This is a genomic window from Streptomyces sp. NPDC001941, from assembly GCF_040296945.1.
Taxonomy (GTDB): domain Bacteria; phylum Actinomycetota; class Actinomycetes; order Streptomycetales; family Streptomycetaceae; genus Streptomyces.
In genome coordinates, this window is sequence record NZ_JBEOYE010000007.1 from 1 (window position 1) to 56,829 (window position 56,829).

At 73.4% G+C, this 56,829-nt stretch carries 49 protein-coding genes and 2 tRNA genes (1 of these 51 only partly in view); 26 read left to right on the top strand and 25 right to left on the bottom strand.

Features of this window, described 5'->3' with window-relative positions; translation table 11 throughout:
- Positions 1 to 1,458, top strand: a 1,458-nt coding sequence (locus ABT160_RS08170) for a response regulator (RefSeq protein WP_502984181.1), incomplete at its 5' end; no start/stop codon positions are given.
- Positions 1,459 to 1,568: 110 nt separating this feature from the next.
- On the opposite strand, the gene ABT160_RS08175 is transcribed toward ABT160_RS08170, so the two are convergent.
- From ABT160_RS08175 to ABT160_RS08215, 9 genes are all read right to left on the bottom strand, one after another.
- Positions 1,569 to 3,218 (bottom strand): long-chain fatty acid--CoA ligase, encoded by a 1,650-nt coding sequence (locus ABT160_RS08175; RefSeq protein WP_351645074.1) that lies wholly within the window; start codon positions 3,216 to 3,218, stop codon positions 1,569 to 1,571.
- Positions 3,219 to 3,543: 325 nt separating this feature from the next.
- Positions 3,544 to 4,092: a SigE family RNA polymerase sigma factor gene (locus tag ABT160_RS08180; RefSeq protein ID WP_351645076.1), complete on the bottom strand. Its 549-nt coding sequence runs from the start codon at positions 4,090 to 4,092 to the stop codon at positions 3,544 to 3,546.
- A gap of 143 nt (positions 4,093 to 4,235) precedes the next feature.
- Entirely contained in the window at positions 4,236 to 5,174 is a 939-nt protein-coding gene (locus tag ABT160_RS08185; RefSeq protein WP_351645079.1) for a DUF1906 domain-containing protein, read from the bottom strand.
- 53 nt (positions 5,175 to 5,227) lie between these two features.
- On the bottom strand, positions 5,228 to 6,394 hold the full coding sequence (locus ABT160_RS08190; RefSeq protein WP_351645081.1) for a lipid-transfer protein: 1,167 nt from the start codon (positions 6,392 to 6,394) through the stop codon (positions 5,228 to 5,230).
- Positions 6,391 to 6,786, bottom strand: a complete 396-nt coding sequence (locus ABT160_RS08195) for a MaoC family dehydratase (RefSeq protein ID WP_351645084.1) — start codon at positions 6,784 to 6,786, stop codon at positions 6,391 to 6,393. Before ABT160_RS08195 ends, ABT160_RS08190 begins: the two co-directional genes overlap by 4 nt.
- A complete protein-coding gene (locus ABT160_RS08200) occupies positions 6,783 to 7,940 on the bottom strand; it encodes an acyl-CoA dehydrogenase family protein (protein WP_351645087.1) in 1,158 nt (385 codons plus the stop codon). Before ABT160_RS08200 ends, ABT160_RS08195 begins: the two co-directional genes overlap by 4 nt.
- Positions 7,940 to 8,809 carry a bifunctional MaoC family dehydratase N-terminal/OB-fold nucleic acid binding domain-containing protein gene (locus ABT160_RS08205; RefSeq protein WP_351645463.1) on the bottom strand — a complete coding sequence of 290 codons (870 nt, stop codon included), beginning with the start codon at positions 8,807 to 8,809 and terminating at the stop codon, positions 7,940 to 7,942. The genes ABT160_RS08200 and ABT160_RS08205 overlap by 1 nt, the downstream gene beginning before the upstream one ends.
- A 260-nt stretch (positions 8,810 to 9,069) precedes the next feature.
- Positions 9,070 to 10,263, bottom strand: a complete 1,194-nt coding sequence (locus ABT160_RS08210) for an acyl-CoA dehydrogenase family protein (protein WP_351645090.1) — start codon at positions 10,261 to 10,263, stop codon at positions 9,070 to 9,072.
- Between the two features lie 252 nt (positions 10,264 to 10,515).
- Positions 10,516 to 10,821 (bottom strand): hypothetical protein, encoded by a 306-nt coding sequence (locus tag ABT160_RS08215; RefSeq protein ID WP_351645093.1) that lies wholly within the window; start codon positions 10,819 to 10,821, stop codon positions 10,516 to 10,518.
- 401 nt (positions 10,822 to 11,222) lie between these two features.
- On the opposite strand from ABT160_RS08215, the gene ABT160_RS08220 reads away from it, so the two are divergent.
- Complete coding sequence (locus ABT160_RS08220; RefSeq protein WP_351645096.1) at positions 11,223 to 12,080, top strand: bifunctional DNA primase/polymerase; 858 nt, start codon at positions 11,223 to 11,225, stop codon at positions 12,078 to 12,080.
- Positions 12,081 to 12,187: 107 nt separating this feature from the next.
- Here the strand turns inward: ABT160_RS08220 and ABT160_RS08225 are convergent.
- Both ABT160_RS08225 and ABT160_RS08230 read right to left on the bottom strand, forming a co-directional pair.
- Positions 12,188 to 12,274, bottom strand: a tRNA-Ser gene (locus ABT160_RS08225).
- 249 nt (positions 12,275 to 12,523) lie between these two features.
- Entirely contained in the window at positions 12,524 to 14,143 is a 1,620-nt protein-coding gene (locus ABT160_RS08230) for a S1C family serine protease (protein WP_351645099.1), read from the bottom strand.
- A 271-nt stretch (positions 14,144 to 14,414) separates the two neighbouring features.
- Between ABT160_RS08230 and ABT160_RS08235 the strand changes: the two genes are divergently transcribed.
- The 3 genes from ABT160_RS08235 (at position 14,415) to ABT160_RS08245 (ending at position 16,990) form a co-directional block, all read left to right on the top strand.
- Positions 14,415 to 15,245 (top strand): glycerophosphodiester phosphodiesterase, encoded by an 831-nt coding sequence (locus ABT160_RS08235; RefSeq protein ID WP_351645101.1) that lies wholly within the window; start codon positions 14,415 to 14,417, stop codon positions 15,243 to 15,245.
- A gap of 53 nt (positions 15,246 to 15,298) precedes the next feature.
- Complete coding sequence (locus tag ABT160_RS08240; RefSeq protein ID WP_351645104.1) at positions 15,299 to 15,898, top strand: ATP-binding protein; 600 nt, start codon at positions 15,299 to 15,301, stop codon at positions 15,896 to 15,898.
- Positions 15,899 to 16,027: 129 nt separating this feature from the next.
- Positions 16,028 to 16,990 carry a DUF5926 family protein gene (locus tag ABT160_RS08245; RefSeq protein WP_351645107.1) on the top strand — a complete coding sequence of 321 codons (963 nt, stop codon included), beginning with the start codon at positions 16,028 to 16,030 and terminating at the stop codon, positions 16,988 to 16,990.
- A 273-nt stretch (positions 16,991 to 17,263) separates the two neighbouring features.
- Here the strand turns inward: ABT160_RS08245 and ABT160_RS08250 are convergent, their stop codons facing one another.
- Together ABT160_RS08250 and ABT160_RS08255 are read right to left on the bottom strand one after the other, a co-directional pair.
- Positions 17,264 to 17,863, bottom strand: a complete 600-nt coding sequence (locus tag ABT160_RS08250; protein WP_351645110.1) for a hypothetical protein — start codon at positions 17,861 to 17,863, stop codon at positions 17,264 to 17,266.
- 167 nt (positions 17,864 to 18,030) lie between these two features.
- Positions 18,031 to 18,714, bottom strand: a complete 684-nt coding sequence (locus tag ABT160_RS08255) for a bifunctional DNA primase/polymerase (RefSeq protein WP_351645112.1) — start codon at positions 18,712 to 18,714, stop codon at positions 18,031 to 18,033.
- Between the two features lie 545 nt (positions 18,715 to 19,259).
- On the opposite strand from ABT160_RS08255, the gene ABT160_RS08260 reads away from it, so the two are divergent.
- On the top strand, positions 19,260 to 20,759 hold the full coding sequence (locus ABT160_RS08260) for a PP2C family protein-serine/threonine phosphatase (RefSeq protein WP_351645114.1): 1,500 nt from the start codon (positions 19,260 to 19,262) through the stop codon (positions 20,757 to 20,759).
- A gap of 176 nt (positions 20,760 to 20,935) precedes the next feature.
- Positions 20,936 to 22,399: an aminopeptidase P family protein gene (locus ABT160_RS08265; protein ID WP_351645116.1), complete on the top strand. Its 1,464-nt coding sequence runs from the start codon at positions 20,936 to 20,938 to the stop codon at positions 22,397 to 22,399.
- Positions 22,400 to 22,540: 141 nt separating this feature from the next.
- Here the strand turns inward: ABT160_RS08265 and ABT160_RS08270 are convergent, their stop codons facing one another.
- Entirely contained in the window at positions 22,541 to 23,032 is a 492-nt protein-coding gene (locus tag ABT160_RS08270; protein WP_351645118.1) for an ATP-binding protein, read from the bottom strand.
- A 204-nt stretch (positions 23,033 to 23,236) separates the two neighbouring features.
- Here ABT160_RS08270 and ABT160_RS08275 point away from each other — a divergent pair, with 204 nt between their 5' ends.
- From ABT160_RS08275 to ABT160_RS08315, 9 genes are all read left to right on the top strand, one after another.
- Positions 23,237 to 24,019, top strand: coding sequence for a hypothetical protein (locus ABT160_RS08275; RefSeq protein ID WP_351645120.1), 783 nt, complete (start codon positions 23,237 to 23,239; stop codon positions 24,017 to 24,019).
- 98 nt (positions 24,020 to 24,117) lie between these two features.
- Entirely contained in the window at positions 24,118 to 24,876 is a 759-nt protein-coding gene (locus tag ABT160_RS08280) for a YcnI family copper-binding membrane protein (protein WP_351645121.1), read from the top strand.
- A gap of 48 nt (positions 24,877 to 24,924) precedes the next feature.
- Complete coding sequence (locus tag ABT160_RS08285) at positions 24,925 to 25,614, top strand: SCO family protein (protein ID WP_351645122.1); 690 nt, start codon at positions 24,925 to 24,927, stop codon at positions 25,612 to 25,614.
- Positions 25,611 to 26,093 carry a copper chaperone PCu(A)C gene (locus ABT160_RS08290; protein ID WP_351645125.1) on the top strand — a complete coding sequence of 161 codons (483 nt, stop codon included), beginning with the start codon at positions 25,611 to 25,613 and terminating at the stop codon, positions 26,091 to 26,093. The genes ABT160_RS08285 and ABT160_RS08290 overlap by 4 nt, the downstream gene beginning before the upstream one ends.
- Positions 26,094 to 26,134: 41 nt before the next feature.
- Complete coding sequence (locus tag ABT160_RS08295) at positions 26,135 to 28,087, top strand: copper resistance protein CopC (RefSeq protein WP_351645127.1); 1,953 nt, start codon at positions 26,135 to 26,137, stop codon at positions 28,085 to 28,087.
- 38 nt (positions 28,088 to 28,125) lie between these two features.
- Complete coding sequence (gene efeB, locus ABT160_RS08300; protein ID WP_502984183.1) at positions 28,126 to 29,352, top strand: iron uptake transporter deferrochelatase/peroxidase subunit; 1,227 nt, start codon at positions 28,126 to 28,128, stop codon at positions 29,350 to 29,352.
- A 170-nt stretch (positions 29,353 to 29,522) separates the two neighbouring features.
- A complete protein-coding gene (gene pheA / locus ABT160_RS08305; protein ID WP_351645132.1) occupies positions 29,523 to 30,458 on the top strand; it encodes a prephenate dehydratase in 936 nt (311 codons plus the stop codon).
- Between the two features lie 802 nt (positions 30,459 to 31,260).
- Entirely contained in the window at positions 31,261 to 32,550 is a 1,290-nt protein-coding gene (gene serS, locus ABT160_RS08310; RefSeq protein WP_351645135.1) for a serine--tRNA ligase, read from the top strand.
- Positions 32,547 to 33,362 (top strand): HAD family hydrolase, encoded by an 816-nt coding sequence (locus tag ABT160_RS08315; RefSeq protein ID WP_351645138.1) that lies wholly within the window; start codon positions 32,547 to 32,549, stop codon positions 33,360 to 33,362. The genes serS and ABT160_RS08315 overlap by 4 nt, the downstream gene beginning before the upstream one ends.
- Before the next feature lie 136 nt (positions 33,363 to 33,498).
- On the opposite strand, the gene ABT160_RS08320 is transcribed toward ABT160_RS08315, so the two are convergent.
- The 3 genes from ABT160_RS08320 to lpdA form a co-directional block, all read right to left on the bottom strand.
- Positions 33,499 to 33,583 (bottom strand) — tRNA-Ser (locus ABT160_RS08320).
- Positions 33,584 to 33,784: 201 nt separating this feature from the next.
- Entirely contained in the window at positions 33,785 to 34,435 is a 651-nt protein-coding gene (locus tag ABT160_RS08325; RefSeq protein ID WP_351645466.1) for a rhomboid-like protein, read from the bottom strand.
- Positions 34,436 to 34,486: 51 nt separating this feature from the next.
- Positions 34,487 to 35,890: a dihydrolipoyl dehydrogenase gene (lpdA, locus tag ABT160_RS08330; RefSeq protein ID WP_351645141.1), complete on the bottom strand. Its 1,404-nt coding sequence runs from the start codon at positions 35,888 to 35,890 to the stop codon at positions 34,487 to 34,489.
- Between the two features lie 112 nt (positions 35,891 to 36,002).
- Between lpdA and ABT160_RS08335 the strand changes: the two genes are divergently transcribed.
- From ABT160_RS08335 to ABT160_RS08345, 3 genes are read left to right on the top strand one after another with little or no spacing between them, the layout of a single operon-like run.
- Complete coding sequence (locus ABT160_RS08335) at positions 36,003 to 36,683, top strand: FadR/GntR family transcriptional regulator (RefSeq protein ID WP_351645143.1); 681 nt, start codon at positions 36,003 to 36,005, stop codon at positions 36,681 to 36,683.
- Complete coding sequence (locus ABT160_RS08340) at positions 36,680 to 37,930, top strand: CynX/NimT family MFS transporter (RefSeq protein ID WP_351645146.1); 1,251 nt, start codon at positions 36,680 to 36,682, stop codon at positions 37,928 to 37,930. Before ABT160_RS08335 ends, ABT160_RS08340 begins: the two co-directional genes overlap by 4 nt.
- Positions 37,931 to 37,946: 16 nt before the next feature.
- Positions 37,947 to 38,294: a DUF488 domain-containing protein gene (locus ABT160_RS08345; protein WP_351645467.1), complete on the top strand. Its 348-nt coding sequence runs from the start codon at positions 37,947 to 37,949 to the stop codon at positions 38,292 to 38,294.
- A gap of 73 nt (positions 38,295 to 38,367) precedes the next feature.
- Here the strand turns inward: ABT160_RS08345 and ABT160_RS08350 are convergent, their stop codons facing one another.
- From ABT160_RS08350 to ABT160_RS08365, 4 genes are read right to left on the bottom strand one after another with little or no spacing between them, the layout of a single operon-like run.
- On the bottom strand, positions 38,368 to 39,087 hold the full coding sequence (locus ABT160_RS08350) for an ABC transporter permease (protein ID WP_351645148.1): 720 nt from the start codon (positions 39,085 to 39,087) through the stop codon (positions 38,368 to 38,370).
- A gap of 13 nt (positions 39,088 to 39,100) precedes the next feature.
- Positions 39,101 to 40,012 carry an ABC transporter ATP-binding protein gene (locus ABT160_RS08355; RefSeq protein WP_351645150.1) on the bottom strand — a complete coding sequence of 304 codons (912 nt, stop codon included), beginning with the start codon at positions 40,010 to 40,012 and terminating at the stop codon, positions 39,101 to 39,103.
- Positions 40,009 to 40,923: an ABC transporter permease gene (locus tag ABT160_RS08360; protein WP_351645153.1), complete on the bottom strand. Its 915-nt coding sequence runs from the start codon at positions 40,921 to 40,923 to the stop codon at positions 40,009 to 40,011. Before ABT160_RS08360 ends, ABT160_RS08355 begins: the two co-directional genes overlap by 4 nt.
- The gene (locus tag ABT160_RS08365; RefSeq protein WP_351645470.1) at positions 40,920 to 41,882 is read right to left on the bottom strand and encodes an ABC transporter ATP-binding protein; all 963 of its coding nucleotides are present in this window, start codon (positions 41,880 to 41,882) and stop codon (positions 40,920 to 40,922) included. Before ABT160_RS08365 ends, ABT160_RS08360 begins: the two co-directional genes overlap by 4 nt.
- A gap of 369 nt (positions 41,883 to 42,251) precedes the next feature.
- Here ABT160_RS08365 and ABT160_RS08370 point away from each other — a divergent pair, with 369 nt between their 5' ends.
- The 6 genes from ABT160_RS08370 (at position 42,252) to ABT160_RS08395 (ending at position 48,118) form a co-directional block, all read left to right on the top strand.
- Positions 42,252 to 43,124, top strand: a complete 873-nt coding sequence (locus ABT160_RS08370; RefSeq protein ID WP_351645154.1) for a M24 family metallopeptidase — start codon at positions 42,252 to 42,254, stop codon at positions 43,122 to 43,124.
- Complete coding sequence (locus ABT160_RS08375) at positions 43,121 to 44,881, top strand: SDR family oxidoreductase (RefSeq protein ID WP_351645157.1); 1,761 nt, start codon at positions 43,121 to 43,123, stop codon at positions 44,879 to 44,881. The genes ABT160_RS08370 and ABT160_RS08375 overlap by 4 nt, the downstream gene beginning before the upstream one ends.
- 83 nt (positions 44,882 to 44,964) lie before the next feature.
- Positions 44,965 to 45,870: a metal-dependent hydrolase gene (locus ABT160_RS08380; protein WP_351645472.1), complete on the top strand. Its 906-nt coding sequence runs from the start codon at positions 44,965 to 44,967 to the stop codon at positions 45,868 to 45,870.
- A gap of 48 nt (positions 45,871 to 45,918) precedes the next feature.
- Positions 45,919 to 46,872, top strand: coding sequence for a MerR family transcriptional regulator (locus tag ABT160_RS08385; protein WP_351645160.1), 954 nt, complete (start codon positions 45,919 to 45,921; stop codon positions 46,870 to 46,872).
- Positions 46,873 to 47,034: 162 nt separating this feature from the next.
- On the top strand, positions 47,035 to 47,589 hold the full coding sequence (locus ABT160_RS08390) for an RNA 2'-phosphotransferase (protein WP_351645163.1): 555 nt from the start codon (positions 47,035 to 47,037) through the stop codon (positions 47,587 to 47,589).
- Between the two features lie 73 nt (positions 47,590 to 47,662).
- The gene (locus ABT160_RS08395) at positions 47,663 to 48,118 is read left to right on the top strand and encodes an SRPBCC family protein (protein WP_351645166.1); all 456 of its coding nucleotides are present in this window, start codon (positions 47,663 to 47,665) and stop codon (positions 48,116 to 48,118) included.
- A gap of 154 nt (positions 48,119 to 48,272) precedes the next feature.
- Here the strand turns inward: ABT160_RS08395 and ABT160_RS08400 are convergent, their stop codons facing one another.
- Positions 48,273 to 49,175, bottom strand: a complete 903-nt coding sequence (locus ABT160_RS08400) for an LLM class flavin-dependent oxidoreductase (RefSeq protein ID WP_351645168.1) — start codon at positions 49,173 to 49,175, stop codon at positions 48,273 to 48,275.
- Positions 49,176 to 49,374: 199 nt separating this feature from the next.
- On the opposite strand from ABT160_RS08400, the gene ABT160_RS08405 reads away from it, so the two are divergent.
- Positions 49,375 to 50,217, top strand: coding sequence for a Cof-type HAD-IIB family hydrolase (locus tag ABT160_RS08405; RefSeq protein WP_351645170.1), 843 nt, complete (start codon positions 49,375 to 49,377; stop codon positions 50,215 to 50,217).
- 93 nt (positions 50,218 to 50,310) lie between these two features.
- On the opposite strand, the gene ABT160_RS08410 is transcribed toward ABT160_RS08405, so the two are convergent.
- From ABT160_RS08410 to cydD, 3 genes are all read right to left on the bottom strand, one after another.
- Positions 50,311 to 51,357 carry a M23 family metallopeptidase gene (locus ABT160_RS08410; RefSeq protein WP_351645172.1) on the bottom strand — a complete coding sequence of 349 codons (1,047 nt, stop codon included), beginning with the start codon at positions 51,355 to 51,357 and terminating at the stop codon, positions 50,311 to 50,313.
- 170 nt (positions 51,358 to 51,527) lie between these two features.
- A complete protein-coding gene (locus tag ABT160_RS08415) occupies positions 51,528 to 53,315 on the bottom strand; it encodes a sensor histidine kinase (RefSeq protein ID WP_351645175.1) in 1,788 nt (595 codons plus the stop codon).
- 19 nt (positions 53,316 to 53,334) lie between these two features.
- On the bottom strand, positions 53,335 to 56,829 hold the 3' portion of the coding sequence (gene cydD / locus ABT160_RS08420) for a thiol reductant ABC exporter subunit CydD (protein WP_351645177.1). Its footprint extends 24 nt past the window's final position; 3,495 of the gene's 3,519 nt are visible here — the last part of the coding sequence; the start codon falls outside the window, past its right edge — the gene reads right to left on this strand; its stop codon occupies positions 53,335 to 53,337.

A 56,829-nucleotide genomic window follows, 5' to 3' on the forward strand; every position in this document is an offset into this window, starting at 1 on the left:
GTCCCCGTGCCCGCCACGGTCCCGGCCGGCGCTCCCGCACCGGCTCCCGCCGCAGCTCCGGGCGTCGTCGCCCCCGTGCCCGCCCCGGCCGTGGCGCCGGACGCCGGGGACGAGGGCCGCCACGACTCCGCGCGCACCGGGTCCGGCGACCACCTGGACGACCACACGCCCCCGCAGCCGCACCCCGTGCAGGCCCCGACCGGGCGCCGCCGGGCCCGCCGCGAGGACGCCCCCGCGACCGGTCCCGACCCGGACCCGGAGGAGGAGCGGGGCGCGGTGGCGCGGGACGGCGACACCGGTTCCGTACCGCTGCCGGCCGAGGCTCCCGTGCCGCACCAGCCGCTGCCCGCCGAGCGGGCCGACGCGGCCAGGGCCGACGCGACCGCCGAGCCCGATCCCGACTCCACCCAGGGCCGGGCGTTCAGCGTGCGCACCCTGGGGCAGGGCGTGCCGTTCGCCCAGCAGATGGCCCAGCCCTCCGGGCGGCGCCGCAAGCTGGGCAACCCCAGCGACGCCGAGCGGGCCGCCGCGCCCGCCGCCGAGACCCCGGCCCGGCCACACCCGCAGCCGGGCACCCCGCCGCAGCAGCGGCTCGCCGCGCAGTCCGAGGGCCGCGCCTACGCCATCGGCGCCCCCGACGAGGACGCGGCCGAGGGCCCCGAACCGCTGGACGGGCCCGGCGGCGCCGTCGAGGTCGCCAACAAGCCCGCCCCGCAGCCGGTCGACGACGAGCTGCCCCCCGAGCCGCTGGACAACCCGCGCCGCCTCCTGGTGTGGCCCGCGCCCGACGTCTCCACCCAGCAGGCCCTCAGCGACCGCGGCTACCGCCCGGTGATCGTGCACTCGCGCGAGGAGGTGGACGCGCAGATCGCGGCCTTCCCCGCCGCGCTGTTCGTGGACCCGCTGACCGGGCCGATCACCCGCACCGCCCTGCAGTCGCTGCGCCAGGCCGCCGTCGCGGCCGAGGTGCCGGTGCTGCTCGCGGCCGGTCTGGGCCAGGCCACCCGCGAGGCGGCGTACGGCGCCGACCCCGCCGTGCTCCTGAAGGCCCTCGCCCCGCGCGACAGCGAGCAGCACCCCTCGCGGGTCCTGCTGATCGAGGAGCAGGAGGAGATCGCCACGGCGCTCACCGCGACGCTGGAGCGGCGCGGGATGCAGGTGGCGCGGGCCGCCACCGACGCCGACGCGGTCGCCACGGCCCAGCAGGTGCGGCCGAACCTGGTGGTGATGGACCTGATGCAGGTGCGCCGCCGCCGGGCCGGGATCATCGACTGGCTGCGCGCCAACGGGCAGCTGAACCGCACCCCGCTGGTCGTCTACACCTCCGCCGAGCTCGACCAGGCCGAGCTGCCCGGGCTCTCCTCGGGCGAGACCGTGCTGTTCCTCGCCGAGCGCTCCACGAGCGCGGAGGTGCAGACCCGGATCGTGGACCTGCTGGCGAAGATAGGCACCAACTGACGCGTGGGGCCCCGCCGGAGCGCGTGGGGCCCCGCCGGGGGACGGCGGGGCCCTGGACTGACGTAGGCGCGGGTCAGTGACGTAGGCGCGGGTCGGTGACGTACGCCCGGTCAGTTGAGTTCGGAGACGGTCAGCTCCCCGTCCGCGTACCGCCTGCGCAGCACCTTCTTGTCGAACTTGCCGACGCTGGTCTTCGGCACCGCCTCCAGCACCGTCCAGCGCTCCGGCAGCTGCCACTTGGCGATCGACTCCGCCAGGAACGCCTTGAGCACCGCGAAGTCCGCCGTGGCGCCCTCGCGCAGCACCACCGTCGCCAGCGGGCGCTCGCCCCACTTCTCGTCCGGCACCGCGACGACCGCCGCCTCGGCCACGTCCGGGTGCGCCATCAGCGCGTTCTCCAGCTCCACGCTGGAGATCCACTCGCCGCCGGACTTGATGACGTCCTTGGCCCGGTCGGTGAGGGTCAGGTAGCCGTCGGCGCTGATCACGCCCACGTCACCCGTCTTCAGCCAGCCGTCCGCGCTGAACTTGTCCTCGGGGCGCAGCGGTTCGCCGTCCGCGCCGCCGTAGTACGCGCCCGCGATCCACGGCCCGCGCACCTCCAGCTCGCCCGCCGACTCCCCGTCCCAGGGCAGCACGTCCCCGTCCGGGCCCACCAGACGGGCCTCCACGCTCGCCGGGAAGCGGCCCTGGGTGATCCGGTAGGACCACTGCTCCTCGGCGCCCAGGCCGGCCGGCGGGTGCGCCATGGTGCCCAGCGGGGACGTCTCGGTCATGCCCCAGGCGTGGCAGAGCCGGACGCCGAGCCGGTCGTACGCCTCCATCAGCGCGGGCGGGCAGGCGGCGCCGCCGATGGTCACGTTGGCCATCGAGGAGAGGTCGCGCGGGTTCGCCGTGACCTCGGCGAGCAGGCCCTGCCAGATGGTGGGCACGGCGGCGGCGTGGGTCGGCCGCTCGCGCTCGATCATCTCGGCGAGCGGGGCGGGCTGCAGGAAGCGGTCCGGCATCAGCATGTTCACGCCGGACATGAACGTGGCGTGCGCGAGCCCCCACGCCAGTACGTGGAACTGCGGGACCACCACCAGGCTGGTGTCCCGGTCGGTCAGGCCCATCGACTCGGTCATGTTGACCTGCATGCAGTGCAGGTAGACCGAACGGTGCGAGTAGACGACGCCCTTGGGGTCGCCGGTGGTGCCGGAGGTGTAGCACATGGCGGCGGCCGCCCGCTCGTCGAGCTCCGGCCAGTCGTAGTGCTCCGGACGGCCCGCGATCAGCTCCTCGTACTCGTGCACGCGCGGCGCGACGCCGTCCAGCAGCGAGCGGTCGCCGGGGCCGCTGACCACCACGTGCTCGACCGTGGGCAGGTGCGGCAGCAGCGGCGCGAGCAGCGGCAGCAGCGAGCCGTTGACGATGACGACCCGGTCGGCGGCGTGGTTGGCGATCCAGGCCAGCTGCTCCGGGGGCAGGCGGAGGTTGAGGGTGTGCAGGACGGCGCCCATGGACGGCACGGCGAGGTAGGCCTCGACGTGCTCGGCGTTGTTCCACATCAGCGTGGCGACCCGCTGGTCGCCGGTGACGCCGAGTTCGTCGCGCAGGGCGTTCGCCAGCTGGGTGGCGCGGGTGCCGGCCTCCGCGAAGGTGCGGCGGTGCGGCTCGGCGCCACCGGTCCAGGTGGTGATCACCGACTTCCCGTGGATGGTCATCCCGTGGCGCAGGATGCGGGTGACGGTCAGCGGTACGTCCTGCATGGTGCTGAGCACGGCGTCCTCCCGGTGGGCGCTCGCAAAGGTGCGGTAAAGGTGGTGGCGATTCTGCGCGCACTACGGGAGGTAAGTCACTACCCAGGAGTACGAAAACTCCCAGCGATCACTGGCACGGTTGAACGGGTCGGGTGGACGGGACGCGGTGGAGGGGGCGCGGGAAGGGGCGGTGGAGGGCGCCGGGGAGAGGGCGTGGAGGGGTCGGTGGAGGGCCGCGGAGGGGGGGCGGTGGAGGGGTCGGTGGAGGGCCGCGGAGGGGGGGCGGTGGAGGGGTCGGTGGGGGGCCGCGGAGGGGGCGGTGGAGGGGCGGTTCCGTGCCCGTCCGTCAGCGGACCGGGGTCAGCTCCGGGTCCTCGCGGAGCTTGCCGAGGGCGCGCGAGACGGCGCTCTTGACCGTGCCGACGGACACCCCGAGCACCTCGGCCGTCTGGGCCTCGCTCAGGTCCTCGTAGTACCTCAGGACGACCATCGCGCGCTGCCGTTCGGGCAGCTTGGTGATCGCCCGCCACATCGCGTCGCGCAGCACCTGCTGCTCCGCCGGGTCGGGCTCGGGCAGCCCCGGCGGCTCGGGCAGCTCCTCGCAGCAGAACTCGTCGACCTTGCGCTTGCGCCACTGCGAGGTGCGCGTGTTCAGCAGCGCGCGCCGCACGTAGCCGTCCAGGGCGCGGTGGTCCTCTATCCGCTCCCAGGCGACGTACGTCTTGGCGAGGGCGGTCTGCAACAGGTCCTCCGCGTCGCTCGGGTTCGCGGTCAGCGACCGGGCGGTGCGCAGCAGTACGGGCCCCCGCGCCCGTACGTACGACGAGAACGACGGGTATCCGTGGGCAACCGTGGCTGCCTTGCTCGAGGCGCTGGTGCAGACGGGCGTGGTCATGGCTCCACGCTAGGAGCGGCCCCGGCGCCGTGGATCGGCCCCAGGTCCCGAAACCGGATCCCCCTCAGGTTGTAGGGGTGGGGACACCCGGACCTCCTTCAGGTGGAGGTGCCCGGTACCGGGGGTCAGGGTCGGGGGCCGGGTCAGGGGCGGACGCGGGCCACCGGGGCGTCCATCCGGTTGCGGTCGATCAGCAGCCGGTGGCCGCCGTGGGTCTCCGCCACGTTGCCCGCGTACTGGTGGATGCGTCGGCCCGGCCGCCAGGCGCCCGGGTGCAGCTCCGGCTCACCGTACAGCGACGGCCTGGTGTGCCAGCGGGCGAACCACATCACCTCCGGCAGGTCGCCCACCCCGGCCCGGCGCGCCCGCTCCATGTGCCGCACCCCGGACTCGGCGCTGCTGTAGAAGCCGGGTACGAAGCCCATCCGGCGCACCTCCCTGTTCCAGGCGCGCACGTACGTCAGGGTGGCCCGGGCGCACCCGGTGTCGCTCAGCCGGTACGCCTCCACGTCCAGGTAGAGCGGGCTGCCCCGCAGGATGCCCAGGGCCCGGGCCCGCACCACCGCCTGGCGCGCCTCGTGCCGGCCGGTCACCGCCGGCCTGCGGCCCATCCGCTTGTCCCGCTTGTGCTCGGCCAGCACGCACGGCGACTGGGACCCGACGAACACCGGCAGCAGCCGCCACCCCATCCGGTGCACCTCGCGCACCCAGCTCCGGCGCAGGTGCGGCTGGCGCGGACAGCCCCTGCCCCGGCCCGCGTAGTAGATCCCGACGGCCCGGTACGGGGAGGCCCGCCAGGCCCGCATCGTCTCCAGCGGCGGCGCCACACAGGTCTCGAACGCCCACCCCGTGAACCTCCCGGCGGCCTGGCCCCGGAGTCCCCGCGCGGCCGGGTCCTCCTCCGCGCGGGCCGCCGGGGCCGGGAGCAGGAACCCGCACAGCGCGGCGAGCGCGAGCACGGGGGCCAGCAGGCGGACCCCGGCGCGCCCGGGCCGGCTCGTCCCGGGCGCGCGGCGGTCCGCTCCGGGCATCCGGCGGGTCGTTCCGGGCGTCTGGCGGTGCGTCACATCCACAGGGGGCATGGGGCGAAGTGAACGGCGGCCGGGCCGCACCGGCCACCGCTCGGCCCCCGCGCTCAGCCGTCCGTGCCCAGGATCAGTCCGGACGTGGGAACCCCGGTGCCCGCCGTGACCAGCGTCCGGGCCGCCCCGGGTATCTGGTTCACCGCGCTGCCCCGCAGCTGGCGGACGGCCTCCGCGATCCCGTTCATCCCGTGCAGGTACGCCTCGCCCAGCTGGCCCCCGTGCGTGTTCAGCGGGAGCGCGTCCGCCGCCACGAAGTCCGCCGCCTCGCCGGGCCCGCAGAAGCCGAACTCCTCCAGCTGCATCAGTACGAACGGGGTGAAGTGGTCGTAGAGGATGCCCACGTCGATGTCGGCGGGCCGCAGCCCCGAGGTCCGCCACAGCTGCCGGGCCACCACCCCCATCTCGGGCAGCCCCGTCAGGTCGTCCCGGTAGAAGCTGGTCATCTGCTCCTGCGCCCGGCCCGCGCCCTGGGCGGCGGCGACCACCACGGCCGGCGGCCTGCGCAGGTCCCTGGCCCGCTCGGTGCTGGTCACCACCAGCGCCTGGCCGCCGTCGGTCTCCTGGCAGCAGTCCAGGAGCCGCAGCGGCTCCACGATCCACCGGGAGGCGGCGTGCTCCTCCAGGGTGATCGGCTTGCCGTGGAAGTACGCCGCCGGGTTCGTCGCCGCGTGCCGCCGGTCCACCACCGCCACGTGCCCGAACACCTCGGGCGCCAGCCCGTACGCGTGCAGGTAGCGCTGCGCCGCCATGGCCACCCAGGAGGCGGGCGTGAGCAGCCCCGCCGGCAGGTTCCAGCCCAGCGCCGCGCCCTCCGCCGAGGCCTCCCGGTGCTGCACCCCGGACCCGAAGCGGCGCCCGGAGCGCTCGTTGAACGCCCGGTAGCAGACGACGACGTCCGCCACCCCCGAGGCGACCGCCAGGGCCGCCTGCTGGACCGTGGCGCAGGCCGCTCCGCCGCCGTAGTGGACGCGGGAGAAGAAGGAGAGCTCGCCCATCCCGGCCGCCTGGGCGACGGTGATCTCGGGGCTGGTGTCCATGGTGAAGGTGACCAGGCCGTCGACGTCGGCCGGGGTGAGCCCGGCGTCGTCGAGCGCCGCGTGCACCGCCTCCACCGCCAGCTTCAGCTCGCTGCGCCCGGAGTCCTTGGAGAACTCGGTGGCGCCGATGCCCACGATCGCCGCCCGCCCGCCCAGGCCGTCGGCCCGCCGCACGCTCATGCCGCGCCCCCTTCGCCGAGCGTCACCGCGACCGTGCCCGTGACGTGGTGGCCCAGGCCGTTGGCCCCCACCACGCGGATCTCGGCGTCGGCCCCGTCCCGGGAGAGGACCGTGCCGGTCAGCGTCATGGTGTCCCCCGGGTAGTTGGGCGCGCCGAGCCGGATGGCCACCCGGCGCAGCACGGTGGCGGGGCCGAGGCAGTCGGTCACGTACCGCCCGACCAGGCCGTTGGTGGTCAGGATGTTCATGAAGACGTCCGGGGAGCCCTTCTCCCTGGCCAGCTCGGCGTCGTGGTGCACGTCCTGGTAGTCGCGGGAGGCCACGGCCCCCGCGACGATCAGGGTGCGGGTGATCGGGATCCGAAGCGGCGGCAACGCGTCCCCGGCCTTCATGCCCGTGCCTCCTTCTGCTGCTCGGTCTTCTGCCGTCCGGGCCCCTGCCGTTCGGCGTCCGGTGGCCCGGTCCGCTGCCGTTCGGGCCCCTGCTGGTCGCTCCTCGGTCCCTCCGCCGCGTCGTCCGGCCCGGCGAGCGCGTCGCCCAGTTCGGCCAGCAGCTCGCCGCCGCAGCCGAGGTACGCGGCCAGCTGACGGCCCCACAGGAAGTGCCGGTGGACCGGGTGGTCCAGGTCGGCGCCCAGGCCGCCGTGCAGGTGCTGGCCCGCGTGCACCACGCGCGTCCCCGCCTCGGCCGCCCACCACGCGGCCGTCAGCGCGTGCGGGGCGGCGGGCAGGCCCTCGTCGTACCGCCAGGCCGCCTCGTAGGCCGTGACCCGGACGGCCTCGGTGTCCATGTGGGCGTCGGCCGCCCGCAGCTGGACGCCCTGGTTGGTGGCGAGCGGGCGCCCGAACTGCTCCCGGGTCGTGGTGTGCTCCACCGCGCGGGCCAGCGACCCGGCGCACACCCCGGCCTGGAGCCCGGCGAACGCGGTACGGGCCAGGCCCAGCACGTCCCCGTACGCCCCCGCGCCGCCGAGCCGCTCGCCCGGCGCCTCGTCGAGGACCAGCCGCCCGGCCGCCCAGGGCGCCGTCGTCTCCACCGGCTCCACCCGCGCGTCCCCGGCCCGCACCACCCACAGGGCCCGGTCCTCGTCGGCCACCAGCACCAGCTCCGCCTCCCGCAGCCAGGGCACCACCGCCACGGTCCCGGTCAGCAGCCCGCGCCCGGGGCCGGGGCCCTGTGACGCCCGTACGCCACCGGCCGGGAAGGCCCCCGTCATCACCGCCGACCCCGCGCGCAGCCCGGGCAGCAGCCGCTCCCGCTGCTCGTCCGTCCCGTGCCGGGCCACCGCCAGGACCCCGTAGGCACAGGTCACCGCGAACGGCGTCTGCGCCGTGGTGCGCCCCTGCTCCTCCAGGGCCAGCACCAGGCCGACCAGCCCGGTCTCCTCGACCGCCGCGGGCAGGCCCGCCCCGCACAGCGCCTTCCACAGCTCGGCGTCGCAGCCCGTGCCGGCCGCCGCGAGCCGCTCCGGCACGGCCAGGTCGCCGAAGATCCGCGCGGCCAGCTCCCGTACCGCCTGCTGCTCGTCCGTGGGCGTGAAGTCCATCAGCCACCGCTCCCCACGCCCGCGTTGAACACCGGCAGGTCGAACTCGTCGTCCACCCGGAGGAACTCCAGCCGCACCGGCATCCCGATCCGCACCTTGTCGTAGGGCACGCCCACCACCCCGGCGACGATCCGCACGCCCTCCGCCAGCTCCACCAGCCCCACCGCGTAGGGCGGGTCGAAGGCGGGGAAGGGCGGGTGGTGCATCACCACGTACGAGTAGACGGTGCCGTCCCCGCACGCCTCGACCGTGTCCCAGGCGTCGCCCCCGCACGCGTTGCACCCCGGGAGCCACGGGAAGCGGAGCGTCGCGCACCGCTCGCACCGCTGGATCAGCAGCCGGTGCGCGGCCACGCCCTCCCAGAACCCCGCGTTGTCCCGGTTGACCACCGGCCTGGGCCGCCGGGGCGCGGCGGCCGGGGGCCGCGCACCGCCCCCGGGCTTCGCGGGCGCGTACTTGAGGATGCGGAAGCGGTGCGTCCCGGCGAGCTCGCCGCCGACCCGGACGTCCATCCGCGTGGTGATGAAGTGCCCGGTGCCGAGCTTGGTCGTCTTGCGCGCCGAGACCGACTCCACCCGGGCGTCGAAGGTGACCTCGTCGCCGGGCCGCAGCGGGCGCAGGTACTCCTGCTCGCAGTCGGTGGCGACCACCGAGGTGAACCCCTCGCCGTCCAGCAGCGCGAACAGCTCGTCGTGCGCCGGCGAGCGTCCGTCGTTGCCCGCGAGGCCGCCCATCGTCCAGGCCTGGAGCATGGTGGGCGGCGCGATGGCGTCCGGCCCCCGGTAGGCGGGGTTGGTGTCGCCCATCGCCTCGCACCAGTGCCGGATCATCGGGGCGTTGACCGGGTCCCGGCCGGTCCCGCCCGCCATCAGCTCCCGGCCCTCGAACGCCCTGAGCCGCTCCTCGAACCCGCCCCGCTCCCGGCCCGTCCCCGGCTCTCCGTCCGTCCCCGGCTCCCGGCTCGTCCCGGGCTTCCGGCCCGTCCCCGGCTCCCGGGTGGCCCCGGGCACCTCGCCCGGCCCTGCCTCCCCGCTCGCTCCGGGCACCCCGCCGGGCACCTCGCCCGGCCCCGGCTCCCCGCTCGCCCCGAGCACCCCGCCCGGCCCCTGGCCCGGCCCCGCCTCCCCGCTCATCCCCGCCTCCTCTTCACGCTCGTCATCCCGAGCCGCATCGTCGCGACGATCTCCCTCTGCACCTCGCTCACCCCGCCCCCGAAGGTGTTGATCTGGGCCGCGCGGTTCATCCGCTCCAGCTCCCCGTCGCCGAAGGCCCCCGGGGACCCCGACCGGACCAGTCCGGCGTCCCCGGTGACTTCCTGGCACATTCGATACACCTCGACCGCCGATTCGGTTCCCGCGAACTTCACGCCGCTCGCGTCCCCCGGGGCCAGCCGGCCCGCTCCCACGTCCCCCACCAGACGCCAGTTGAGCAGGCGTGTCGCCGCCAGCCGGGCATGCGCCTCGGCCAGCCGGGAACGCACCCACGGCTCGTCAATGCGGCGCCGCCCGTTCACCGGATCGGGCGTACGGGCGTGGGTGAGGGCGGCCTGGTAGAAGTCCTCGGCCTGCATCCCGATCGCGGCCAGCGCCACCCGCTCGTGGTTGAGCTGGTTGGTGATCAGCCCCCAGCCGCCGTTCTCCTCGCCGACCAGGTTCCCGGCCGGGACGCGGATCCCGTCGTAGTAGGTCGCCGTGGTGGTCAGCCCGCCCACAGTGCGGATCGGGGTCCAGGAGAAGCCGGGCGCGTCGGTGGGCACCAGGACGATCGAGATGCCCCGGTGCTTGGGCGCCTCGGGGTCGGTGCGGCAGGCGAGCCAGATCCAGTCGGCGTTCTGGGCGTTGGAGGTGAAGACCTTCTGCCCGTCGATCAGCCAGTCGCCCGAGTCCGCGTCGCGGACGGCGCGGGTGCGCAGCGAGGCCAGGTCGGTGCCCGCGTCGGGTTCGCTGTAGCCGATCGCGAAGACGAGCTCGCCGCTGAGGATGCGCGGCAGGAAGTAGGCCTTCTGCTCCTCGGTCCCGTACTTCATCAGCGTCGGGCCGACCGTGTTCAGCGTGACCATCGAGACGGGCGCGCCCGCCCGGTAGGCCTCGTCGAAGAAGACGAACTGCTCGTCGGGCCCGCGCCCCTGGCCCCCGTACTCGACGGGCCAGCCGAGGCCGAGCATCCCGTCGGCGCCGATGCGGCGCAGCAGCCGGCGCTGCGCGGCGACGGCGCCGGGGTCCGCGCCCTCCGGTGGCGGCGGTCCTCCGGGCATCACCTTGCTGAAGTACGAGCGGAGTTCGGCGCGCAGCCGCAGCTGCCGCTCGGTCGGGGCGAGGTGCACGGCGGCTGCCTCCCGTACGCGGAACGACTCGTGAAGGACGGTTTCTGACTGTCCGTCAGATCCGTTGCCGAGTCAAGGTCGCCCGCCGCACGGACCGCACCGGCCGCCCAGGTCCGCCGGAACCCCCGGGAACGACGGAACGGCCCGCACGAACGGCACCGAAGTGCCGTCGCGCGGGCCGTTGTTCACCTGTCAGGCCGTTCTCCCGTTCCCTGTCCACCCCGAGACAGGGCCCCCGTATCGGGCAGGGTCCTACCAGAGGTTGGTGAAGCTCACCGTGGCGTTGGCCTGGTCGATCGACGTGAAGCCGGAGCCGTTCACGTTCGCGGTGTTGCTCTGGTTGGTCGCGCCGGCACCGTTCGCCACCTGCTGCGTGGTGGACGAGTTGCCGTTGTTGTCGTGACCGACACCGCTGCCGACGACCGAGGCGACGACCGCGTTGGATCCGTCGTCCGCGAAGCCGCCGTTGTCGGCCTGCGCGACACCACCGAAGAGGGCGGCGGCCAGGGGCAGGGCGGCAACAGCGGCCAGGGCGCGGGCGGTACGGATGCTTGCCATGTCTATTCCTCCAGGAACGGGTGGTGCACTCCGAGGTACACCGAAATCAGAAGTACGGCTTCTTCCGGGGCAGTTGGCCGACCACCCAGGCGTTCGCTCGTTTCGTTCGTTCGCAACGTCGCGAGACCAGAGTTGCCCACCGAATCCCCGTCGAACCACTCCACACCGCCCGTTTCCCCCTGAAGCGTGAGGACATGTCGATAAACCCGCTTCACGCCCCCAAATCACCCATCCGCCCCCGTCCGCTCCACACGCCCCGGACCAGGCCCCTTGTCCCACAAGAGAGGAAGCGTTTCGGCACATTTTCGGCCAATCTCCCCTGCCGTTCGGGTCACTCTTTCGGCCCCGTGAAGACCGGATTCACCCTTCCCTTTTTCGAACACTCGTACGAACATGGAGGCATGCCCGCCCCCGACCGGCACTCCGCCACGCTCGCCCTCGCCCACGCCCTGACCGCGGCGGAGCGCGGGCTCCCCGTCATCCCGCTGTCCCCGAACAAGCTCCCCGCCCTGCCCTCACCGCACCGCGACGAACCGGAGCCGGTCGCCTGCCACGGCGAGTGCGGCCGCCCGGGACACGGGGTGCACGACGCCACGGCCGACCCGAAGGCCGTCCGCGCCCTGTTCGCCGCCGCCCCCTGGGCCACCGGTTACGGGATCGCCTGCGGCCGTCCGCCCCACCGCCTGATCGGCATCGACCTCGACGTGAAGGGCCCGTCCGACTCCCTGGCGGCACTCCAGCACCTCGCGCTCCGGCACCTGTTCACGATTCCCGACACCGTGACCGTGCTGACCCCCAGCGGTGGCCGACATCTGTGGCTGACGGGTCCACCGGAGGTCGTGGTGCCCAACTCGGCGGGCCGGCTCGCCCCCGGCATCGACGTGCGCGGCACGGGCGGGTACCTGGTCGGCCCGGGCTCGGTGAGCGCCCACGGGGCCTACCGGCTGGCCCCCGGCACGGCCGACCTGCACCCCGCCCCCTGCCCCCCGGCGCTCCTGCGCCTGATCGCGCCCCCCGCGCGCCCCCACCACCTCTCGGCGGGCCACGCTCCCCCTGGTCAGGGCCTGGTCCGCTTCGTCCTGTCGGCGCACGAGGGCCAGCGCAACACCCGACTGTTCTGGGCGGCTTGCCGCGCGTACGAGAACGGGCTCGGCGAGGAACTGGCCGACGCCCTCACCGAAGCGGCCGTCCGCACCGGCCTCACCGCGCGCGAGGCCCGCGCCACGATCGCCTCGGCCGCCCGCCTGACGGGCCACTGACCCGCCGGCCCGGGAGACGCCCGCGGGAGACGAACAGAAACGGGAGAGAAACGGAAAGTGGCCCCCGTGCCGTCCTCTCCGGACGGCACGGGGGCCACTTCGCACTGCGGTGGGTGTGGGATTTGAACCCACGGTGACATCGCTGCCACGACGGTTTTCAAGACCGTTCCCTTAGGCCGCTCGGGCAACCCACCCTCGCCCCGGGCACTGCTCGGCAGGGCGGGCTACAGACTACCGGGCTCCCGGCCCCCCGCCGAAGGCTTTGCCCTCCGGTCGAAGGCTTCGCCCTCCGGCCGGCCAACAGGGCGCCGCGCGAGGGCCGTACGGAGGGCGTACGGAAGGAGGGGGAGCCGGACCTGAACCGGCTCCCCCTCCTTCCGACAACCCTTCGGCCGCGTTCGACCACCCTCCGACCGCCCTCCGGCAGCCGTCGGGCCGCTCGGTCAGCTGTCGCCGTCGCGCTGGCCCAGGGTGATGTCCGTGGTGGCCTCCTTGCCGCCGCGCACGTACGTCACCTTGATCGTGTCGCCCGGCTTGTGGTTCCAGATCTCACTGATCAGCGTCGGGCCGCTGTCGATCGTCCGGTCGCCGAACTTGGTGATCGTGTCGCCCGCCTTCAGGCCGGCCTTGGCCGCCGGGCTGTCCGGCGGGACCGCGGACCCGCCGCCCTGGGCCTGCTCCGCGATGGTGGCGCCGCCGCCCGTCTGGGCCATGTTCACCGTCGCGCCGATCACCGGGTAGACCGGCTTGCCGGTCTTGATGAGCTGCTCCGCGACGTTCTTCGCCTGGTTGATCGGGATGGCGAAGCCCAGGCCGATGGAGCCCGACTGCGACTGGCCCATGCCGCCCGTGCCGGCCGACTGGATCGCCGAGTTGATGCCGATGACCGCGCCGGAGGCGTTCAGCAGGGGGCCGCCGGAGTTGCCCGGGTTGATGGACGCGTCGGTCTGCAGGGCGCTCATGTACGAGTTGGAGCGGCCCGAGCCGTCACCGGAGGCGACCGGACGGTTCTTGGCGCTGATGATGCCCGTGGTCACCGTGTTGGACAGGCCGAAGGGCGCGCCGATCGCGATGGTCGAGTCGCCGACCGCGACCTTCTCGGAGTTGCCCAGCGCCAGCGGCTTCAGGCCCGAGGGCGCGTTCTTCAGCTTGATGACGGCCACGTCGTAGCCCTGGGCCCGGCCGACCACCTGGGCGTCGTACTTCTTGCCGTTGGAGAAGGTCGCCGTCAGGGTGCCGCCCTCGGCCGCGGAGGCCACCACGTGGTTGTTGGTGAGGATGTGGCCTTCCTTGTCGTACACGAAGCCGGTGCCCGTGCCGCCCTCGCCGCCGCTGCCGCCGGACTTGGCCTCGATGGTGACGACGCTGGGGAGCGACTGCTGGGCGACGGCCGCGACCGTGCCGGGCTCGCGCTTGAAGTCGGAGGGGGAGTCGCCCGAGCTGACGGTGGTGGAGGAGCCGTTGTCACCGCGCTCGGCGGCCCAGTAGCCGATGCCTCCGCCGATGCCGCCCGCTAGGAGGGCGGCGGCCAGCACGGCGGCGACGAGCCCGCCGCCGCGCTTCTTGGGCGCGTCCGGGGCCGGTACGGGGCTGCCCCAGGCGGGTCCGCCGCCGGAGCCGCCGCCGTACGCGGGCAGGGCCGGCGGGGGCGGCGGCCAGCCGCCCGCGTCGTGGGAGTGCGCGGCGGTGGCCCCGGCGGGGACCGGGTGGGGCAGCGGCGCGGTGGGGTTCTCCGGCGCCGGGCCCTGGGGGTGGGACGCCGGAGCGGCGTAGGGGGCCGCCTCCGGCTCGGGGTACTGCGGGGAGGGGTGCTGCGGGGAGGAGGAGTGGTGCGGGGCCGCTTCCGGGGCGGGGTGGGCCGGGGGAGCGGGCGGAGCCGGCGGTGCGGGGGCGTGTGCGGGCGGCGCCGCGTGCACGGGGGTGTCCGCGGGGGCCTCCGGCGTGGGGTCCTGCGGGTGGTGCGGCGCGGTGGCCGGGGGCTCGGGAGAGGCGGCCGGCACGGGGGGTGCGGACGGGGCTCCGGGGGCGGAAGGTGCCGCCTGGCCCTCGTTCTCGGTGCTCACAGCTCTCTCTCCTCGGTTTTCGATGTCCACGTTCCGTCGCTGTTCCGTGCTGTCCGTGCTGTCCGTGCCGTTCCGTGCGGACCGCGTACCCGTTGGGCGCCGGCGGACGCCCCCCGTGGGTGCCCGATGACGCTCCGGTGTCCGCTTGTCCACGTTCAGCTTTTCCCACGGCCCGTCAGGTCACTGTAAGCGGGAGCTGTGCGTCTGCCCGCCCGTCTTTATTACGGGATGAAACGGGCGGCCGCCACAGGACGCATGACACGATGGCGCGGTGACCCACGCACGGCAGCAACGCCCGCACAGCGCCCGGCGCCCGATCCAGGTCGTCGCGCACCGGGGAGCCTCCGAGGACGCCCCCGAGCACACCCTCGCCGCGTACATGAAGGCCATCGAGGACGGCGCCGACGCCCTGGAGTGCGACGTACGCCTGACGGCCGACGGCCATCTGGTCTGCGTCCACGACCGCCGCGTCAACCGGACCTCCAACGGGCGGGGCGCCGTCTCCGCCCTGGAGCTCGCCGACCTCGCCGCCCTGGACTTCGGCACCTGGAAGGGCCGGGAGGAGGCGGCGGAGAGCCCGGACTGGGGCAACCCCGAGCTGACCTCCGTACTGACCCTGGAGCGGCTCCTGGAGCTGGTCTCCGACGCGGGGCGGCGCATCGAGCTGGCCATCGAGACCAAGCACCCCACCCGGTGGGCCGGTCAGGTGGAGGAGCGGCTGCTGCACACCCTGAAGCGGTTCGGCCTGGCCGAGCCCGAGTCCCCCGCGGACTCCCCGGTACGCATCATGAGCTTCTCGGCCCGCTCCCTGCACCGGGTCGCGGCGGCGGCCCCCACGCTTCCCACCGTCTACCTGATGCAGTTCGTGACGCCCCGGCTGCGCGACGGACGGCTGCCGGCCGGCGCGCGGATCGCCGGCCCCTCCATCCGGATCGTCCGCAGCCACCCGGGCTGGATCGCACGGCTGCACCGCGCGGGCCACCGGGTACACGTCTGGACGGTGAACGAGCCGGAGGACGTCGAGCTGTGCGTACGGCTCGGAGTGGACGCGATCATCACCAACCGCCCCAAACAGGTCCTGTCCCAACTGGGCCGTCCGTAACTCCCGTCACAGGGTGTGCCCCGGCGCGTTCGCTCCGTATTCGATCGTGACGAGTGCGTCACCGCACGCGCTCTGGCCGGTTTCCGGTCCAGGCCATTGGGGCATTCACACCGTGGCGTGGGGTGAAGGAGGTCTCGGGGGTGGCGTTGGTGGTGGCACAGGAGGTGCCCACGTCGTCGAGCATGGCCGTACCCCATGGCCCTGCGGGCGTGGGTGAGGCAAGGCACCGCATGCGGGAGCAGCTCAGCCGCAGCGGCATGCCGGAATCGGTCGTGGACGACGCCGTACTCGTCCTGTCGGAACTGCTCAGCAACGCCTGCCGGCACGGCAGGCCACTGGGCGCGGCGGACGTGGGCGACGGAGACGTCCGGGCGGCGTGGCGCGTCGACAAGACGGGCCGGCTGACGGTCGAGGTGACGGACGGCGGCGGCCCGACCCGCCCGGTTCCGGCCACTCCGTCGGTCACCGCGCGCGGCGGCCGGGGGCTGAACATCATCAGCGCCCTCGCCCAGGACTGGGGCGTGCGCGACAGCGCGGCCGGTGAGGTCACGGTGTGGGTGCTGCTCACGGACGGGCACCGTCGCGAGGACTTCGCTACGCGCGTCACCGGCCCCGCCTTCGACCTGGTGGACGCCTTCGACGACCTGGACTGAGCTTCCGTACGGACCTGGAGCGGGGTTCCGCACGCCCGTGCGGACCGAGCGGTACGCCCGTCCGGCGGCCCCGTTGCGGCTAGGCTCGCGCCCGACACCGCACCGCCGCAAACGGGAGTAAGCCACACCATGGCCAAGAAGCGACCCCAGACGAAGGCCAAGCCCCAGGTCACCGACGGAGAGATCCCGGTCGTCGGCGCCCGCGAACCCTGCCCCTGCGGCTCGGGGCGCCGCTACAAGGCCTGCCACGGCCGGGTCGCCGCGCACGCCGTGACCGAACTGGTCCAGCGCCCCTTCGAGGGCCTGGCCGGCGAGTGCGACTGGGTCGCGCTGCGCGAACTGGTCCCGGCCGCGACGCTGCCGCTCGTCCTCAAGGACGGGCTGCCCGACGGAGTGCCCTCGGTGACGCTGGCGACCGTGCTGCCGATGGCGTGGCCCGCGCTGCGCCGCGACGACGGCTCGGTGCTGCTCGCCGTGCAGAACGACACCTCCAGCGGCGACCTCAGCCGCGACCTGGCGGACACCCTCCAGCGCGCCCTGGCCGCCGAGCCCGGCTCGCCGGTCCCGGCCCAGCGCGTGTCGGCCGACGGGCCGCGCCTGCAGGACCTGCTCGACCCGGAGGCGTCCTTCGAGCCGCAGGTCCACTCGGGCTTCGAGTTCTGGATCCCGGAGAGCGCGGAGAGCACCCCCGAGGTGACCGCCTCCCTGGAGCGCGCCAACGCCGCCGCGATCCCCACCGTGAAGCTCACCGGCGTGGACGCCGCCTACTGGTGCGAGACCCCGGAGAAGAACCACCTGCGCTGGGTCATGCCGCACGCCGAGGAGAAGCTGCTCGACGCGCTCGCCCGGCTGCACGCCGCGGGCACCTCGTCGCTGGGCGAGGGCACCCGCCTCGTCGGCTCCTTCCGGGCCCACGGCCTGATGGTGCCGGTGTGGGACCTGCCGACGGGGATGGGGGCGCAGGACTGCGAGAAGCCCGCGGCCGAGTTCGCCGAGCGCCTCGCGTCGGCGCTGTCCTCGGACGCCCCGCTGAGCCCGGAGGAGCGCCGCGCCCGCGGCGGCCTCACCAACCGCCAGGTGACCCTCAGCTGACGACGGGACGGGGAGCCCCCGGCCCGCACCGGGCCGGGGGGCCGGACGTCCCGAACGGTCGCCGCCATCCCGACCGGTCGGTGACTTCCACCACAACTCCCCGTGCGGCCAGGCAAATCCCTGTCCGAATACCCGAGATCGAATTTGCGAACGGCAGATCTCTTGTTACCGTTCTAGGAGCCCGGTCGCTGGTGCATCCCCCGTCGCCAGCGATCGGGCCCTTCCATTTCTCGGAATCGATCATTCCGACCGCCGCCCCCGTGAGCGGCTTCCTCAACTGACCGCCGGGTCAGCAGGATTGCTCCCCGACCTGAGCAGCAGCGGCGCCTCGTCCGCGTCCTCCCCGCCCGCCGTGGTGCGCGCGAACTCCGCCACCGCCACGTACCGGGAGAGCTCCCCCAGCGTGCGCTCGCGCGGCGTCTCGCACGTCCCCGGCTCGTCCTCCACCGCCACCTCGCAGTGCGCTTGCACGGTGCGCCCGGCGGGTCCCATCAGGGTCAGCACGGAGTCCAGCGGCTCGCCCGAGGCATTGCGGTAGTAGGTGCGCGCCCAGGTGTCCCGGCCCTCGGCCAGCACACAGGTCTGCGCCTCGACCCCGTCGGGGGACGTCAGCTCCGGGCCGCAGCGGGTGGTGCGCGCGTCCGGCACGGCGTCGTCCGCCGGGTCGCCCCGCGGGTCGTCCTGGTCGTCCGACGCATCAATTCCGGACAGAAGTCCGGCGTCGTCCGACGGTTCGGTGCGGGGCCTGGAGTCGGCCGCGTCACCCGCCGGTGCGGCTGACTCGGGCTCCCCGGCGGGGCCGGCGACGGCCGCGAGCGGCAGCAGGGCGGTGAACACGACGACGGCCCCGAGCCCGATCATGCGGAGATTCATGGGGGACCCACCTGCCAACTGCCGAGGAATTCTTGATGGTGGGCCGAAGATATCGACGCTTTGCAGGCGCTGACGTTGCCGCGCGCCCAATTTCCGCAGAAGTGGGCCCAGCTCACACCCGTACGAGTGACTGAGCCGGGCCCCTGGGTGCCGTCCGACGCGTCGCGTCAGTACGCCAGCCGGCTTCCGCCGTCCGGCAGTCCGGTGCTCGCGTCGACGAGCGCGTCCACGACCGCCTCCACGTCGGGCAGCCAGGGCGCGCCCCGGCCCGCGAGCGGCGCCCGCTCCCAGCGCACCTGGCCGGTGCCCGCCACCGACGGCGGCAGGACGAGGTAGCCGCCCTCGCCGTGGAAGCGCAGCGCGCTCGGCACGTGGTCCTTCGCGTACAGCAGTTCGCCCAGTCGCTCCAGGCCGTACGGAGCGACCAGCAGCGACCACCGGGTGGGTGTCGCGACCACCGGGCCGAGCCGCACTCCCATGCGGTCCAGCTCCGCCAGCGCGCGCGCCCCCGCGACGGCGGGCAGGCTCACCGCGCACGGGGCGCGGCCTCCGGTGGCCAGCAGGATCGGTGCGTCCGGCCGGTTGCCCCACCACCAGCGCACCATGCGCTCGTCGGTGGTGGCGGCCAGCAGGCCGGGGTCGAAGGGGTGTGCGCCGGGTACGACGCACTCGGGATCGGGGCAGGCGCATCCGCGCCCGCGGTCGGTGCGGCCGCCCGCCGGCGTGAGTCCCGCGCCGGGAAGCACGGGCCACTGCCGGTCCAGGGCGCAGGTGAGTGCCGCCTCGAGCTGTGCAGGCTTCCCCCTGCGCCGGAACCGGAGCCTGCGTCGCCTTCCGAGGATCTCGCGCATGTGCGCTCGTTCCTTTCCGTTGACCGAAGAGAACGCTGCGGTTCACATCACACTACGTGTGCGCGTCTTCACTGTGCGTCAAATCGGCGCATCCGCCCCTTGCCCGTGGCATGAGCGACTGCCTGAGCCACCTGGTCATGCGGCAAGGGAGCACCGCCGGGGCCGAGCACGGGCTGGTCGTAGTCCATTAAACGGGTGGCGAGGGGTGGCGCGCGCAGGGCGCTTCAACGCCACCCGTGCGTACCACCCTGCTTCGTGCTCCGTACTGCGTGACTTCCCCGCCACTCGGGGATGGGGCGCGGCCTTCGGCGGTTAAGACGCCCGGGTCCACCGCCGGGTTCCGGGGCGTTCCCAACTGCCCCTGGCCATCACCGATTACGTACCCACCAGGCTCGGAATGACGCTCCCTCCGCGACTTCCGCCCCGGAGGTACCCCGCTTTGTTGCGGCCCCAGTCGATCGCAAAAGACGGCCACAGGGGTTGATTTTTCGCCAAGTTAGGAATCCCATCGACGCCACACGGACACCACGCCTCCCGTCAGGACAATGCTGGACATCCCCTTACATGTGCGTGTACATGTGGATGCATTGATAGCGGCGCAGAATGACATGAATGACATGGGGGTTTGCGATGCTATTGAGAGAAATCGCCCCGTCGGAAAGCCGGCTGCCATGAGCGCCCCTCACCTGCCGAAAGTGGCCGGAATCGATGCCGCGGTTCCCCTTCCCGCGCACACTGCGCCCCCGCTCGCGGAGGTGTCCGCCGAGCCTCCGCCCGGCGCCCTGATCCAGGACCGGCTGGCCGGCTGGGTCTCCGACCTCACCACCCTGCACGAGCTCACCGAACGGCTCGCCCGCACCTCCCGCCTCGACGACGCCCTGCACGAACTGCTGCGCGCCGGGGCCACCCTGGTCGGCGCCCGGCGCGGCATGGTCGTCCTGGAACCGGCCGACGGCCTGGGACCCGCCGTCACCGTCGGACTCGGCCTCGCCCACGCCGACCTCGGCCACCTGGAGACCGTGCCGCGCAGCGCCAGCTCGTTCGGCCGCCTCCTGGAGCGGGCCTCCGGCGACACCGGCGCCGTCGCCAGCCCCGACCTGCGCGCCGCCGGCGACACCGACCCGCGCCTGCTGGAGGTCGCCGCCCGGCTCGGCTACGCCGCCAGCTACGCGGTGCCGCTGGCCACCGGCGACGCCGGACGGCTCGGCGCCGCCGTCTGGCTCTACGACGAACCCGCCGAACCGGTGGAGCGCCAGCGCCACCTGGTGGGCCTGTACGGCCGGTACGCCACCGAGCACCTCGCCCGCGTCCTGGAGGTGGAGCGGGCCCGCACCCGCGTCGCCACCGTCGCCGAGGAGCTGCTGCCCAGCCGGCTGCCCCGGGTCCCCGGCGTCCAGCTCGCCGCCCGCCACCACGCGGGACCGCACGGCGGCGGCCACTGGTACGACGCGCTGCCGCTGCCCGACGCCGCCCTCGGCCTCGCCGTCGGCTCCGTCTCCGGCTCCGGGCCCAGCGCGCTGGCCGCGATGGGACGGCTGCGCGCCAGCCTGCGCGCGTACGCGGTGATGGAGGGCGAGGACCCCGTCGCCGTCCTGTCCGACCTGGAGCTGCTGCTGCGGCTGACCGAGCCCGCCCGCACCGCCACCGCCCTCTTCGGCTACGCCGAACCCGCGCAGCACAAGATCGTGCTGGCCGGGGCCGGGCACGCGCCGCCGCTGCTCCTGGGCGAGCGGCGCACCGAGTTCGTCGAGACCTCCCTGTCCGCGCCGCTGGGCATGCTGGCCTGCTGGGAGGCGCCCAGCGTGGACGTCTACCCCGAACCCGGCGAGACGGTGCTGCTCTACACCGACGGGCTGCTGCGCCGCACGGGCGAACCGATGGACCGCGCGTACGCCCGGCTGCACGCGGCCGCCGCCGGCGTGCCCCGCGAGGAGCGCGGCGACCCCGGGGCGATCGCCGACCACGTGCTGCGCACCCTGCTGCCCGACGGCCCGCGGGCGGCCGACGGCGAGGACGTCGTCCTGCTCGCGGCCCGCTTCGACTGAGCCCGCGCGCGGCACCCCGTACGGGCCCCGTTGCGGGCCCGGGCGGGGCCGCGCGCCGCTGTGACCGGTCGTGACCAGCGCGTAATGGGTCCTGCGGCCCTGGGCCCCCTTCCGTACGACCGTACGATGGAGGGGGTTCAGTGTCGTACCTGTCGTACCAACAAGGAGGCGGACCCGTGGCCGAAGAGCTCACCCCGGAGACCCCGGAAGAGACTGACGAGCAGCCGATCAAGCAGCGCAAGAACGGGCTGTACCCGGGCGTGTCCGACGAGCTCGCCGAGAACATGAAGACGGGCTGGGCCGACACCGAGCTCACCGGTCTGGAGCCGATCGCGCAGGCCGGGCACACCGCCGCCCGCCGCGCCGCGCTCTCCGCCCGCTTCCCGGGCGAGCGCCTGGTCGTGCCCGCGGGCAACCTGCGCACCCGCTCCAACGACACCGAGTACGCCTTCCGCGCCTCGACCGAGTACGCCTACCTCACCGGCGACCAGTCCGAGGACGGCGTCCTGGTGCTGGAGCCCAAGGGCGAGGGACACCGGGCGACGATCTACCTGCTGCCCCGCTCCAACCGCGAGAACGGCGAGTTCTGGCTGGACGGCCAGGGCGAGCTGTGGGTCGGCCGCCGCCACTCGCTGGACGAGGCCGAGCAGCTGCTGGGCATCCCGGCGAAGGACGTGCGCGAGCTCGCCGACGCGCTGCGCGAGGCCACCGGCCCGGTGCGCGCCGTGCGCGGCCACGACGCGGGCATCGAGGCGGCCCTGGCCGACAAGGCCACCGCCGAGCGCGACGAGGAGCTGCGGGTCTTCCTGTCCGAGGCGCGCCTGGTCAAGGACGCCTTCGAGGTCGCCGAGCTGCGCAAGGCCTGCGAGGCCACCGCGCGCGGCTTCGAGGACGTCGTCAAGGTCCTCGACAAGGCCGAGGCCACCAGCGAGCGCTACATCGAGGGCACCTTCTTCCTGCGCGCCCGCGTGGAGGGCAACGACGTCGGCTACGGCTCCATCTGCGCCGCCGGCCCGCACGCCACCACCCTGCACTGGGTGCGCAACGACGGCGCCGTGCGCTCGGGCGAGCTGCTGCTGCTCGACGCGGGCGTGGAGACCACCGAGCTCTACACCGCCGACGTGACCCGCACCCTGCCGATCAACGGCACCTTCTCGCCGCTGCAGAAGAAGATCTACGACGCGGTGTACGAGGCGCAGGAGGCCGGCATCGCGGCCGTGAAGCCGGGCGCCGACTACCGCGACTTCCACGACGCCGCCCAGCGCGTGCTCGCCGAGAAGCTGGTCGAGTGGGGCCTGTGCGGCGACCTGGACGTGGAGAAGGTCCTGGAGCTCGGCCTGCAGCGCCGCTGGACCCTGCACGGCACGGGCCACATGCTCGGCATGGACGTCCACGACTGCGCGGCCGCCCGCACCGAGAGCTACGTGGACGCCTCCCTGGAGCCGGGCATGTGCCTGACCGTGGAGCCGGGCCTGTACTTCCAGGCCGACGACCTGACCGTGCCGGAGGAGTACCGGGGCATCGGCGTCCGCATCGAGGACGACATCCTGGTCACCGAGGACGGCAACGTGAACCTCTCGGCCGCGCTGCCGCGCCGCTCCGACGAGGTCGAGGCCTGGATGGCCTCGCTCAAGGGCTGACCCTCAAGGGCTGATTCTCGAGGACTGGTCCAGGACCGGCGGGAAGCCGGTCCGGGCCCGCCGGTCTTCCGGAGGCCCCTTCCACGCGCGCGTGGAAGGGGCCTCCGGCCGTTGCGGTGGTACGGGACTGGTCCGCGGGGACTAGCCCGGCACCGCGAGGGGCGCGTCCCGGCGCCACTTGACGATCTTGTCGAAGCTCACCACCGCACCGCCGCGCCCGCCCCGGTTGCCGAAGTGGACGTGGTCGGCGAGCTCCTCGATCAGCCGCAGTCCGCGACCGTTCTCCGCGTCCGCAGGCACCCGGCGCCGCAGCGCCCGTACGGCTCCGGCGGATCCGACGGGACCGGCGGATCCGGCCGGTCCCGGGGGGAAGCCCGGGCCCGAGTCGGCGACCTCGATCCGGCACTTCTCCCCGTCCAGGTACGCCGTGACCTGGTACGCCTCCGCCGCGCCCGCCCCCGTGCCGCCCCCGTGCTCCACCGCGTTGGCGCACGCCTCGGTGAGCGCGAGCGAGAGGTCGAAGGTGGTGTCGGGGTCGACCCCAGCGGTCTCCATGGTGCCCAGCAGGAGACGACGGGCGAGCGGCACGCTCGCGGCCTCGCGGCGCAGATGGAGGGACCACCAGATGCTCATGCTCCAGCCTCCCGGCCGCGGCTCGACGTACCGATAGGTATTGCCGCGGCGCCCCTCCGGTAAGCCCCGCGTTGACGCACCGGCGCCCGTTCGGCGGATGTACGCGCACCCGCACGCCGGTGTATTGCGGGTCACAGGGCGCCAACGGGATCTTCCGGACCTGCCGTATGGGTGGCCTAAGCGTGGTGCGATGATGGCCCGGCCATGGACACAGCCCGCGCCGGAATCGGCCTGCGACTGCTGAGGGCCGCGCTCTTCGCCGCGGTCTGCGTCGTGCTGTCCGCGCTCGGGCACGCGCTGGCCGCGTGCGCGACCGTGCCCGGCTGGACCCTGGCGGCCGGCTTCCTCGGCGTCCTCGCCGTCACCGTGCCGCTCGCCGGGCGCGAACGCTCCCTGCCCACGATCGCCACCGCCCTCGCGGGCGGCCAGTTCGCGCTGCACGCCCTCTTCGGGCTCGGGCAGCGCCACCTCGTGGTGGGCGGTCCGACCTCCGACGACGCGCTGATCCGGATGGCCGCCAAGCTGGTCTGCGGGGGCGGCGCCGCGTCGCTCTCGCCCGCCGACGCCAACCGGATCGTCACCACCGCCGGGCTCGACCCGGCCTCGGCCGCCGGCCACGCCGGCCACATGGCCGACGGCGCCGCCGCCTCCGGGCACCTGGCGTCGTCCGGCCTGCCCAGCCTGAGCATGGTGCTGGGCCACCTGCTGGCCGCGCTGGCCACCGGCTGGCTGATGCGGCGCGGCGAGGCCGCGCTGTTCCGTCTCGTACGGCTCTCCCAGGGCGCCACCGAGAGCGCGCCGCTGCGCGCGCTGCGCGACGCCCTGTCCCTCGTACGCCTGCTGCTCGCCGGCCTTCCGGCGGCCACCGCCGCCGGGCCCCGCCCCGCCGCGCCCGCGTACGACACTCCGCCCCCGCCCGCCGGGCGCGCCCTGGCGGACACGGTGATCAGGCGCGGCCCCCCGGCCGTCCTCGCTCTCGCAGCCTGACGCGACCCGCTCCCGGTACCGCACGGAGGTGGTGTCGCGGTGTCCACGCACGCGTGGACGCACTCACCCGTTCCTGCTTCCTGGAGTGTCCTGTCGTGATGAAGAAGTCCGTGCTCAAGAGCGCCTCCCGCATCGCCGTCGCCGGCGGTGTCGCCGCGTCCGCCGTGCTGTTCCTGTCCTCCGCCGCCTCCGCGCACGTCAGCGTGCAGCCGCAGGGCGCGGCCGCCAAGGGCGGCTACGCGACCGTGAACTTCAAGGTCCCCAACGAGCGGGACAACGCCTCCACCGTCAAGGTCGAGGTCAACCTCCCCGCCGACCACCCGATCGCCTCCGCCATGCCCCAGCCGGTGCCGGGCTGGAAGGTCGTGGTGACCAAGGCCAAGCTCGCCAAGCCGCTGGAGATGCACGGCAAGCAGATCACCGAGGCCCCGTCCAAGATCACCTGGACCGCCGAGGGTGACGGCAAGATCGGTCCCGGCGAGTTCCAGCAGTTCCCCGTCTCGCTCGGCCAGCTCCCCGAGAACGCCGACCAGCTGGTCTTCAAGGCCCTGCAGACCTACAGCAACAACGAGGTCGTGCGCTGGATCGAGGAGCCCAAGGAGGGCGCGGACGAGCCCCAGAACCCGGCTCCCGTGCTCAAGCTCTCCGCCGCCGAGGACGACCACCACGGCGGCGCCGCGAAGACCGACGCCAAGGCCGACGACAAGGCCGGTGACAAGGCGGGTCACGACGGCCAGGAGAACGCGTCGGCCGACACCAGCGACACCACCGCGCGCGTGCTCGGTGTGGTCGGCATCCTCGTGGGCGTCGCGGGCGTCGCGTTCGGCGTCCTCGCGGGGCGGCGCCGCTCGGCCTGACGGCCGCGCAGGCCTCCCCAGGAACACCCCTCCCCGAGAGAGAACCCCATGCACAACCAGAAGCGCTCCGGGCGTGCCCGGCGCACCTCGCTGGCCGCGGCGGCACTCGTCGCCGCGGCCGGCCTGACCCTCACGGCGTGCGGCGGCGGCAGTGACGCGGCGAAGGGCGACAGCCCCGTCGCGGACGTCTCCGCCGACACGTCCGACAAGGCCGCGACCGTCCTGGACCGGCCGTTCACCAAGCCCGACCTGGTGCTCACCGACACCCAGGGCAAGAAGTTCGACCTCCGCGAGCGGACCAAGGGCAAGCCGACGCTGATCTACTTCGGCTACACGCACTGCCCCGACGTGTGCCCGCTGACGATGAGCAACATCGCCATCGCCAAGAAGAAGCTCTCCAAGGCGGACCAGGACAAGCTCCAGGTCGTCTTCGTCACCACCGACCCCGACCGTGACACCCCGGCAGAGCTGGGCAAGTGGCTCCCGGCGGCGGGCGACCCGTCCTTCACCGGCCTCACCGGTGCCTTCCCAGCCATCCAGGCGGGCGCCCGCCAGCTGGGCATCGGCATCGACCCGGCTAAGAAGGAGAAGGACGGCTCGGTCGTCTCCATGCACGGAGCACAGGTGATCGCGTTCTCGCCCAAGACCGATCAGGGCTACGTCCTGTACGGCGAGGACACGACCGCCGACGACTACGCCAAGGACCTGCCGAAGATCATCAAGGGGGAGAACCCGTGAACCGCCGCACCACCCGCACCACCGTCCGCACCGCCGCCGCCGTGATAGCCCTCGCCACGGGCCTGGCCCTCAGCGGTTGCTCCTCCGACTCCAAGGACGCCGGGAGCGACAAGCCCGAGCTGAAGGTCAGCGGCGCGTTCATGCCGCAGCCCGCCATGGACATGGCCGGCGCGTTCCTGGACATCAAGAACGAGAGCGGTACCGCGGACAAGCTCCTCTCGGTGACCAGCCCGCTCTCGGACGACGTCACGATCCACGAGACGAAGAACCAGAAGATGCAGGAGGTCAAGTCCTTCGACATCCCCGCCAAGGGCGAGCTGAACCTGGAACGCGGTGGCAACCACATCATGTTCATGGGCATCAAGCAGAAGCCGAAGCAGGGCGACGAGGTCGAGATCGAGCTGCACTTCGAGAAGTCCGACCCGATCAAGGTGACGGTCCCGGTCGAGGCGCCGAACCACAACCCGAAGAAGCAGTGAGCCACCCGAAGAAGCACTGAGCTACTCGAGGGACTGACACCATGACGACGACCACCGCCCCACGCCTCACGGCGGCCTTCGTACTGCGGCTCCTGCTCGTGACCGCGGCCCTGTGCGCCACCGTGCTCTCCGGCACGGCCAGCGCCCACGCCGCGCTCACCGGCAGCACCCCGAAGGACGGGGCGGTGGTCGCCGACGCCCCCAAGGACGTCCAGCTCACCTTCTCCGAGCAGGTCGCCATGGGGAACGACTCCATCCGCGTCCTGGACCCCGCGGGCAACCGCGCCGACACCGGTGAACTGCGCGACCTGTGCGCGGGCTCCGTGGTCCGGTACGGGGTGAACCTGCGGGACTCCCTCCCCGACGGCACCTACACCGTCGCCTGGCAGGCTGTGTCGGCCGACAGCCACCCCGTCTCGGGCGCCTTCACCTTCTCGATCGGGGCGCCCTCCAAGACCTCCGTCGCGCTGCCCGACAACGAGGTCGGCGGCGGCCTCGTCGGCGCCCTCTACGGCATCGCGCGCTACTTCTCCTACGCCGGGTTCGTCGTCCTGGCCGGCGGCGCCGCGTTCGTCCTCGCCTGCTGGCCACGCGGCGCCACGGCCCGCCCGCTCCAGCGGTTCGTCGCCCAGGGCTGGGTCGTGCTCACCGCGTCGACCCTGGTGATGCTGCTGCTGCGCGCCCCCTACACCGGCTCCGGCAACCTCGCCGACGCCTTCGACCTGGGCCAGCTCAAGTCCGTCCTGGAGACCAAGACCGGCGCCGCCCTGATCTCCCGCCTGCTGCTGCTCGGCGCCGCCGCCCTCTTCGTGGCCGTGCTCTTCGGCGCGTACACCCGGCGCGAGGACCCCAAGGAGAAGAAGGACCTCACCTTCGGGCTCGCCCTGGGCGGTACGGTCGTCGCCGCCGGGATCGCCGGCACCTGGGCCCTGGCCGAGCACGCCTCGACGGGACTGCAGCCCGGCATCGCGATGCCCGTCGACATCCTGCACCTGCTGGCCGTCGCCGCCTGGCTCGGCGGCCTGGCCGCCCTGCTCGTCGCCCTGTACCGGGCGCCGTCCATCGAGCGCGCGGCCGTGCGCCGCTTCTCCGCGGTCGCCTTCGGCTCCGTGGTCGTCCTCGCCGCGACCGGGCTCTACCAGTCCTGGCGCCAGGTCGGCTCCTGGTCCGCCCTGACCGGCACCACGTACGGGCAGCTGCTGCTCGTCAAGGTGGGCCTGGTCGCCGTGATGGTCGGCGTCGCCTGGATCTCCCGGCGCTGGACCGCCCGCCTGGGCGAGGCCCGGGCCGCCACCGGCACGGCCGCGGACACCGAGGCGGCCGAAGCGGCGGAGGACACCGCGGAGTCCGAGGAGTCCGAGGAGTCCAAGGAGGCCGCGGTGCCGGCCGAGGCCGAGCCGGTCACCGTGCCGGCCGACCCGGAGCGCGCCGCCCAGCTGGCCCGCCAGCGCGCCGCCCTCGCCACCACCCGCCGCAAGAAGGCCAGGGACGCCGACACCGAACGCCTGGGCCTGCGCCGCTCGGTGCTGGCCGAGGCCGCCGTGGCGGTGGTGCTGCTCGCCGTGACGACCGTGCTCACCTCCACCGAGCCGGGCCGTACGGAGGAGGAGGCGGCCGCTGCCCAGGGCACCTCGCAGACCGCGGTGCCCGACCGGCCGGTCGACGTCCAGCTGCCCTTCGACACCGGGGGCCAGGACGGCAAGGGCACCGTGCGGCTCAGCCTCGACCCGGGCCGCACCGGGGCGAACGCCCTGCACATCTACGTCGTCCGGCCCGACGGCAAGCCGCTCGACGTCCCGGAGCTGAAGGTCTCCTTCACCCTCAAGGCCAAGGACATCGGCCCGCTCCCGGTCGTCCCCGACCGGATCACCACCGGGCACTGGGCCGCCAACGGGGTACAGATCCCGATGGCCGGCGACTGGACGCTCCAGGTCACCGTGCGCACCTCGGACATCGACCAGACCTCCATCGACAAGAACGTCAAGATCGGCTGAAACGCGTGACTGAGAACCTTGAGATCTCCCGGCGGCGCATGCTCGGCACGGTCGGCGCGGCGGGGGCCGCCGGCCTGGCCCTCGGTGCGGCGGGCGGCGCGGGGGTCTACGCGGCGGCCGCCGACTCCCCCTCGTCCGGCGCCGGCTCCCCGTCCTCCCTCGGCTCGACCGGCGAACCCTTCTTCGCCAAGCACCAGGCGGGCATCACCACCCCCTTGCAGGCCAAGGGCCACCTGGTCGCCTTCGACCTGGCCCCGGGCGCGGGCCGCAAGGAGGCCGCGGCACTGATGCGGCGCTGGTCCGCGCTGGCCGAGCGGCTGATGGCGGGCGAGCCCACCGACGGCTCCGCGGGCCGTGACACCGGGGTCGCCCTGGACGCGGGCCCCTCCTCGCTGACCCTCACCTTCGGCTTCGGCGCCGGCTTCTTCGACCGCACCGGCCTGGTGGGCAACCGCCCGCCGCAGCTGGAGCCGCTGCCCAACTTCTCCGCGGACGCCCTCGACCCCAAGCGCTCCGGCGGCGACCTCTGGGTGCAGATCGGCGCCAACGACGGCCTGGTCGCCTTCCACGCGCTGCGCGCGGTCCAGAAGGAGGCGGGCTCCGCCGCCCGGGTCCGCTGGCAGATGAACGGCTTCAACCGCACTCCCGGCGCCACCTCCGAGCCCCGTACGGCCCGCAACCTGATGGGCCAGCTCGACGGCACCGGCAACCCCAAGCCGTCCGAGGCGGACTTCGACCGGCGCGTCTTCGTCCCGGCGGGGGGCCCGGCCGCGCTGTCCTGGATGGCCAACGGCTCGTACGTCGTCATGCGGCGCATCCGGATGCTCCTGGACGACTGGGAGAAGCTGGCGCTGGACAAGCAGGAGAAGGTGATCGGGCGCCGCAAGTCCGACGGCGCCCCGCTGACCGGCGGCACCGAGACCACCGAACTCGCCCTCGACAAGACGGGACCGGACGGGAAGTTCGTCATCCCGGACAACGCGCACGCCCGCATCTCCGCCCCCGAACAGAACGGCGGGGCCGCGATGCTGCGGCGCCCCTTCTCGTACCACGACGGCATCGGCCAGGACGGGGTGCCGGACGCGGGGCTGCTCTTCCTGTGCTGGCAGGCCGACCCGATGCGCGGCTTCGTCCCCGTGCAGCGCAAGCTCGACCGGGGCGACGCCCTGTCCCCCTTCCTGCGCCACGAGGCGAGCGGCCTGTTCGCCGTCCCCGGCGGCCCCTCGAAGGGCGAGTACGTGGGCCAGCGGCTCCTGGAGGGATGAACGGCGGGGCGAGGCGGGGCAGGTGCGAGGCGGAGCAGGACAGGGCGGCGCGGGGCAGCCCGGGGCCCGGCTGCCGGCTCGCTCCGGGACGCCGGGCGGCGGGCCCGCGGGCGCCGTCCGGGTCGCGGACCCGGCGCGCCCGGGGGGTGCGGGCCCATTAGGGTGACGCCATGTCCGCCACGCGCTACACCTACCTCGGTCCCGAAGGCACCTTCACGGAAGCCGCGCTGCGCACGCTGCCCGAGGCCGCGACCCGCGAGCTCATCCCGATGGTGTCGGTGCCCGCCGCGCTCGACGCGGTGCGCAACGGCGAGGCGGCGGCCGCCCTGGTGCCGATCGAGAACTCGGTGGAGGGCGGGGTCACCGCGACGCTCGACGAGCTGGCCTCGGGCGAACCGCTGATGATCTACCGCGAGGTGCTGCTGCCGATCGCCTTCGCTCTCCTGGTGCGGCCCGGCACCCAGCTGTCGGACGTGAAGACGGTGACCGGGCACCCGGTCGCCCAGCCGCAGGTGCGCAACTGGCTGCGCGCGAACCTGCCGGACGCCGTGTGGGAGTCGGCCGCCTCCAACGCGGACGGCGCGCGCCTGGTGCAGGAGGGCCGCTTCGACGGGGCCTTCGCCGGGGAGTTCGCCGCGGCGACGTACGGCCTCGAACCGCTGGTCACGCAGATCCACGACGCCCAGAACGCGCAGACCCGCTTCGTCCTGGTGGGCCGGCCCGCGCGCCCGGCGGCGCCGACGGGCGCGGACAAGACGTCGGTGGTCATCTGGCAGCGCGAGGACCACCCGGGTGCCCTGCTCGAACTCCTCCAGGAGTTCGCCAGCCGGGGCGTGAACCTGGTGCTGCTCCAGTCCCGGCCGACGGGTGAGGGCATCGGCAACTACTGCTTCGCCATCGACGCCGAGGGACACGTGACGGAGCGGCGGGTGGCCGAGGCCCTGACCGGGCTGAAGCGCAACAGTCTGGAGGTCCGGTTCCTCGGCTCGTACCCGAGGGCGGACGCGAAGCCCGAGGACGCGCGCGCTCCGCGCCGCGGGACGTCGGACGCGGAGTTCACGGCGGCCTTCGACTGGCTCGCCCGATGCCAGGACGGGCGGCCGTAGTCCGGACGACCGCCGTACGGGCGGCCTTCGTACGAGCACCCTTCGTCCGGGCAGCCTTCGTCCGGTAACCGACCCCAGACCGCGGGGCCTCCGGCCCCGGGGCTGTCTGCAGTTGTCAAGGTGCGCCGACCCGGCCGCCGTACGGCCGCGGCCCTGATCCGAGCTCCACTCTGCACTTCCCCGGGTCGACTCCGCTCCGCGTCATCCACAGGCCCGCACCCCAGTACTACTGGCATACTTTCGTTACCCACAGAAGTTATCCACAGGGCTGCTTCTCGACCTGGGGACAAGTCGACAACATGGCGCGACAAGGTCGACAAATCGGTCTAGTTACCCACACTCCCGTCCACAGCCCCATCCAGCCCCCATCCACCCCCACGGGCTCCCCTGTCACCCCAATTCCCTTGATCAACGCTTTGGGACGGGCAATTCCCACCCGAATGAGTGTGTGGGGCGGGTTTGAACGGGGAATCCTCGCCCTCGCACCACACCGCCGGAACCACCTGCTCCGAACTCCACAGGTCTTCCACACAGCCTGTGGATAACATTCCGGAGCCGCGCGTTCCTGTGGACAACCGACCTCAAGTCCCGCCTCCCGCAAGGTCGGTGAGTCAAGGCATCCAGGCCGTCGTGCCCCTTTTCAGGGAGTAGCAGCGGTTTTATTGACGTTATCGCCCGACCCGGCGCCCCTTTCCCTGAACCCCATTCGGCATTTACCTTTAATTACTGTCAATTCGGGCAAAACGACACGCACCCCTTATCGAGGTGGGGAGGCGGGAGCCGACACCGGTAGCCTGGTGGGGTGATTGACCTTCGCCTGCTCCGTGAGGACCCCGACCGTGTTCGCGCCTCCCAGCGCGCCCGTGGAGAGGACGTCGACCTCGTCGACGCCCTGCTCTCCGCCGACGAGCGGCGCAGGTCGTCAGGGCTCCGCTTCGACGAGCTCCGCTCCGAGCAGAAGTCGCTCGGCAAGCTCATCCCCAAGGCCTCGCCCGACGAGAAGGCCGACCTCCTGAAGAAGGCCGGCGAGCTCGCCGCCGCCGTGAAGGCGGCCGACGCGGAGCAGCACGAGGCCGACGAGGACGCCAAGCGCCTGCTGCTCCAGCTGGGCAACCTGGTCCACCCCGACGTCCCGGTGGGCGGCGAGGAGGACTTCACCGTCCTGGAGACGCACGGCAGCATCCGCGACTTCACGGCCGAGGGCTTCGAGCCCAAGGACCACCTGGAGCTGGGCGAGGCGCTCGGCGCCATCGACGTCGAGCGGGGCGCCAAGGTCTCCGGCTCGCGCTTCTACTACCTGACCGGCGTCGGCGCGCTCCTGGAGCTCGCCCTGGTCAACGCGGCGATCGCACAGGCCACCGAGGCCGGCTTCATCCCGATGCTCACGCCCGCGCTGGTCCGTCCGCGCGCCATGGAGGGCACCGGTTTCCTCGGCCAGGCCGCCGAGAACGTGTACCACCTGGAGAAGGACGACTACTACCTGGTCGGCACGTCCGAGGTGCCCCTCGCGGCGTACCACATGGACGAGATCCTCGACGCCGACAAGCTGCCCCTGCGCTACGCGGGCTTCTCGCCGTGCTTCCGCCGCGAGGCCGGTACGTACGGCAAGGACACCCGGGGCATCTTCCGCGTCCACCAGTTCGACAAGGTCGAGATGTTCTCGTACGTCGCGCCCGACGACGCGGAGAACGAGCACAAGCGGCTCCTCGAGTGGGAGAAGCAGTGGCTCACCGGACTGGAGCTGCCCTTCCGCGTCATCGACGTCGCCACCGGTGACCTGGGTTCCTCCGCCTCCCGCAAGTTCGACTGCGAGGCGTGGATCCCGACCCAGGGCAAGTACCGCGAGCTGACCTCCGCCTCCAACTGCGACTCCTTCCAGGCCCGCCGCCTGTCGGTGCGCATGCGCGAGGAGCAGGACGGCAAGAAGACCGTCCAGCCGCTCGCCACGCTGAACGGCACGCTGTGCGCCGTACCGCGCACCATCGTGGCGATCCTGGAGAACCACCAGTTGCCGGACGGCTCGGTGCGCGTGCCTGAGGTACTGCGCCCGTACCTGGGCGGCCGCGAGGTCCTGGAGCCGATCACCAAGTGAGCACCACCGCACCGTTCCCGTACAAGCTGATCGCGACCGATCTCGACGGGACGCTGCTGCGCTCCGACGAGACCATCTCGGAGCGCACCCGCGCAGCGCTCGCCGCCTCGGTGGCGGCGGGTGCCGCGCACATCGTCGTGACCGGCCGCTCCGTGGCGTGGACGCGCCACATCCTGGACGACCTCGGCTACGAGGGCCTCGCGGTCTGTGGCCAGGGTGCGCAGGTCTACCACGCGGGCGAGCACCGGCTGCTCACCTCCGTGACCCTCGACCGGCAGCTGGCCGGTCTGGCGCTCGCCAAGATCGAGGCCGAGGTCGGCCCGCTGGCACTGGCCGCCTCGCGCGACGGCCTGGACGGCGAGGTCCTGGTGGGCGCCGGCTACCGGGTCCAGGAGGGCCCGCTGCCGACGGTCGCGTTCGAGGACCCCGCCGAGCTGTGGGTCGCGCCGCTGAACAAGGTCTACATCCAGCACCCCGGGCTCTCCGACGACGCGCTGACCAAGGTGGCCCGGGAGACCGTGGGCAGCCTGGTGGACGTGGTGATGGCCGGCGAGGGGATCGTGGAGATCCTGCCGCTGGGCCTGAGCAAGGCGACCGGCCTCTCGCTGGCCGCGCGCCGGCTGGGCGTGAAGGCCGCCGACACGATCGCGTTCGGCGACATGCCCAACGACATCCCGATGTTCGGCTGGGCCCGGCACGGGGTGGCGATGGCGAACGCCCACGACGACCTGAAGGCCGTCGCGCACGAGATCACGGCGTCCAACGAGGACGACGGGATCGCGGTGGTCCTGGAGGAGCTGCTGGGGCGCTGACCCCGCGCGATCCCTTGAACCGAAGCGTACGGCGAGGGCCCTGGTGCATCCAGGGCCCTCGTCGTTTCTGGCGTGGGCCCGCCACTGCGGGCCTGTACTGGGTGCGTTGATGCGTGCGGCGGTTGTCCGTACGGTGCGGAGGATGCGCGGATCGAACGCGCGCGGGCGTGAACCCGACTACGGCTTAGCAAGCCGCTGCCTTACCACTCGGCCAATCCTCCGGGAGGGGCGGCCCGCGCCGTGAAGGCGCGCTCGAAGCGGCCGCCCCGGGCAGCGCGTCGAGCGGCGGCTACTCCACAGGAGCCTGCCGCGCCGCGCGGCCCCGACGGGAGCTCGACGGACTCGTACTCTCCTCGGTCATCGCCTCGCTCCTCCCCGGTCTCGGTGGTGCCCGGGCCGGCCCGACTGCTGCCCTGGCTCAACTACTGTGCCCGGGAGCGCTGTTCGAGCGCCACTCGTTTTCCGCGGGTGAGCGGCCAGCAGGCGAAGCCGATGCCGAGCGCGATCGCGTGCCCCAGGTCGGTGAAGGTGCCGCCGGTGAGCAGCGGGATGCCGAAGAAGGCGGCGGCCCCGAGGGCGTACAGCGGCCGCAGGGGCATCGGGAGGCGGTACGTGAGGACGCCGACGGCGGCCGCGAGGCCGTAGCTCACCCCGATGTCCACGACGTGCGCCATCCGGCGCGGTGCCTCGTGGCTCTGGATCGCCATCAGCACGTACTTCTGGCTGATCAGTGTGGCCGCGATGTGCGCGGTGGCCACGGTGAACAGCCAGCGCGCGGTGCCGAGCCAGCGCTCGACGGGTGCGTGGAAGACCTCGAACAGCACGGCGTACAGCAGGAAGGACGCCGGGTTCTCGATCCAGAAGGCGCTGGTGAACAGCGCTTCGACCGGGTGGCGGACCAGCTCGTGGATGTTGCTGCTGTTGCGGTGGAGCAGGAAGCGCTCCTGGCGCGGGGTGGACACGGCGATGACGACGCTGGTGACGGCGATCGCCAGCAGCCAGGTGTGCGTGCCGGGTGACGAACGCAGCCACGATCTGATCGGCCGCGCCGGTTCGCCACCCGGTGCCCGCATTGCGGTGGATTCGGTCACGGGTCAGTGACTACCACCTCGGGGATAAGTTCCTCAGAAATTGATCATGTGTCCCGCGAGGCCGTGGATCGCCTCCTTGACGGCCTCGCCCAGCGTCGGGTGCGCGTGGACGTTGCGCGCGACCTCGGTGACCGTCAGGTCCCACTGCTGGGCCAGGGTCAGCTCGGGCAGCAGCTCGGTGACGTCCGGGCCGATCAGGTGGGCGCCGATGATCTCGCCGTACTGCGCGTCGGCGATGATCTTCACGAAGCCGACCGAGTCGCCCAGGCCGTGCGCCTTGCCGTTGGCCGTGAAGGGGAACTTGGCGACCTTGACGTCGAAGCCCTTCTCGCGGGCCTGCTTCTCGGTCCAGCCGAAGCTGGCGATCTGCGGCTGCGAGTACGTCGCGCGCGGGATCATCGGGTAGTCGAGCTCCATCGTCTCGTGGTCCCCGATGGTCTCGGCGGCGATGACGCCCATCGACTCGGCGGTGTGCGCCAGCATCAGCTTCGCGGTGACGTCGCCGATCGCGAAGATGTTCGGCACGGAGGTGCGGCAGCGGCCGTCCACCTCGATGGCGCCGCGCTCGGTCAGGGCGACCCCGGTGCTCTCCAGGCCGTACCCCGTCACGTTCGGCGCGAAGCCGATCGCCTGCAGGACCTTGTCGGCCTCCAGGACCTTCTGCGCGCCGTCCTTGCCGGTGACGGTGACGCGGACCTGCTGGCCGGACTCGTCGATGGACTCCACGCGCGTGGAGGTCATCACGTCGATGCCGAGCTTGCGGTACTGCTTGGCGAGCTCCTTGGAGACGTCCTCGTCCTCCAGCGGGGCGACGCGGTCGAGGAACTCGACGATCGTCACCTTCACGCCGTAGTTGTGCAGGACGTACGCGAACTCGATGCCGATCGCGCCCGCGCCCGCGATGACGATGGACTGCGGCAGGTCGTCCGCGAGGATCTGCTCCTCGTACGTGACCACGCGCTCGCTGCGGCTGGTGCCCGGCAGCAGGCGCGGGGTGGCGCCCGTGGCGATGATGCAGTTGTCGAAGGAGACGGTCTGCGTGGTGCCGTCGGAGAGGGCGACCTGGAGGGTGTTGGCGTCGACGAAGGTGCCGCGGCCGTCGAACTCCGTGATGCCGTTCTTCTTCATCAGGAAGTGGACGCCCTTGACGCGGCCGTCCGCCACCGTGCGGCTGCGGCGGTAGGCCTCGCCGTAGTCGAAGGAGACCGTGCCGTCGACCTTGATGCCGAAGGTCTTGGCCTCGTGCTGGAAGATGTGCGCCAGCTCGGCGTTGCGCAGGAGCGCCTTGGTGGGGATGCAGCCCACGTTCAGGCAGACGCCGCCCCAGTACTTCTCCTCGACGATCGCGACCCGCTTGCCCAGCTGGGCGGCGCGGATGGCGGCGACGTAACCGCCGGGGCCGGCGCCGAGTACGACGACGTCGAAGCGGTCTGACATGACTGTCTCCCCAAGGTGCGTGAAGTGATCGTGAGCACGTACCAGCCCACAGTAATCCCGCCCACTGACAGACTTGTAGGATGACTGGGCAACCGGGCGATTGGAGTGACACGTGGCACTGTCGGCAGCGGGGCGTACGTCCCTGGTGGACGCGGTGGTCGAGCAGTTGAGGGCCCAGCTCGCGGACGGCGAGTGGGCGGTCGGCGACCGGATCCCCACCGAGCACGAGCTGGCCGACCTGCTGGGCGTGGGGCGCAACACGGTGCGCGAGGCCGTCCGCGTCCTGGTGCACGCCGGGCTGCTCGAGTCGCGCCAGGGCAACGGCACGTTCGTACGGTCCACCGCCGACCCCTCCGCCGTGCTGCGCGGCATGCGGCACGCGGGCGCGCTGGACGTCCTCGAGCTGCGCGTGGCGCTGGAGGCGGAGGCGGCCCGGCTGGCCGCGGCCCGGCGCGAGACCCACGACCTGCTGCGGCTGCGGGCCGCCCTGACCACGCTGCGCGAGGAGGGGGACCGGGACGCCGACGCGGACCTGGCCTTCCACCTGGCGGTGGTCGAGGCCACCCACAACCGCGCCTTCACCGAGGTCTACCGGTTCTTCTCCGCCCAGGTGCACGAGCAGCTCGTCGAGGCGCTCGGGGACCACGCGATGCCGCCCGTCGACCTGGACCAGCACGAGGCGCTGGTGGTGGCCATCGAAGCCGGCGACGCGCGCGTGGCCGAGGAGGCCGCACGGGAGCTGCTGCGGGTGCCCATGGAGGTCGTGGCGGCGCTGACGGGAGGCGCCCGATGAGCGAGCGGGGCCCCGTCCTGATCGACGCCGAGGCGGATGTACGCGGCTCCACGCGCGCGGTGGCCGCGCGCCGGGCGCTCCTCTCGCACCCCGTGCTGCTGTTCGTGGGGATCGTGCTGGCCTCGCTGAACATGCGGGCCGCGCTGGCGAGCGTGTCACCGCTGGTGGGCGAGATCAGCGCGGACTTCGGCCTGTCGTCGACGGGCGGTTCGCTGGTGACGTCCGTCCCGGTGCTGTTCCTGGGCGTGGGCGCGCTGGTGGCGCCCTGGCTGGCGCGGCGGTTCGGTACGGAGCCGGTGCTGCTGGCCGCGCTGGTGCTGCTGGCCGCCGGGATCGTCGTACGGGTCGTGCCGTCGGTGTACGCGCTGTACGGCGGAGGCGTTCTGGTCGGCACGGCCATCGCCCTGCTCAACGTACTGATGCCCGGTCTGATCAAGCGGGACTTCCCGGACCGGGCGGCCTCCATGACGTCGCTCTACACGGGCGCGATGATCGCCGGGGCGACCATGGCGGCGGCCGCGTCGGTGCCGCTGGAGCGGGCCTTCGGCGACAGCTGGGAGGCGTCGCTGGCCTTCTGGGCGGTGCTCGCCGCGGTGGCCGCGGTGGCCTGGCTGCCCCAGGTGGTCATCGCGCGCGGGCGTACGGGCCACGAGGTGCGGGCCTCCGCGGGGACGGGGCGCAACGTGTGGCGCTCCGGGCTCGCCTGGCAGGTCACGCTCTTCATGGGCCTGCAGTCCCTGTGGTCGTACGTCCTGATCGCCTGGATGCCCACCGTCTTCACGGACCACGGGATGAGCCGCTCCACCGCGGGCGTGGTCTTCGCCTTCAACAACCTGGTCCAGGTCGCGGGCGCCTTCCTGGTGCCGCTGCTGGCCGGACGGACGCGCGGGCAGCGGCCGCTGGTGGTCCTGGTGACCACGCTGGTGGCGGCCGGGTACGCGGGACTGATCGCGGCCCCCGTGAGCGGCGCCTGGCTGTGGGCGGCGGTGCTCGGCGTGGGGCAGGGCGGCGCGGTGGGCCTGGCGCTGACCCTGATCGTGCTGCGCACCGGGGACGCGGCGACGGCCGCACGGCTCTCGGGCATGGCCCAGACGGTGGGCTACCTGCTGGCGGCGCTCGGGCCGCTGGCGGCGGGCGCGGTGCACCAGGCGACGGGCGACTGGACGGTGCCGCTGGCGCTGATGCTCGTGGTGTGCGCGGCGGCACTGGTGGTCGGCCTGCTCGCGGCGCGCGACCGGAGGGTGTAGGCCTGGGGCCATGAACGTGGACGTACGCGTGCGCCGCATCTACGACGAGCCGTCCGGGGACGACGGGGTGCGGGTCCTGGTGGACCGGCTGTGGCCGAGGGGCCTGGCGAAGGCGGTGGCGCGGATCGACGAGTGGCCCAAGTCCCTGACGCCGTCCACGGAGCTGCGGCGCTGGTACCACGAGGGCGGGACGTGGGAGGAGTTCCGCTCCCGGTACGAGGCCGAGCTCGCGGAGCCGGCGGCGGCCCAGGCCCTCGACTCCCTGCGTTCACTGGCCGGCAAGGGCCGGGTGACGCTCCTGACGGCGTCGAAGACCCTGCCGACCAGCCACGCGGAGGTGCTGCGGCAGGCCCTGGCGCGATGAAACGAGCGGGGCGGTGCTTCCCCGTACGGGAAGCACCGCCCACCGCGCGCGTACGCGTACGCGTGCCGCTCGGCTACTCGTCACCCGCCAGCGTCAGCGTGCGCAGCTTCTGTCCGGCGTACCAGGTCGCCCCGACCGTCACCGCCGCCAGCAGGATCGCCGCCAGCGGGAACTTCACGTCCGAGGCGATCAGGCCCTCACCGCTGACCTTCTGGGCCACCGCCAGCGCCCACTGCTGCACGCTCAGCGTGCGCGCGCCGGCCACCAGGGAGCCGAACAGGGCCTCCCACACCAGCGCGTACACCAGGCCGATCACCACGGCGTGCCGGCTGATCGTGCCGAGCAGCAGGAACAGCGCGCTGTAGGCGATCGAGGCGACCAGCGCGGCGACCGTGTACGCGACCGCCACCTGCTGGCCGTTGCCGTTGAGGATCATCCCCGCGACGAACATCGGCACCGCGGAGAACACCATGGTCACGGCGATCGCGACGATCAGCTTGGTGACGATGATGGTGGGCCGCTTCACCGGCTTGGACAGCAGGTAGACGATCGAGCCGTCGTCGATCTCCGGGCCGATCGCACCGGTGCCCGCGATGACACCGATCAGCGGCACCATGGTGGCCAGGCCGAACCCGCGCAGCAGGTCCGCGGCCACCTGGTCGTCGGCGCCGTTGAAGCCGCGCACGGCGGCCGCGATGACGATCAGCAGCGCGGGCAGCGCGAAGAGGATCAGGGCGCGGCGCCGGCCGAGCAGGGCCCGGTAGGTGAGCCGGGCGACTGTGGGTTCGTACATCACACAGCTCCTTTCAGGCCGAGACGAGGTAGGAGAAGACGGATTCGAGCGACTCGTCGGACGGGGACACGGTCAGCAGGCGGATGCCGTGGTCGCGTGCGACGCGCGGCAGCAGCTCGGTGAACCGTCCGAAGTCGACGGCCTGTACGCGCAGTGCGCCCTCGGCGAGGTCGACCTCGATGCCCGCCGTCGACGGGTCGGCGATCAGCGCGGCCGCCAGTGCCCGGTCGTCGCTGGAGCGCACCAGGTAGCGGTGCGGACGGTCGGTCATCAGACGGCGGATCCGGCGGAAGTCACCGCTGGCCGCGTGCCGTCCGGCGACGATCACCTCGATGTGCGAGGCGAGCTGTTCGACCTCTTCGAGGATGTGCGAGGAGAACAGGACGGTGCGGCCCTGGGCGCCCATCCGCCGCAGCAGGTCCATCAGCTGCATGCGCTGGCGCGGGTCCATGCCGTTGAAGGGCTCGTCGAGCAGCAGCACGGACGGGTCGTGCACCAGGGCGGACGCCATCTTCACGCGCTGGCGCATGCCCTTGCTGTACGTGGAGATCTTGCGGTCCTGCGCGTACTCCATCTCGACGGTCGCGAGGGCCTTCTGCGCGGCGGACTTGCCCAGTCCGTGCAGTTCGGCGTTGGCGACGACGAACTCCTGTCCGGTCAGGAAGTCGTACATGGCCTCGCGCTCGGGCACGACACCGATCTCGCGGTAGACGGACTCGTTGCGCCAGATCGGCTGTCCGTCCAGCGTGACGCTGCCGGTCGAGGGGGCGAGGAAGCCGCCCATCATGTTGATGAGGGTGGACTTGCCGGCGCCGTTGGGGCCGAGCAGGCCGGTCACGCCCGGGCCGATCGTCATCGTGACGTCGTTGACCGCCACGACGTTGCCGAACCACCGCGAGGCGTGGTCGATCTCGATGGTGCTCACAGCCCGACCTTTCGGTAACGGCGCATCAGGACGGCGTAGGAGCCGGCGATCAGCGCGAGGACGACCAGCAGGTAGACGGCTCCGGCACCCGCGCCGGGGGCCGCCGCGGAGCCGCCCGGGAAGGCCGTGTCGGCCCCGAGGAACGCGGTCTGCACGCCGTCGATCAGCGTGATCGGGGAGAACAGCCCCAGCCACTGGATGGCGCTGACGTGGTCGGTGCCGTAGGCGATGCCCTGGACGGTGGAGACCGCGCCGTAGGAGATGGTCAGTACGGCGATGACGGCGGCGACGCCGAAGCCGCGGCGCGGTGTCAGGGCGGCCATCACCAGGCCGATGCCGCCGAAGAGGAGCGAGAGGAGGGCCACGGAGACCAGTCCCTGCCCGAATCCCTTGGTCTGCTCGGCGAAGTCCATCTTGGCGAGCAGGGAGCCGACGTAGAGGACCACCACCGGCAGCGCGGTCAGCAGGAACAGTGCGGACGCCATCGCGCCGTACTTGGCGAGGACGTAGTCCACGCGCTCGATCGGCCGCGAGAAGTACAGCGGCACGGTCTTGAAGCGCAGGTCGCGGGAGACCGACTGGGGCGCCTGGGCGGCGAGGAACAGGCCGATGACGGCCTGCGTGAGGATCGCGTAGCGCGTGTAGTCGACGGGCAGTTCCTTGGCCTTCGTCGCCACCGCGACGGCCACGATGATCGCCGCGGGCACGCACATGACGCCCAGCAGGATCATCGGCAGCACCTTGGACTTGGCACTGCGGCCCAGGCCGTACGCGCCTCGCAGCGACTGCGAGTACAGCGACCTGCGCGCGTACGCGCGTCCCAGCCGCGCTCCGTCGTAGTTGCGGTAGCCGATGTTGTGGATCCGGCTGTTCTCGGGGGTCCGGGTGTTCTCCGGCATCGAAGTGCTCATCGGGCCTGTGCCTCCAGGGTGGCGTCCGCCTGCGGCCGGAAGACCTCCGCGATGTGGTGGCGGCGCTGTTCCATCCGTACGAGACCGAGGCCGAGCCCGGCCACCGTGTCGCGCACGACGTCGTACGTCTCCTCGCCGGTCGCCTCCAGCAGGAGGATGTGGCCCGCGCCCGGCAGGCCGTCCTCCACGCCGTCGTGCAGCGTGATCCCGCGCGCGGTGAGCGCCTCGCGCAGCGCGGCGGTGCCGTCGGGGTGGGCGTCGGAGTCGGTGACCTCGACCGCGAGGGTGGCCGTGGTCTGGGTGAAGTCGCTGGTGGAGCTGGAGCGCAGCAGCCGCCCGCCGTCGATGACGACGACGTGGTCGCAGGTGCGCTCCAGTTCACCGAGCAGGTGGGAGGTGACCAGGACCGAGATGCCGAAGTCGGTGTACACGCGGCGGATCAGGCCGAGCATCTCGTCGCGGCCGACCGGGTCGAGGCCGTTGGTCGGCTCGTCGAGCAGGACCAGCTTGGGGTCGTGGACCAGGGCCTGCGCCAGCTTCACGCGCTGCTTCATGCCGGTCGAGTAGCCGCCGATGGGGCGGTAGCGCTCCTCGTAGAGGCCGACGTGGCGCAGGGTGTCGGCGGTCCGCTCGCGGGCGGCCGTGGCCGGGAGGCCGGACATCCGCGCCATGTGGACGACGAACTCGGTGGCCGAGACGTCCGGCGGCAGGCAGTCGTGCTCGGGCATGTACCCCACGCGCTCGCGGATCTCGGCGCCCGAGGTGGCGACGTCGAGGCCGAGCACCCGGGCGCTGCCCTCGGTGGCGGGGGACAGTCCGAGCAGGATCTTGATCATGGTGGACTTGCCGGCTCCGTTGGCACCCACCAGTCCGGTCACACCGGGCCCGATGTCCAGGGAGAGCCGGTCGAGAGCGGTCACCCTGGGGAACCGCTTGCTGAGGCTTTCGGTCGCGATCACAGTCACGGTACGACCGTAGTGGCGCATGCCACATCAGGCGTCAGCCCTGTGGCTGTTCCTGTGTCCGACTCCAGGACGACAAGCCCGTAGGGGCGGGACGACCAAAGTAGTGGCCACGGGTCGCTGACGGGTCGCTTACGGGTCGACGGCGAACCGTCAGCGAACCGTCGCCGGACCGCCGGCGGGCCATCGGCGGACCGCCGAGGGAGTTCGTCGCGGACACGTCAGAGCACTCCGAGGCCTCTCGCCATGCCCATGACCTGAGTTTTCCACAGGCCGGTGCACACCCCTTGACGCAGCCGCCGAGCATTGTCACATTCATCAGTGTCAAGTTACGGACGCGTACCGCACACGGGACGGACGGGTGGCATGACCTCAAGCGCGCTTACCGCGGCACCCTCGGCGGCGGCCGGCCAACGGGCCGGTGAGCTGGCGGGGTTCAGGGAAGTCCAGGCCCTCGCCTACGCCTGTGCCGAGGCCGTCGCCGGGCAGCTCAAGCCGGGCGTGACCGAGCGCGAGGCGGCCCGGATGCAGCGCGAGTGGCTGCGCGAGCGGGGGGTGCGGGACTGGTTCCACCTCCCCTTCGCCTGGTTCGGCGACCGCACGGCGTTCACGGACTTCCGGGTGCCGCTGCAGTTCTTCCCCACCAACAGGCGCCTGGAGCCGGGGATGCCGTTCATCCTCGACATGGCCCCTGTGTACAAGGGCTACACGGCCGACATCGGCTACTCGGGCTGCCTCGGCCTCAACCCGGTGCACGACAAGCTCCTCTCGGACCTGGAGGCGCACCGCGAGCTGATCCTGCGCGAAGTCCGCGAGCGCCGGTCGCTGCGCGAGATCTACGAGGACGTGGAGCGCCTCATGGTCCGCCAGGGGTACGCGAACCGGCACCGCGCCTACCCCTTCGGGGTCATCGCGCACAAGATCGACCGGGTGAAGCAGCGCCGCTGGTCGCCGACCCTGTTCGGGTTCGGCACGCAGTCGCTGAAGGGCCTGGCGAGCGACGCGGTGCACGGCCACCGCGACGGCTGGTCGCCGCTGTGGTCCCCGTACAAGTTCTCCGACCACCCGCCCCGGCCGGGGCTCTGGGCGGTCGAGCCGCACCTCGGATTCCGGGGTACGGGCGCGAAGTTCGAGGAGATCCTGGTCGTCACCGACTCCCGGGACCCCGAGCAGAGCGCGTTCTGGCTGGACGACGATCTGCCGCACGTGCGGCGCTGGGCGGAGGAGAGGACCGGATGAGCCTGCGGGGCGCGCGCGAGCGCTGGGTGCGTACGGGCGGCATCGAGCTGTGCGTCGTGGAGATGGGTGACGCGGACCGGCCGACGGTGGTGCTCGTCCACGGCTACCCGGACTCCAAGGAGGTCTGGTCCGAGGTCGCGGCGCGGCTGGCCGAGGACTTCCACGTCGTGCTGTACGACGTCCGCGGCCACGGCCGCTCCACGGCCCCCGCGCCGCTGCGCGGCGGGTTCACGCTGGAGAAGCTCACCGACGACTTCCTGGCGGTCGTGGACGCGGTCAGCCCGGACCGCCCGGTGCACCTGGTCGGGCACGACTGGGGCTCGGTGCAGTCCTGGGAATTCGCCACCGTCGAGCGCACCGAGGGCCGCATCGCGTCCTTCACCTCGATGTCCGGGCCCTCCCTGGACCACTTCGGCCACTGGATCAAGCAGCGGATGAGCCGCCCCACCCCGCGCAGGGTCGGCCAGCTCCTCGGCCAGGGCGCCAAGTCCTGGTACGTGTACCTGCTGCACACCCCGGTCGTCCCCGAGCTGGCCTGGCGCGGGCCGCTCGGCAAGCGCTGGCCGAAGATCCTGGAGCGGGTGGAGAAGGTGCCCGCCGGGGACTACCCGACGCCCTCGCTACCGACCGACGCGGCGCACGGCGCCTGGCTCTACCGGGACAACGTCCGCCCCCGGCTGCGCCGCCCGCGCGCGGACGCGTACGCGCACGCGCCGGTCCAGCTGATCACGCCCACCGGGGACGCTTTCCTCTCCGAGCGGCTCTACGACGACCTCGCCCACTGGGCGCCCCGGCTGGTGCGCCGCACCCTGCCCGCCAAGCACTGGGTCCCGCGCACCCGGCCCGACCAGCTGGCCGCCTGGATAGGCGAGTTCGTCACGGCCAACGAGGACGGCAGGCCCACGCAGGACACCGTGCCGAGCGGGAAGTACGCCGAGCGGTTCGGCGGCCAGCTCGTGCTGGTCACCGGCGCCGCCAGCGGGATCGGCCGCGCCACCGCGTTCGCCTTCGCCGAGGCGGGCGCGCGCGTGGTCGCCGTGGACCGGGACGCGGAGGGGGCGGCCCGGACCGCGGAGATGTCCCGGCTGGTGGGCGCCCCGGACGCCTGGTCCGAGACCGTCGACGTCAGCGACGAGCAGGCCATGGAGAAGCTCGCCGAGAAGGTCCGCCAGGAGTACGGCGTGGTGGACGTCCTGGTGAACAACGCGGGCATCGGCCTGTCCGGCTCGTTCCTCGACACCACCAGCGAGGACTGGAAGAAGGTCCTGGACGTCAACCTGTGGGGCGTCATCCACGGCTGCCGGGTCTTCGGCAGGCAGATGGCCGAGCGCGGCCAGGGCGGCCACATCGTCAACACCGCCTCCGCCGCCGCCTACCAGCCCTCCCGGGTGCTGCCCGCGTACAGCACCTCCAAGGCCGCGGTGCTGATGCTCAGCGAGTGCCTGCGCGCGGAGCTGGCCGGGCAGGGCATCGGGGTCTCGGCGATCTGCCCGGGCCTGGTCAACACCAACATCACCTCCACCACGCGCTTCGTGGGCACCAGCGCGGAGGAGGAGAAGCGCCGCCAGAAGCGGACCTCACGGCTCTACGGGCTGCGCAACTACCCACCGGAGAAGGTCGCCGACGCGATCCTGCGGGCCGTGGTGCGCAACCAGGCGGTCGTCCCGGTCACCCCCGAGGCGCGCGGCGCGCGGTTCCTGTCCCGGCTCGCGCCCGGCTCGCTGCGGGCGATAGCCCGGCTGGAGCCCCCGTCGTGAGCGCCGGACCGGGACCGGCTGGGGCACGACCGGCCGGTGCCCCCGCGGGGGCACCGGGGGACGGGCCGGCCGGGCACCACGCAATCGCCCCGCGGCGGGTCTCCTTCGACTGGCACGCCACCCCGCTGCACTGGATACCGGACGAGCCGACCGCCACCCACGTGATCAACGTGCTGCACCTGCTGCTGCCCGCCGGGGAGCGGTGGTTCGTCAGGGTGTTCAAGGAGGCGCTGCCCCTGGTCCAGGACCCGGTCCTGCTGAAGGACGTCAAGGGGTTCATGGGCCAGGAGGCCACCCACAGCGTCCAGCACGCGCACGTGCTGGACCACTTGGCGGCCCAGCGGCTGGACACCTCGGCGTACACCCGCCACGTGGACTTCCTCTTCGAGCGCCTCCTCGGGGAGCGGCCGCCGCTGGGCGCACCGGTCCCCACCCAGGAGTGGCTGCGCTTCCGGCTCGCCCTGATCGCCGCGATCGAGCAGTTCACGGCGGTGCTCGGCGACTGGGTGCTGCGGGCGGAGGGCCTGGACCGGGCGGGTGCCGACCCGGTGATGCTCGACCTGCTGCGCTGGCACGGGGCGGAGGAGGTCGAGCACCGGGCGGTCGCCTTCGACATGTACCAGCACTGCGGCGGCACGGGCCTGCCGCGGTACGCGCGCCGGGTCGAGGGGATGGCCGTCACCGCTCCCGTACTGCTGTGGCTGTGGGTGTGGGGCGCGGTCCACCTGATGCGGCACGACCCGCGGCTGGCGGAGCGCGCCGCGGCCGGCGGGCGCCGCGCCCGGTACTCGCTGCGGGACCACAACCGGGCGGTCGCCCGGGGGCTGCTGCCGGGCTGGAAGGAGTTGGGCACGGCCGTACCCCGCTACTTCCGGCGGTCGTACCATCCCTCGCAGGAAGGATCGCTGCGCAGGGCCGTCGCGTACCTGGCGTCCTCGCCGGCGGCCCGGGCGGCGGCGGGTGCGGTGGGCCGGTCGGCGCTGGGATAGCGGCGGGCGGTTCGGCGCCGGACCAGGACCGGGCAGTAGGGAGCGGGCGTGTCGGAGCAGTCAGTACCACCGGTGCGCCCGGTGGCCCAGCAGGGCGCCGAGTACCGGATCGAGGACCTGGCGCACCACAGCGGTGCCACGGTCCGCACGATCCGCGCCTACCAGGACCGCGGCCTGCTGCCCAAGCCGGAGCGGCGCGGGCGGGCGAACGTGTACGGGGAGGCGCACCTGGCCCGGCTGCGGCAGATCGCCGACCTGCTGGACCGCGGCTACACCCTGGCCTCGATCAAGGAGCTGCTGGAGGCCTGGGACTCGGGGCGCGGCCTGGGCGGGGTGCTCGGCCTGGTCGCCGAGGTGGGCGGGCCGTGGACCGACGAGAAGGCGGACCGGATCTCGCGGGCCGACCTCGACGCGGCGTTCGGCGGCTCCCCCGACGAGGAGGCCGTCGCGGAGGCGGTCGAGCTCGGCGTCCTCGAACGCATTCCGGGGCGGGACGACACCTACCTGGTGCCGAGCCCCCAAGAGCTGTCCGTGGCGGCGGAGTTGTACGCGGCCGGGGTTCCGCTGCCCGCGATCTCCGGGCACCTGAGGGAACTTCGCGGCCAGGTGGAGCACATCGCCTCCCGTTTCCTGGAGTTCACCACCGAGCACGTCTTCGCCCGCTATCTGGGCCAGCACCCGCCGACGGACGCCGACGCGGTGGAGGCGGCCGCTCTGGTGCGACGGCTGCGCCCGCTGGCACAGCAGACGGTGGACGCCGAACTGGCGCGGGCCATGCGCCTGTTCGCCACCCGCCACCTCCAGCACCACCTCGGCACGGAGGGACCGCCGCTCTCCGACGACGAGCCGCGTCAGGTGGCGCTGCCCGCCGGCACGATTCGAGCGGTGCAGAACCTGGTTGGCCCGGACAACACGGCGGCCTTCATCGCGGCGGCGGCCGAACGGGAGGTGCAGGCGCGGACCTTGGACGCCCTGCTCCCAACCAACGTACAAAACGCCTAAATTACCCAAAAGCCTTGAATTGCCGCCTCGTTGTCCACAGAATTGCCAATTCCCCTGTGGATAACGCCACTTGGTTGTGGATCAAACATCGGGGCCAGAGAACTTCTGATGTCGGGAGAAAACTCCTGGCGCCCCGTCGGGACGGCGCGGGACCCTGACCGGATGAACGAACAGAGAACGGTGAAGGTGTCGAAGTACCTCTCCCGGCACCTGCGCCACCAGCCCGAGCGCATCGGGCTGACCCTCGACCCCAACGGCTGGGTCACCGTGGACGCCCTGCTCACCGCCCTGGCCGAGCACGGCCTCCCGGTCACCCGCGCCGAGCTCGACCACGTCGTCGCCGTCAACGACAAGCGCCGCTTCACCATCGACACCGCCCCGGACGGCGACCGCATCCGGGCCAACCAGGGGCACACGGTCGCGGTCGACCTCGACCTGCCCCGGGCCGAACCGCCCGCGTACCTCTACCACGGCACCGTCGCCCGCAGCCTGGACGCGATCCGCGCCGAGGGCCTGCGCCCGATGGACCGCCACCACGTGCACCTCTCGCCCGACCGGGAGACGGCCACCCGCGTCGGCGCCCGCCGGGGCCGCCCGGTCGTCCTCGCCGTGGACGCCGGCGCGATGCACCGCGCGGGACACGTCTTCCTGCTCAGCGCCAACGGCGTCTGGCTCACCGACGCGGTACCGCCCCGCTACCTCCGCTTCCAGGGATAGCCGCCCCTCCGACGGCCCGGGCGACCGCAGTCCCAGGACTCCCCGAGCGGCCGGATCGGGCATGATCGCAGTCATGGGACAGCCACACCTGCCGACCACCGAGTCCTGCGTCCGGGCGATCCGCGAGGTCGCCGTCGCATGCGGCCTCGACCTGACCGTCACCGACGACATCGGCGCGGACCAGACCTCGCGCCGCACGTCGGCGGGCGTGTTCTCGGTGCTGGACCCGGACGGCACGCTGCCGCACGAGGCGTACGTGGAGCTGACCGGCTCGCCCTCGGTCAGCGTGCGCGTCTTCCCCGACGGCGACGCCAGGATCGTCGTGGACGGCGTGGAGTTCGATGACGTCCCGCGCGATTCCGTCCCCGCCTTCATCCGGTCGGTCCACGGCGGCCTGGCCTACGTGAAGGGACGCTTCTTCCCGCCCGGCTGGTGGCTGGTGGTGCCGCTGCCGGGCGACGAGACGTACAAGGAACTCGTCCTCAACGGCGCGCTCACCCCGTGGCTGAGCTCGAAGGTGCGCTCCTGACGGCGAAGGCCCGACCACGCGGGTCAGCCCACGACCACCGAGGCCCCGCCCAACACGGGTCAGCCCACGACCACCGAAGCTCCGCCCAACACGGGTCACCCTCCGACCACCGAAGCCCCGACCACACAGCTCAACCCGGGACCGCCAAACCCCCTCAACCCCCCAGCGCTGCCACGCCCTCCGTCGCGATCCGCTCGAAGACCCGCTGGTCGGCGGCGAACGGCGAGTCGGGGATCGGCGCGTGCAGCACCAGTTCGTCGAAGCCCAGCTCCGCGTGGCGCCCGGCGAAGTCGACGAACGCCTCGAAGGACTCCAGCGGGCGGTCCGGGGTGAAGCCGGTCAGCAGGATCCGCTCCGGCCCGTCCCCCTCCCGGCCGACGTCGGCGCACGCCTTGGCCAGCTTCTCCGTCTGGGCGCGGATCGCTTCCCAGGACTGCTGGGGCGTCCCCGTCTCGAAGAGCTTCGGGTCACCCGTGGTCACCCACGCCTGCCCGTGCCGCGCCGCGAGCCGCAGCCCGCGCGGGCCCGTCGCGGCCACGGCGAAGGGGATGCGGGGGCGCTGCACGCAGCCGGGGACGTTCTGGGCGCCGCCGGCCGAGTAGAAGGTGCCCTCGTACGTGACGGTGTCCTGGGACAGCAGCCGGTCGAGCAGGGGCACGAACTCGCCGAAGCGGTCGGCGCGCTCGCGCGGCGTCCACGCCTCCTCCTCCGGGCGGCGCAGGGCCGTCGCGTCGAAGCCGGTGCCGCCCGCGCCGATGCCGAGCGTGACCCGGCCGCCCGAGACGTCGTCCAGCGTGATCAGTTCCTTGGCCAGCGTCACCGGGTGCCGGAAGTTCGGCGAGGTCACGAGCGTGCCCAGGCGCAGCTTCCGGGTGATTCCGGCGGCGGCGGTCAGGGTCGGAATCGCGCCGAACCACGGACCGTCGCGGAAGCTCCGCCACGACAGGTGGTCATAGGTGTACGCGGTGTGGAAACCGAGCTCCTCGGCCCGGCGCCACTGGTCGGCGCCACCGTCGTGCCAGCGGCGGAAGGGGAGGATCACAGTGCTCAGACGCATGCTTCGAGCGTACGTCGCCGTCCGGAATCCGGTCGCCGGACGGCGGGGAGCGGGAGTCCCCCACCGCCGGGAACCAGGTCGCCGGCCCCGTCGGGAACCGGCCGGGGACCAGGTCGGGAACCGGCCGCCCGCCGGGGCGCGGCTCTCAGATGTGCGCCCTCCCGCACGCCCGTGCGGGCGCGTACGGGAGAATGGATCTGTGACCACACCGACCTCGCCCCGCCCCGCCACGACCCGGCTGATCGCCACCGACCTCGACGGCACGCTGCTGCGCGACGACAAGTCCGTGTCGGACCGGACCGTCGCGGCGCTGGCCGCCGCCGAGCAGGCGGGCATCGAGGTCTTCTTCGTCACCGGCCGCCCCTCCCGCTGGATGGACGTGGTCAGCGCGCACGTGCACGGCCACGGCCTCGCCATCTGCGCGAACGGCGCCGCCGTCGTCGACCTGCACGCCGACCGCGAGATCGTCCAGGTGCGCCCGCTGGCCCGGGAGGACGCGCTGCACGTGGTGCGGACCCTGCGCCGCGAGGCCCCCGGCAGCTCCTTCGCCGTCGAGCTGACCACCGGCATCCACTACGAGCCGGACTACCCGCCCTTCCAGCTGGACCCGGGCGCCACCGTCGCCACGGCCGAGAAGCTGCTGTCCGAGGACGACTCCGGCACCAGCGCTCCCGTGATCAAGCTGCTCGCCCACCACCCCGAGCTGACCCCCGACGGCTTCCTGGCCCTGGCCCGTACCGCCGCCGGGGACCGCGCCTCCATCACCCGCTCCAGCCCGACCGCCCTCCTGGAGGTCAGCGGCCTCGGCGTCTCCAAGGCCTCGACGCTCGCGCTGTGCTGCGCGGAGCGCGGGATCTCGGCCGACGAGGTGGTGGCGTTCGGCGACATGCCCAACGACATCGAGATGCTGACCTGGGCCGGTACGTCGTACGCGATGGGCAACGCCCACCCGGACGTGGTCGCCGCGGCCACGGGCACCACCCTCACCAACGAGGAGGACGGCGTCGCGGCCGTGATCGAGGAGATCCTGCGCGCCCGCTGAGCGCACGCCGAGCGCACGCCGAGGATCCCGCATGCCCGCTGACGCACGCCGCGGATCCTGCGCGCCCGCCGGTCCCCGTCGGGCCGCCGGGCCTCACAGACCGACCCCGTGCTCGCGCAGCCACGGGACCGGGTCGACGCCCGAGCCCAGGTACGGGGTCAGCCGCACCTCGAAGTGCAGGTGCGGGCCGGTGGAGTTGCCCGTGGTCCCGGCCTGCCCGATCCACTGGCCCGGCAGCACCGCCTCCCCCTGGTCGACCCCGGCGGCCGACAGGTGCGCGTACTGCGAGTACCAGCCGTTGGGGTGCAGGACCACCACCTCGATGCCGAAGCCCCCGCCGCAGCTGACCGAGACCACCCGGCCCGCGCCGATCGCGCGCACCGGGGTGCCGATGGACACGGCGAAGTCCTGGCCGGTGTGCCGGTGCGCCCAGTGCGCGCCCGCGCTGTCGAAGCCGGCCGACAGCGCGTAGCCCTCCACGGGCGGCACCCAGGCGCGCCCGCGCGGTACGCCCCCGGGCTGCCGCAGCCGCACCGCGCCCCGGCACCGGCCCGCCGTCACACTGCGCCGGGCCTCGTCCTGGAGCCGCTGCCTGGCCCCCGCGAGACGGGTCTCGATGCCCCGGCGCAGCCGCGCGAGCCGCGCCTGGCGCTCCTCCAGGTCGTGCCAGGCGGACCGGGCGCCCGCCTCCGCGCGGCCCAGCCGCTCCTCGGCGTCGCGGGTGGCGGCGGTCAGGCGGTTCACGGCCGTCTCGGTCTGCCAGGCCAGCCGCCGTGCCCTCAGCAGCGCGTCGGGGTCGTCGGCGAGCAGCAGCTCCGCGGTGAGCACCAGACCGCTCCCGGTGCGGTACTGGGCGCGGGCCACGTCACCCGCCCGGTCGTGCAGCCGGGCCAGCTCGCGCCGTTCGGCCGCGAGCCGTACCTGGAGCGAGCGGGCGTGCTCGCGCTGTACGGCGGCGGCGCGGCGGCCGCGCTCGTACGCGGCGGTGGCACGGGAAGCCTGCTCGTACAGCCGGGCCACCTCGGTCCCCACGGCGGGGCCGTCGTCGGCCGCGGCCGGCCGGGGGAGCGGGCCGAGGACGGTCAGCGCGCAGACCGCCGGCACGACGAGCAGCGACCGCCGCCTCGGTGAGAAGAACATTCTCGGATGGTCACCCCGGCCGCCCGGGATTCCCGGCACCACGGGCGCCGATGGGGCCGTACGGCGCAACGGCGGGGCGGGATCCGTTCACCCGTACGGGGTGGCCGCCGCCCTCCCCGTACGCGTACCGCCGCCCCGGTCCTCCGCTCACGTACCGCCGGGCCGGGCCGCTACAGCGGCGCCTCCCACACCACCGTGGTCCCGCCACCGTCCTCACTCAGGCCCGGGCCGCACCAGCTCGCGCCGCCCAGGGACTCCGCGCGCCGCGCCAGGTTGCGCAGGCCGCTGCGGCGACCGCCCTCCGGGATGCCCACGCCGTCGTCGGCGACCGTCAGCCGGACGCCGTCGACGCCGTCCGGGAGCTTGGCGCCCGCGTCCACGACGACCTCGATGCGGGAGGCCTCGGCGTGCCGGAAGGCGTTGGACAGGGCCTCGCGCAGCGCCGCGATCAGGTTCTTCCCGGTCAGCTCGCCCACCAGGGCGTCGACCGGCCCGAGGAAGCGGTGGGCGGGCTTGAAGCCGAGCGGCACGGCGGCCATGTTGATCTCGCGGAGCACCCGGGTGCGCAGCCCCGACGGCGCCTCGGCCGGACCCTGCTGGAGCGCGAAGATCGCCGTACGGATCTCCTGGATGGTCACGTCCAGCTCGTCGACGGCCTTGCCCACGCCCTCCTGGACGGCGGGCACGACCGACCTGCGCTGGGCGCTCTCCAGCATCATCCCGGTGGCGAACAGCCGCTGGATGACCAGGTCGTGCAGGTCGCGGGCGATCCGGTCGCGGTCCTCGTAGACGGCGAGGCGCTCCCGGTCGCGCTGGGCCTCCGCCATCATCAGCGCCAGCGCCGCCTGGGAGGCGAACTGGGTGGCCAGCGTCCGCTCGGCCTCGGTGAACGGGCGCCCGCCCCGGACCCTGGGCGTGGCCAGCGCGCCGAGCACCCGGCCGCCGCTGTGCAGCGGCAGCAGCATCGAGGGGCCGTACTGCACGGAGAGCTTGCTGAGCATGCGGGGGTCGGTGGCCGCGTCGGCGACGAACACCGCCTCCCCCTCGAGGAGGCGCTCCACGATCTGGCTCTCCGGCGGGATCACCACGCCGAGGGACTTGGAGGGCCGGTCGGAGGAGACCGCCACGATCTCCAGGCCGCCGTCCTCGGCGGGCAGCAGCACGATCCCGGCGTCCGCGTCGGCGAGCCTGCGGGCCTGCTCGGCGACGACCGACAGCGCGTCGTCGGCGTCCCCGCCGGACAGCAGCGCGGTCGTGACGGCCACCGAGCCGTCGATCCAGCGCTCGCGCTGGCGGGCCGCCTCGTACAGCCGGGCGTTGCCGATGGCGATCCCGGCCTCGGTGGCCAGCACCCGGACCATGTGCAGGTCGTAGTCGTTGAACTCGGCCCCGCCGCTCTTCTCGGTCAGGTAGAGGTTGCCGAAGATCTCCCCCTGCACCCGGATGGGCACCCCGAGGAAGGTACGCATCGGAGGGTGGCCGGGCGGGAAGCCGGCCGCGCGCGGATCGGACGACAGGTCGGCGAGCAGCAGCGGCTCGGGGTGGTGGATGAGCCAGCCGAGCAGCCCCGCGTGGCCGTCGGGGAGGCGGCCCACCTCGCGGGCGACCTCCTCGGACACCCCGTACGTGACGAAGTCGGCCAGGCCGTCGCCGGACTCGTCGATGACGCCGATCGCCGCGTAGCGGGCGTCGGCCAGCTCGGCGGCGGTCTCGCAGATCCGGTCCAGCGTGGAGTGCAGTTCGAGGCCCGTGCCGACCGAGCGCATCGCCTCCAGCAACTGGGGGACGCGCGCGGTCAGCTCGGTGGACAGGCCCTGCAGGCTGCGGGTCGCCCGGGTCGCGGCCTCAAGGGGGTCATGGGGCTCCCGCGGCCCCTCGGGGTCCGGCTCGCCCCCGGGGTCCGCGGGGCCTTCGGGGTCCCTGGTGACCTGCGGACGCTGTGACTCGGGCACTGTCATGCCTTGAGCCTAGTAAGTCCTATTTGGCGAGGAAAGTCGGCTCCCGCAGCCGCTCGGCCGCGCCCTCCCGCTCCACCATCTCCCGCAGCGGCCCGTCGACCGCGGCGAGCTCCGCGTACGGACCGCGCTGCACCACCCGTCCGGCCGCAAGGACCAGCACCTCGTCGACCGCCTCCAGACCCCGCAGCCGGTGCGTGATCAGCACCGCCGCCCGGCCCTCGGTCTCGCGCAGCAGGTCGTCCGTCAGGGCGTCGGCCGTGACCAGGTCCAGGTGCTCGGCGGGCTCGTCGAGCACCAGCACCGGGAAGTCCGCGAGCAGCGCGCGGGCCAGTGCCAGCCGCTGGCGCTGACCGCCGGACAGCTGTGCGCCGTGCTCGCCCACCAGGGTGTCGAGCCCGTCGGGCAGCGACTCGGCCCAGTCCAGGAGCCGGGCCCGGGCCAGGGCCCGGCGCAGCGCGGCGTCGTCCGCGCCGGGCCGGGCCAGCCGCAGGTTCTCCCGGATCGAGCTGTCGAAGACGTGGGCGTCCTGGGCGCACAGGCCGACCAGGGCGCGCACCGCGTCCCCGTCCAGCGAGGCCGCCTCGACGCCGCCCACGCGGTACGAGCCCTCATGGGCGTCCAGGAAGCGCAGCAGCACCTGGGCGAGCGTGGTCTTGCCCGCGCCCGAGGTGCCGACCACCGCGACCCGGCGCCCGGCCTCCAGACGCAGGTCGACGCCGTGCAGCGCGTCCCGCTCCTGGCCCGGGTGGCGCGCCGACAGGCCCCGCACCTCCAGCGGGAACGGCGAGTCGGGCGCCTGGGCGGGGCGCTCCGGCTCCCGTACGGGTACGGGCGCGTCCAGCACCTCGTACACCCGCTCGGCGCTGCGCTTGACCCGCTGGCGGTACTGGACGGCCAGCGGCAGTCCGGTGACCGCCTCGAACGCGGCGAGCGGGGTCAGCACGACCACCGCGAGCGCCACCCCGTCGAGCCGGCCGTCCCGCACGGCCTGGACGCCCACGAGCGCCGCGGCCGCCACCGTCAGTCCGCAGGCCAGCGCGGAGAGCCCGGCGCCCAGGCCGGTCGCGGCGGCCTGGCGGGAGGCGATGCGGGTCAGGGCCGTGTCGGCCGCCCGCACCGCGCGCAGCCGGGCGCCCAGTGCACCGGCCACCGTCAGCTCGCCCGTGCCGCGCAGCAGGTCCACGCTCTCGGTGGCCAGGGCGCCGCGGGCGGGGGCCAGCAGGCGTTCGGCCCGGCGGGCCACGGCGCCCGTCAGGACCGACACCACGACGCCCGCGACCAGCAGGCCGACGGCCAGCACGGCCCCGGCCTCGGGCAGCAGCCACGCGGTGAAGCCGACGGAGGCCGCGGCCACGACGGCGGCGGTCCCGGCCGGCAGCAGCCAGCGCAGCCAGTAGTCCTGCAGCGCGTCCACGTCGGAGACGAGCCGGGACAGCAGGTCACCGCGCCGGGTGCGGCGCAGCCCGGCGGGGGCGATGCGCTCCAGGCGCCGGTAGACGGCCACCCGCAGATCGGCGAGCATCCGCAGCACCGTGTCGTGCGAGACCAGGCGCTCGGCGTAGCGGAAGACCGCGCGCCCGATGCCGAAGGCGCGCGTCGCGGTGACGGCCACCATCAGGTAGAGGACCGGCGGCTGCTCCGAGGCCCGCGAGATCAGGTAGCCGGACACGGCCATCAGGCCGACGGCCGACCCCAGGGCCAGCGCGCCGAGCAGCAGGGCGAGGGCCAGTCGCCCGCGCAGCTCCCCGGCGACCCCCCGCACCCGGGCGAGGACGGAGCCCGGGGCGGGGGAGCTTTCGGCGGACGCCTCGGCGGCCGGTACGGGGGCGGGCCCGGGCCGCGCGGCGACGGCGGCCACCGGGGCGTCCCCGGGGGCGGCCTGCGCGTCGGTCCGCACGGGAGGCGCCAGGTGCACCACCCGGTCGGCCACCGCGAGCAGGGCGGGCCGGTGCACCACCAGCAGCACCGTGCGGCCCACCGCCAGCCGCCGTACCGCCTCGACCACGGCCGCCTCGGTCTCGCCGTCCAGCGCGGCCGTCGGCTCGTCCAGCAGCAGCACCGGCCGGTCCGCCAGGAACGCCCGGGCCAGGGCGAGCCGCTGGCGCTGGCCGGCCGACAGACCGGCCCCGTCCTCGCCCAGCACGGTCGCGGCCCCGTCGGGCAGGGCGGCCACGAACTCCCCGGCGCCCGCGTCCCGAAGCGCCCCGAGCACCGCCTCGTCGGACGCGTCGGGCCGCGCCAGGCGTACGTTCTCGGCGATCGTGCCCGCGAACAGGTACGGCCGCTGCGGCACCCACGCGATCCGCTCCCGCCAGGCCGCGAGGTCCAGCGAGGCGAGGTCGGCGCCCCCGACCCGTACCGTCCCGGCGTCCGGCGCCACGAAGCCGAGCACCACGTCGAGCAGCGTCGACTTGCCGGCCCCGCTCGGCCCGACCAGGGCCACCGTCTCGCCCGGCTCCACCACCAGCGACGCCGCGTCCAGCGACGGCTCGGCGCGGCCCTCGTGGCGCACGGTCACACCGGTCAGCTCCAGGCGCGCCGCCGCGGGCACCGGTCCCGTACCCACCGGGCGCTCCGGCGCCTCCAGGACCTCGAAGATCTCCTCGGCGGCCGCGAGCCCCTCGGCGGCCGCGTGGTACTGGGCGCCCACCTGGCGCAGGGGCAGGTAGGCCTCGGGCGCCAGGATCAGGATGACCAGGCCGGTGTACAGGTCCAGGCCCCCGTGCACGAGGCGCATGCCGATGCCGACCGCGACCAGGGCCACCGAGAGGGTGGAGAGCAGCTCCAGGGCGAAGGAGGAGAGGAAGGCGATCCGCAGGGTGCGCATCGTCGCCCGCCGGTACTCGGCGGTGATCGAGCGGATCGACTCGGCCTGGGCCTTGGCCCGGCCGAAGACCTTGAGCGTGGGCAGTCCGGCCACCACGTCCAGGAAGTGACCCGACAGCCGCGAGAGCAGCTTCCACTGGCGGTCCATCCGGGACTGGGTGGCCCAGCCGATGAGGATCATGAAGAGCGGGATCAGCGGGAGCGTCACCACGATGGTCGCGGCCGAGATCCAGTCCTCGGTGACGATGCGCGCCAGCACCGCCACCGGCACCACCACCGCGAGCCCCAGCTGCGGGAGGTAGCGCGAGAAGTAGTCGTCCAGGGCGTCCACGCCCCGGGTCGCGAGCGCCGCCAGGGATCCGGCGCGCTGCCCGCTGAGCCAGCCGGGCCCGAGCGCCGCGGCCTTGGCGAGGAGCCGCCCCCGCAGCTCCGACTTCACCGCGGCACTGGCGCGGTGCGCGGCCAGTTCGGTCAGCCAGGAGACCGCTCCGCGCCCCGCGGCGACCAGCGCGAGCAGGATCAGCGGGGTCTTCAGGTCGGCGACCGCGTCGCCCCGCTGGAAGGCGCCCACCACCACATCGGCGATGAGCATGGCCTGGACGACGACCAGCGCCGCCCCGGCGAGACCGAGGACCACCACCGCCGCCAGGAAGAGACGGGTGGCCCGGGCGTACCGGAGCAGACGCGG

What these genes read in the sequence shown, in the direction of transcription:
- ABT160_RS08280 (WP_351645121.1), top strand. Translation starts at nt 24,118, where the DNA reads ATGAAGAAGTCCGTGCTCAAGAGCGCCTCCCGCATCGCCGTCGCCGGC.
- ABT160_RS08400 (WP_351645168.1), bottom strand. Translation starts at nt 49,175, where the DNA reads ATGCGTCTGAGCACTGTGATCCTCCCCTTCCGCCGCTGGCACGACGGT.
- ABT160_RS08205 (WP_351645463.1), bottom strand. Translation starts at nt 8,809, where the DNA reads ATGGCGGGCGGGACCGGCCGGGACCCGGTCAACGCCCCGATGATCCGG.
- ABT160_RS08285 (WP_351645122.1), top strand. Translation starts at nt 24,925, where the DNA reads ATGCACAACCAGAAGCGCTCCGGGCGTGCCCGGCGCACCTCGCTGGCC.
- ABT160_RS08250 (WP_351645110.1), bottom strand. Translation starts at nt 17,863, where the DNA reads ATGAATCTCCGCATGATCGGGCTCGGGGCCGTCGTCGTGTTCACCGCC.
- ABT160_RS08390 (WP_351645163.1), top strand. Translation starts at nt 47,035, where the DNA reads ATGAACGAACAGAGAACGGTGAAGGTGTCGAAGTACCTCTCCCGGCAC.
- ABT160_RS08295 (WP_351645127.1), top strand. Translation starts at nt 26,135, where the DNA reads ATGACGACGACCACCGCCCCACGCCTCACGGCGGCCTTCGTACTGCGG.
- ABT160_RS08370 (WP_351645154.1), top strand. Translation starts at nt 42,252, where the DNA reads ATGACCTCAAGCGCGCTTACCGCGGCACCCTCGGCGGCGGCCGGCCAA.
- ABT160_RS08325 (WP_351645466.1), bottom strand. Translation starts at nt 34,435, where the DNA reads ATGCGGGCACCGGGTGGCGAACCGGCGCGGCCGATCAGATCGTGGCTG.
- ABT160_RS08220 (WP_351645096.1), top strand. Translation starts at nt 11,223, where the DNA reads ATGCCCGCCCCCGACCGGCACTCCGCCACGCTCGCCCTCGCCCACGCC.
- ABT160_RS08340 (WP_351645146.1), top strand. Translation starts at nt 36,680, where the DNA reads ATGAGCGAGCGGGGCCCCGTCCTGATCGACGCCGAGGCGGATGTACGC.
- ABT160_RS08260 (WP_351645114.1), top strand. Translation starts at nt 19,260, where the DNA reads ATGCTGGACATCCCCTTACATGTGCGTGTACATGTGGATGCATTGATA.
- ABT160_RS08410 (WP_351645172.1), bottom strand. Translation starts at nt 51,357, where the DNA reads ATGTTCTTCTCACCGAGGCGGCGGTCGCTGCTCGTCGTGCCGGCGGTC.
- ABT160_RS08185 (WP_351645079.1), bottom strand. Translation starts at nt 5,174, where the DNA reads ATGCCCCCTGTGGATGTGACGCACCGCCAGACGCCCGGAACGACCCGC.
- ABT160_RS08215 (WP_351645093.1), bottom strand. Translation starts at nt 10,821, where the DNA reads ATGGCAAGCATCCGTACCGCCCGCGCCCTGGCCGCTGTTGCCGCCCTG.
- ABT160_RS08395 (WP_351645166.1), top strand. Translation starts at nt 47,663, where the DNA reads ATGGGACAGCCACACCTGCCGACCACCGAGTCCTGCGTCCGGGCGATC.
- ABT160_RS08350 (WP_351645148.1), bottom strand. Translation starts at nt 39,087, where the DNA reads ATGTACGAACCCACAGTCGCCCGGCTCACCTACCGGGCCCTGCTCGGC.
- ABT160_RS08200 (WP_351645087.1), bottom strand. Translation starts at nt 7,940, where the DNA reads ATGGACTTCACGCCCACGGACGAGCAGCAGGCGGTACGGGAGCTGGCC.
- ABT160_RS08415 (WP_351645175.1), bottom strand. Translation starts at nt 53,315, where the DNA reads ATGACAGTGCCCGAGTCACAGCGTCCGCAGGTCACCAGGGACCCCGAA.
- ABT160_RS08245 (WP_351645107.1), top strand. Translation starts at nt 16,028, where the DNA reads ATGGCCAAGAAGCGACCCCAGACGAAGGCCAAGCCCCAGGTCACCGAC.
- ABT160_RS08190 (WP_351645081.1), bottom strand. Translation starts at nt 6,394, where the DNA reads ATGAGCGTGCGGCGGGCCGACGGCCTGGGCGGGCGGGCGGCGATCGTG.
- efeB (WP_502984183.1), top strand. Translation starts at nt 28,126, where the DNA reads ATGCTCGGCACGGTCGGCGCGGCGGGGGCCGCCGGCCTGGCCCTCGGT.
- ABT160_RS08195 (WP_351645084.1), bottom strand. Translation starts at nt 6,786, where the DNA reads ATGAAGGCCGGGGACGCGTTGCCGCCGCTTCGGATCCCGATCACCCGC.
- lpdA (WP_351645141.1), bottom strand. Translation starts at nt 35,890, where the DNA reads ATGTCAGACCGCTTCGACGTCGTCGTACTCGGCGCCGGCCCCGGCGGT.
- ABT160_RS08360 (WP_351645153.1), bottom strand. Translation starts at nt 40,923, where the DNA reads ATGAGCACTTCGATGCCGGAGAACACCCGGACCCCCGAGAACAGCCGG.
- pheA (WP_351645132.1), top strand. Translation starts at nt 29,523, where the DNA reads ATGTCCGCCACGCGCTACACCTACCTCGGTCCCGAAGGCACCTTCACG.
- ABT160_RS08255 (WP_351645112.1), bottom strand. Translation starts at nt 18,714, where the DNA reads ATGCGCGAGATCCTCGGAAGGCGACGCAGGCTCCGGTTCCGGCGCAGG.
- ABT160_RS08270 (WP_351645118.1), bottom strand. Translation starts at nt 23,032, where the DNA reads ATGAGCATCTGGTGGTCCCTCCATCTGCGCCGCGAGGCCGCGAGCGTG.
- ABT160_RS08275 (WP_351645120.1), top strand. Translation starts at nt 23,237, where the DNA reads ATGGACACAGCCCGCGCCGGAATCGGCCTGCGACTGCTGAGGGCCGCG.
- ABT160_RS08375 (WP_351645157.1), top strand. Translation starts at nt 43,121, where the DNA reads ATGAGCCTGCGGGGCGCGCGCGAGCGCTGGGTGCGTACGGGCGGCATC.
- ABT160_RS08180 (WP_351645076.1), bottom strand. Translation starts at nt 4,092, where the DNA reads ATGACCACGCCCGTCTGCACCAGCGCCTCGAGCAAGGCAGCCACGGTT.